54 protein-coding genes (1 of these 54 only partly in view) are annotated in these 54,555 nt (G+C 68.9%); 21 read left to right on the top strand and 33 right to left on the bottom strand.

The genetic code is table 11. The annotated features are described in order from the left end of the window. A protein-coding gene (locus ACIHFB_RS43520) for an MBL fold metallo-hydrolase (RefSeq protein WP_400129757.1) crosses the window boundary here: on the top strand, positions 1-884 show its 3' portion. 64 nt of this gene lie to the left of the window's left edge; 884 of the gene's 948 nt are visible here — the last part of the coding sequence; its start codon lies off the left edge, out of view; the stop codon is at positions 882-884. 68 nt (positions 885-952) lie between these two features. Here ACIHFB_RS43520 and ACIHFB_RS43515 read toward each other — a convergent pair whose 3' ends face one another. From ACIHFB_RS43515 to ACIHFB_RS43505, 3 genes are read right to left on the bottom strand one after another with little or no spacing between them, the layout of a single operon-like run. Beyond that, a complete protein-coding gene (locus ACIHFB_RS43515; protein WP_400129756.1) occupies positions 953-1,831 on the bottom strand; it encodes an NmrA/HSCARG family protein in 879 nt (292 codons plus the stop codon). Positions 1,832-1,857: 26 nt separating this feature from the next. Further along, positions 1,858-2,730, bottom strand: coding sequence for an SDR family oxidoreductase (locus tag ACIHFB_RS43510; RefSeq protein ID WP_400129755.1), 873 nt, complete (start codon positions 2,728-2,730; stop codon positions 1,858-1,860). Further along, a complete protein-coding gene (locus ACIHFB_RS43505; RefSeq protein WP_210589320.1) occupies positions 2,700-3,134 on the bottom strand; it encodes an ester cyclase in 435 nt (144 codons plus the stop codon). The genes ACIHFB_RS43510 and ACIHFB_RS43505 overlap by 31 nt, the downstream gene beginning before the upstream one ends. 145 nt (positions 3,135-3,279) lie before the next feature. On the opposite strand from ACIHFB_RS43505, the gene ACIHFB_RS43500 reads away from it, so the two are divergent. Continuing rightward, positions 3,280-4,161 carry a class I SAM-dependent methyltransferase gene (locus tag ACIHFB_RS43500; protein WP_400129753.1) on the top strand — a complete coding sequence of 294 codons (882 nt, stop codon included), beginning with the start codon at positions 3,280-3,282 and terminating at the stop codon, positions 4,159-4,161. A gap of 103 nt (positions 4,162-4,264) precedes the next feature. Here the strand turns inward: ACIHFB_RS43500 and ACIHFB_RS43495 are convergent, their stop codons facing one another. The 3 genes from ACIHFB_RS43495 to ACIHFB_RS43485 all read right to left on the bottom strand — a co-directional run bounded on the left by ACIHFB_RS43495 (position 4,265) and on the right by ACIHFB_RS43485 (position 6,735). Continuing rightward, on the bottom strand, positions 4,265-5,023 hold the full coding sequence (locus tag ACIHFB_RS43495; RefSeq protein ID WP_400129751.1) for an SDR family NAD(P)-dependent oxidoreductase: 759 nt from the start codon (positions 5,021-5,023) through the stop codon (positions 4,265-4,267). Beyond that, on the bottom strand, positions 5,020-6,096 hold the full coding sequence (locus ACIHFB_RS43490) for a serine hydrolase domain-containing protein (protein ID WP_400129749.1): 1,077 nt from the start codon (positions 6,094-6,096) through the stop codon (positions 5,020-5,022). The genes ACIHFB_RS43495 and ACIHFB_RS43490 overlap by 4 nt, the downstream gene beginning before the upstream one ends. A 189-nt stretch (positions 6,097-6,285) precedes the next feature. Next, positions 6,286-6,735 carry a nuclear transport factor 2 family protein gene (locus tag ACIHFB_RS43485; RefSeq protein ID WP_400129748.1) on the bottom strand — a complete coding sequence of 150 codons (450 nt, stop codon included), beginning with the start codon at positions 6,733-6,735 and terminating at the stop codon, positions 6,286-6,288. A gap of 174 nt (positions 6,736-6,909) precedes the next feature. On the opposite strand from ACIHFB_RS43485, the gene ACIHFB_RS43480 reads away from it, so the two are divergent. Genes ACIHFB_RS43480 through ACIHFB_RS43465 form a run of 4 tightly spaced genes read left to right on the top strand, consistent with a single transcriptional unit; the run spans position 6,910 to position 11,866 of the window. Next, positions 6,910-7,695 (top strand): SDR family NAD(P)-dependent oxidoreductase, encoded by a 786-nt coding sequence (locus ACIHFB_RS43480; protein WP_400129747.1) that lies wholly within the window; start codon positions 6,910-6,912, stop codon positions 7,693-7,695. 50 nt (positions 7,696-7,745) lie between these two features. Beyond that, positions 7,746-8,702, top strand: a complete 957-nt coding sequence (locus tag ACIHFB_RS43475) for an aromatase/cyclase (RefSeq protein ID WP_365287633.1) — start codon at positions 7,746-7,748, stop codon at positions 8,700-8,702. Between the two features lie 57 nt (positions 8,703-8,759). Then, on the top strand, positions 8,760-10,112 hold the full coding sequence (gene ccrA / locus ACIHFB_RS43470; RefSeq protein ID WP_365287635.1) for a crotonyl-CoA carboxylase/reductase: 1,353 nt from the start codon (positions 8,760-8,762) through the stop codon (positions 10,110-10,112). After that, positions 10,109-11,866, top strand: a complete 1,758-nt coding sequence (locus ACIHFB_RS43465) for a 3-hydroxyacyl-CoA dehydrogenase family protein (protein WP_400129746.1) — start codon at positions 10,109-10,111, stop codon at positions 11,864-11,866. Before ccrA ends, ACIHFB_RS43465 begins: the two co-directional genes overlap by 4 nt. A gap of 384 nt (positions 11,867-12,250) precedes the next feature. Here ACIHFB_RS43465 and ACIHFB_RS43460 read toward each other — a convergent pair whose 3' ends face one another. The 8 genes from ACIHFB_RS43460 to ACIHFB_RS43425 all read right to left on the bottom strand — a co-directional run bounded on the left by ACIHFB_RS43460 (position 12,251) and on the right by ACIHFB_RS43425 (position 20,564). Continuing rightward, on the bottom strand, positions 12,251-13,054 hold the full coding sequence (locus ACIHFB_RS43460) for a 4'-phosphopantetheinyl transferase superfamily protein (RefSeq protein ID WP_365287639.1): 804 nt from the start codon (positions 13,052-13,054) through the stop codon (positions 12,251-12,253). After that, positions 13,051-15,246 carry a polyketide synthase gene (locus ACIHFB_RS43455; protein ID WP_400129745.1) on the bottom strand — a complete coding sequence of 732 codons (2,196 nt, stop codon included), beginning with the start codon at positions 15,244-15,246 and terminating at the stop codon, positions 13,051-13,053. The genes ACIHFB_RS43460 and ACIHFB_RS43455 overlap by 4 nt, the downstream gene beginning before the upstream one ends. Positions 15,247-15,261: 15 nt before the next feature. Then, complete coding sequence (locus ACIHFB_RS43450) at positions 15,262-16,077, bottom strand: acyl carrier protein (RefSeq protein ID WP_365287643.1); 816 nt, start codon at positions 16,075-16,077, stop codon at positions 15,262-15,264. Positions 16,078-16,157: 80 nt separating this feature from the next. Then, positions 16,158-16,802 (bottom strand): ScbR family autoregulator-binding transcription factor, encoded by a 645-nt coding sequence (locus tag ACIHFB_RS43445; protein WP_365287645.1) that lies wholly within the window; start codon positions 16,800-16,802, stop codon positions 16,158-16,160. A 50-nt stretch (positions 16,803-16,852) separates the two neighbouring features. Then, entirely contained in the window at positions 16,853-17,683 is an 831-nt protein-coding gene (locus ACIHFB_RS43440) for an AfsR/SARP family transcriptional regulator (RefSeq protein ID WP_365287647.1), read from the bottom strand. Between the two features lie 270 nt (positions 17,684-17,953). Continuing rightward, a complete protein-coding gene (locus tag ACIHFB_RS43435) occupies positions 17,954-18,586 on the bottom strand; it encodes a ScbR family autoregulator-binding transcription factor (protein ID WP_365287649.1) in 633 nt (210 codons plus the stop codon). Positions 18,587-18,661: 75 nt separating this feature from the next. Next, on the bottom strand, positions 18,662-20,254 hold the full coding sequence (locus ACIHFB_RS43430; protein ID WP_400129744.1) for an acyl-CoA carboxylase subunit beta: 1,593 nt from the start codon (positions 20,252-20,254) through the stop codon (positions 18,662-18,664). 121 nt (positions 20,255-20,375) lie between these two features. Then, positions 20,376-20,564 carry an acyl-CoA carboxylase epsilon subunit gene (locus tag ACIHFB_RS43425; RefSeq protein ID WP_365288460.1) on the bottom strand — a complete coding sequence of 63 codons (189 nt, stop codon included), beginning with the start codon at positions 20,562-20,564 and terminating at the stop codon, positions 20,376-20,378. 361 nt (positions 20,565-20,925) lie between these two features. On the opposite strand from ACIHFB_RS43425, the gene ACIHFB_RS43420 reads away from it, so the two are divergent. Continuing rightward, a complete protein-coding gene (locus tag ACIHFB_RS43420; protein WP_365288458.1) occupies positions 20,926-21,915 on the top strand; it encodes a ScbA/BarX family gamma-butyrolactone biosynthesis protein in 990 nt (329 codons plus the stop codon). A 9-nt stretch (positions 21,916-21,924) separates the two neighbouring features. On the opposite strand, the gene ACIHFB_RS43415 is transcribed toward ACIHFB_RS43420, so the two are convergent. Continuing rightward, the gene (locus ACIHFB_RS43415) at positions 21,925-22,818 is read right to left on the bottom strand and encodes an NAD(P)H-binding protein (RefSeq protein ID WP_400129743.1); all 894 of its coding nucleotides are present in this window, start codon (positions 22,816-22,818) and stop codon (positions 21,925-21,927) included. 220 nt (positions 22,819-23,038) lie between these two features. On the opposite strand from ACIHFB_RS43415, the gene ACIHFB_RS43410 reads away from it, so the two are divergent. Continuing rightward, the gene (locus tag ACIHFB_RS43410) at positions 23,039-23,707 is read left to right on the top strand and encodes a ScbR family autoregulator-binding transcription factor (protein WP_365288454.1); all 669 of its coding nucleotides are present in this window, start codon (positions 23,039-23,041) and stop codon (positions 23,705-23,707) included. On the opposite strand, the gene ACIHFB_RS43405 is transcribed toward ACIHFB_RS43410, so the two are convergent. From ACIHFB_RS43405 to ACIHFB_RS43390, 4 genes are all read right to left on the bottom strand, one after another. After that, positions 23,700-25,235: an FAD-dependent monooxygenase gene (locus ACIHFB_RS43405; protein WP_365288452.1), complete on the bottom strand. Its 1,536-nt coding sequence runs from the start codon at positions 25,233-25,235 to the stop codon at positions 23,700-23,702. The two genes, ACIHFB_RS43410 and ACIHFB_RS43405, sit on opposite strands and share 8 nt — an antisense overlap. Positions 25,236-25,351: 116 nt before the next feature. Then, complete coding sequence (locus ACIHFB_RS43400; protein ID WP_365288450.1) at positions 25,352-25,753, bottom strand: DUF6009 family protein; 402 nt, start codon at positions 25,751-25,753, stop codon at positions 25,352-25,354. Next, the gene (locus tag ACIHFB_RS43395) at positions 25,750-27,255 is read right to left on the bottom strand and encodes a phage/plasmid primase, P4 family (protein ID WP_400129742.1); all 1,506 of its coding nucleotides are present in this window, start codon (positions 27,253-27,255) and stop codon (positions 25,750-25,752) included. The genes ACIHFB_RS43400 and ACIHFB_RS43395 overlap by 4 nt, the downstream gene beginning before the upstream one ends. Next, positions 27,242-28,246: a bifunctional DNA primase/polymerase gene (locus tag ACIHFB_RS43390; RefSeq protein WP_400129773.1), complete on the bottom strand. Its 1,005-nt coding sequence runs from the start codon at positions 28,244-28,246 to the stop codon at positions 27,242-27,244. Before ACIHFB_RS43390 ends, ACIHFB_RS43395 begins: the two co-directional genes overlap by 14 nt. Before the next feature lie 795 nt (positions 28,247-29,041). Between ACIHFB_RS43390 and ACIHFB_RS43385 the strand changes: the two genes are divergently transcribed. Beyond that, on the top strand, positions 29,042-29,614 hold the full coding sequence (locus ACIHFB_RS43385) for a transcriptional regulator (protein WP_400129741.1): 573 nt from the start codon (positions 29,042-29,044) through the stop codon (positions 29,612-29,614). A gap of 83 nt (positions 29,615-29,697) precedes the next feature. Here the strand turns inward: ACIHFB_RS43385 and ACIHFB_RS43380 are convergent, their stop codons facing one another. Next, entirely contained in the window at positions 29,698-30,855 is a 1,158-nt protein-coding gene (locus ACIHFB_RS43380; protein WP_365288442.1) for a ParB/RepB/Spo0J family partition protein, read from the bottom strand. Beyond that, positions 30,852-32,087 (bottom strand): ParA family protein, encoded by a 1,236-nt coding sequence (locus ACIHFB_RS43375; RefSeq protein ID WP_365288440.1) that lies wholly within the window; start codon positions 32,085-32,087, stop codon positions 30,852-30,854. The genes ACIHFB_RS43380 and ACIHFB_RS43375 overlap by 4 nt, the downstream gene beginning before the upstream one ends. A gap of 355 nt (positions 32,088-32,442) precedes the next feature. Here ACIHFB_RS43375 and ACIHFB_RS43370 point away from each other — a divergent pair, with 355 nt between their 5' ends. Continuing rightward, the gene (locus ACIHFB_RS43370) at positions 32,443-32,685 is read left to right on the top strand and encodes a hypothetical protein (RefSeq protein WP_365288438.1); all 243 of its coding nucleotides are present in this window, start codon (positions 32,443-32,445) and stop codon (positions 32,683-32,685) included. After that, positions 32,685-33,062, top strand: coding sequence for a fic family toxin-antitoxin system, toxin component (locus tag ACIHFB_RS43365; RefSeq protein WP_365288436.1), 378 nt, complete (start codon positions 32,685-32,687; stop codon positions 33,060-33,062). Before ACIHFB_RS43370 ends, ACIHFB_RS43365 begins: the two co-directional genes overlap by 1 nt. An 81-nt stretch (positions 33,063-33,143) precedes the next feature. Here ACIHFB_RS43365 and ACIHFB_RS43360 read toward each other — a convergent pair whose 3' ends face one another. Continuing rightward, positions 33,144-33,803: a MerR family transcriptional regulator gene (locus ACIHFB_RS43360; protein WP_365288464.1), complete on the bottom strand. Its 660-nt coding sequence runs from the start codon at positions 33,801-33,803 to the stop codon at positions 33,144-33,146. A 110-nt stretch (positions 33,804-33,913) separates the two neighbouring features. On the opposite strand from ACIHFB_RS43360, the gene ACIHFB_RS43355 reads away from it, so the two are divergent. Beyond that, the gene (locus ACIHFB_RS43355) at positions 33,914-34,336 is read left to right on the top strand and encodes a DUF3291 domain-containing protein (protein ID WP_400129740.1); all 423 of its coding nucleotides are present in this window, start codon (positions 33,914-33,916) and stop codon (positions 34,334-34,336) included. 56 nt (positions 34,337-34,392) lie between these two features. Here the strand turns inward: ACIHFB_RS43355 and ACIHFB_RS43350 are convergent, their stop codons facing one another. The 4 genes from ACIHFB_RS43350 to ACIHFB_RS43335 all read right to left on the bottom strand — a co-directional run bounded on the left by ACIHFB_RS43350 (position 34,393) and on the right by ACIHFB_RS43335 (position 37,662). Then, positions 34,393-35,055: a class I SAM-dependent methyltransferase gene (locus tag ACIHFB_RS43350; protein ID WP_365288432.1), complete on the bottom strand. Its 663-nt coding sequence runs from the start codon at positions 35,053-35,055 to the stop codon at positions 34,393-34,395. 158 nt (positions 35,056-35,213) lie between these two features. Then, complete coding sequence (locus ACIHFB_RS43345) at positions 35,214-35,999, bottom strand: ABC transporter permease (protein WP_400129739.1); 786 nt, start codon at positions 35,997-35,999, stop codon at positions 35,214-35,216. Beyond that, positions 35,996-36,958 (bottom strand): ATP-binding cassette domain-containing protein, encoded by a 963-nt coding sequence (locus tag ACIHFB_RS43340; protein ID WP_400129738.1) that lies wholly within the window; start codon positions 36,956-36,958, stop codon positions 35,996-35,998. The genes ACIHFB_RS43345 and ACIHFB_RS43340 overlap by 4 nt, the downstream gene beginning before the upstream one ends. A gap of 11 nt (positions 36,959-36,969) precedes the next feature. Further along, complete coding sequence (locus tag ACIHFB_RS43335) at positions 36,970-37,662, bottom strand: DUF4097 family beta strand repeat-containing protein (protein ID WP_365288426.1); 693 nt, start codon at positions 37,660-37,662, stop codon at positions 36,970-36,972. A 220-nt stretch (positions 37,663-37,882) separates the two neighbouring features. On the opposite strand from ACIHFB_RS43335, the gene ACIHFB_RS43330 reads away from it, so the two are divergent. After that, a complete protein-coding gene (locus ACIHFB_RS43330) occupies positions 37,883-38,617 on the top strand; it encodes a helix-turn-helix domain-containing protein (protein WP_365288424.1) in 735 nt (244 codons plus the stop codon). A 187-nt stretch (positions 38,618-38,804) separates the two neighbouring features. Continuing rightward, positions 38,805-39,608, top strand: coding sequence for a hypothetical protein (locus tag ACIHFB_RS43325; RefSeq protein ID WP_365288422.1), 804 nt, complete (start codon positions 38,805-38,807; stop codon positions 39,606-39,608). 78 nt (positions 39,609-39,686) lie between these two features. Here ACIHFB_RS43325 and ACIHFB_RS43320 read toward each other — a convergent pair whose 3' ends face one another. Then, positions 39,687-40,646 carry a hypothetical protein gene (locus ACIHFB_RS43320; RefSeq protein WP_400129736.1) on the bottom strand — a complete coding sequence of 320 codons (960 nt, stop codon included), beginning with the start codon at positions 40,644-40,646 and terminating at the stop codon, positions 39,687-39,689. Then, a complete protein-coding gene (locus ACIHFB_RS43315) occupies positions 40,643-41,578 on the bottom strand; it encodes an AAA family ATPase (protein WP_365288418.1) in 936 nt (311 codons plus the stop codon). Before ACIHFB_RS43315 ends, ACIHFB_RS43320 begins: the two co-directional genes overlap by 4 nt. Before the next feature lie 775 nt (positions 41,579-42,353). On the opposite strand from ACIHFB_RS43315, the gene ACIHFB_RS43310 reads away from it, so the two are divergent. The 5 genes from ACIHFB_RS43310 (at position 42,354) to ACIHFB_RS43290 (ending at position 46,634) form a co-directional block, all read left to right on the top strand. Next, positions 42,354-43,379, top strand: a complete 1,026-nt coding sequence (locus ACIHFB_RS43310) for a bifunctional DNA primase/polymerase (RefSeq protein WP_365288462.1) — start codon at positions 42,354-42,356, stop codon at positions 43,377-43,379. After that, positions 43,376-44,971 carry a phage/plasmid primase, P4 family gene (locus tag ACIHFB_RS43305; protein ID WP_365288416.1) on the top strand — a complete coding sequence of 532 codons (1,596 nt, stop codon included), beginning with the start codon at positions 43,376-43,378 and terminating at the stop codon, positions 44,969-44,971. The genes ACIHFB_RS43310 and ACIHFB_RS43305 overlap by 4 nt, the downstream gene beginning before the upstream one ends. A 154-nt stretch (positions 44,972-45,125) precedes the next feature. Continuing rightward, on the top strand, positions 45,126-45,509 hold the full coding sequence (locus ACIHFB_RS43300; protein ID WP_365288414.1) for a DUF6009 family protein: 384 nt from the start codon (positions 45,126-45,128) through the stop codon (positions 45,507-45,509). A gap of 412 nt (positions 45,510-45,921) precedes the next feature. Beyond that, positions 45,922-46,413 carry a DUF2975 domain-containing protein gene (locus ACIHFB_RS43295; protein WP_365288412.1) on the top strand — a complete coding sequence of 164 codons (492 nt, stop codon included), beginning with the start codon at positions 45,922-45,924 and terminating at the stop codon, positions 46,411-46,413. Continuing rightward, the gene (locus tag ACIHFB_RS43290; protein WP_400129735.1) at positions 46,413-46,634 is read left to right on the top strand and encodes a helix-turn-helix domain-containing protein; all 222 of its coding nucleotides are present in this window, start codon (positions 46,413-46,415) and stop codon (positions 46,632-46,634) included. Before ACIHFB_RS43295 ends, ACIHFB_RS43290 begins: the two co-directional genes overlap by 1 nt. 87 nt (positions 46,635-46,721) lie before the next feature. On the opposite strand, the gene ACIHFB_RS43285 is transcribed toward ACIHFB_RS43290, so the two are convergent. The 4 genes from ACIHFB_RS43285 to ACIHFB_RS43270 all read right to left on the bottom strand — a co-directional run bounded on the left by ACIHFB_RS43285 (position 46,722) and on the right by ACIHFB_RS43270 (position 50,720). Then, entirely contained in the window at positions 46,722-47,657 is a 936-nt protein-coding gene (locus ACIHFB_RS43285) for a GNAT family N-acetyltransferase (RefSeq protein ID WP_400129734.1), read from the bottom strand. Between the two features lie 114 nt (positions 47,658-47,771). Then, the gene (locus tag ACIHFB_RS43280) at positions 47,772-48,119 is read right to left on the bottom strand and encodes a YciI family protein (protein ID WP_365288406.1); all 348 of its coding nucleotides are present in this window, start codon (positions 48,117-48,119) and stop codon (positions 47,772-47,774) included. Between the two features lie 458 nt (positions 48,120-48,577). After that, entirely contained in the window at positions 48,578-50,053 is a 1,476-nt protein-coding gene (locus ACIHFB_RS43275; RefSeq protein ID WP_365288404.1) for a HAMP domain-containing sensor histidine kinase, read from the bottom strand. Beyond that, on the bottom strand, positions 50,040-50,720 hold the full coding sequence (locus ACIHFB_RS43270) for a response regulator transcription factor (RefSeq protein WP_365288402.1): 681 nt from the start codon (positions 50,718-50,720) through the stop codon (positions 50,040-50,042). The genes ACIHFB_RS43275 and ACIHFB_RS43270 overlap by 14 nt, the downstream gene beginning before the upstream one ends. Positions 50,721-50,847: 127 nt before the next feature. Between ACIHFB_RS43270 and ACIHFB_RS43265 the strand changes: the two genes are divergently transcribed. Then, positions 50,848-52,587 carry a glycosyltransferase family 39 protein gene (locus ACIHFB_RS43265; protein ID WP_400129733.1) on the top strand — a complete coding sequence of 580 codons (1,740 nt, stop codon included), beginning with the start codon at positions 50,848-50,850 and terminating at the stop codon, positions 52,585-52,587. A 94-nt stretch (positions 52,588-52,681) separates the two neighbouring features. Here the strand turns inward: ACIHFB_RS43265 and ACIHFB_RS43260 are convergent, their stop codons facing one another. Beyond that, on the bottom strand, positions 52,682-53,116 hold the full coding sequence (locus tag ACIHFB_RS43260) for an Rrf2 family transcriptional regulator (protein ID WP_365288398.1): 435 nt from the start codon (positions 53,114-53,116) through the stop codon (positions 52,682-52,684). Between the two features lie 127 nt (positions 53,117-53,243). Here ACIHFB_RS43260 and ACIHFB_RS43255 point away from each other — a divergent pair, with 127 nt between their 5' ends. Continuing rightward, positions 53,244-53,993 (top strand): SDR family oxidoreductase, encoded by a 750-nt coding sequence (locus ACIHFB_RS43255; protein WP_365288396.1) that lies wholly within the window; start codon positions 53,244-53,246, stop codon positions 53,991-53,993. Positions 53,994-54,555: the final 562 nt, after the last annotated feature.

Here is a 54,555-nt window from a genome sequence, read left to right as displayed (position 1 = left end):
AGGTCGCCGACGGGGTGTACGCCTTCGTGCAGCCCGACGGCGGCTGGTGTCTGAGCAACGCGGGCCTGGTCGTCGGCGACGGGGGCCGGAGTGTGCTCGTCGACACCGCGGCGACCGAGGCGCGGGCACGCCGGCTGCGCGAGGAGGTGCTGCGGTGTGCGGGCGCACCTCCGCGCACCCTGGTCAACACGCACTTCCACGGCGACCACACCTTCGGCAACCACCTCTTCCCGGAGGCCGCGGTCGTCGCGCACGAGCAGACCCGCTCCGACATGGCGGCGGCGGGCCTGCATCTGACGTCCCTGTGGCCGGACGTGTGCTGGGGCGACATCGAACTCGCGCTGCCCGAGATCACCTACCGCGACGCGCTCACCCTGCACTCGGGCGGGGTGCGGGTGGAGCTGCTGCATCTCGGCCCGGCCTCGCACACCACCAACGACACCGCGGTGTGGCTGCCCGAGCAGCGGGTGCTGTTCACCGGCGACGTGGTGATGTCCGGTGTCACGCCGTTCTGTGTGATGGGCTCGGTCGGCGGTTCGCTGGACGCCCTGGACCGTATGCGCGGCCTGGACCCGCTGGTGGTCGTGCCGGGCCACGGGCCGGTCGGCGGCCCCGAGGTGATCGACGCCAACGAGGCCTACTTCCGCTGGCTGCGGGACCTGGCCCGCGAGGGCGTCGCGGACGGGGCGAGCCCGCTTCAGCTGGCCCGCGCCACCGGCCCCGGCCCCTTCGCGGAACTCCTCGACGCCGAACGGCTGGTGCCGAACCTGCACCGGGCCTACGCGGAGGAGCGCGGAGCCGCACCCGGGGAACGGCTGGACATCCCGGCCCTGTTCCAGGAGATGACGGAATATCACGGCAGGCTGCCGACCTGCCGCGCCTGATCCGCGACGAGTGAGGGGCGCGACCGCTGTGCTGCGGTCGCGCCCCTCACTCGTTCACTCGTCCCGGGTCAGACGTCGATGCCCTTCAGGTACGTCGCGAAGGTGTGCAGCGCCGGGTGCTCGGCACGCAGCGCGGGGATGTCCGCGCGGTACCCGTGCTCCTGGAACCACTCGAACATGAGGGCGATCTCAGGGGCGTTGGGGATGTACGGGTTGGCCGCGACCGCGTCGAGCGGCAGTTCCTCGAAGCGGGCGGGGAGTCCGCTGCGGGCCGTGAACGCCTCGGCGATCTCGGTGGCCGTCAGCTCGTCGCCCGCCAGCTCGACCGCCCGGCCGAGGTACTCCTCCGGGTGGTCGAAGGCCTGCGCGGCGAAGTACCCGATGTCGTCCACGGCGATGAACTGCACCCGCGTGTCCGGCTTCAGCGCCAGCTGCACCACCAGGGTCCCGTCGACGTTCTGCGGGCCGTGCGCGGCGAAGTTGTCCATGAAGAACGACGGACGCAGCACCGTCGCGGGAACACCCAGCTCCTCCAGGTACCGCTCGATGTGCCGCTTGGAGTCGAAGTGCGGGACGCCGCTGTGCCGTTCGGCGCCGCCCACCGAGCTGTACACCACGTGCGCGACACCGGCGGCTTTGGCCGCCCGCGCCACCGCCCTGCCCTGCCGGACCTCGCCGCCCAGGCCCTTCGGCGTCATGAAGGTCTGCACGGAGAACACTCCGTGCACGCCCTCCATGGCCGCACGCAGCGAGGCCTCGTCGTCCAGGTCGCCGGTGACCAGCCGCACGCCGAGCCCGGCGAGCGCGCGGGCCGCGTCGGAGTCCGGGTTGCGCACCAGCGCCGCCGTGTCCCGGCCGCGCCGCACCAGTTCGCGCGCGGTCGCACCGCCCTGGAGGCCGGTGGCCCCGGTCACCAGGATCGTGCCGTTCGCCTCGGTCGTCGTCATGTCGTACGCCTCTCTGAAGCTCTTCGTCAGCCGAACAGCGCGGCGTTGGCCACCGCCCAGGCACGGTAGGGACGGGGGTCGCGGCCGGTCAGGTCCCGCACGGCCGTCGTGGACGTGGCCCACGGGACCTCGGGGCTGTGCAGTGCGGCCACGTTGGTCACCGCCGCCGCCCGGTCACCGGTGATACCCGCGAAGACCTCCACGACCTCCTCCTGGGGGGCGACGGAGAAGCTGAGGTCCCGGCCCAGGACGTCGCCCAGGATGCGGGTCTGCTCCTCGGAGGTGAGGACCTCGCCGCCGGTCAGGACGTAGGCCTTGCCGCGGTGGCCGTCCTGGGTGAGCGCGGCGACGGCGGCGGAGGCGATGTCGTACTCGTCGATCGGCGCACCGGGGTTGTTGCCGATCCAGCAGCGCACCGAGGAGCTCTCGCCGACGGTCCTGGTCCACCACGAGGTGTTGGCGTGGAAGGGGCCGGGGCGCAGGAAGGTGGTGGCGGCGCCGGAAGCGGTGATCTCCTGCTCCGCCGCCCGGTGTTCCTCGGCGATGCCGTGCGGCAGCGGGTGCAGCACGCTCGCCGAGGACAGGAACACGAGGTGCTCGACGTCGGCGGCCCGGGCGGCCTCGGCGATGTTGCGGGCCTCCCCCGCCACATCGCCGGAGAGCACCACCAGCGCCGCGGTGACACCCGTGAACGCGGCGGCCAGGGAGGCGGGGTCGGCGGGGCTGCCGGCCACGACGTCGACGCCCTCGGGCAGTCCGGCCTCCTCGGGCTTGCGGCTGAGCGCCCGCACCTTGCGGCCCAGTGCGGTGAGTTGGCCGACGGCCTCGCGGCCGACCTTGCCCGTCGCTCCGGTGACGAGGATCATCGTCAGGCCCTCCAGCCCTGCGGCTCCGGCCACGGCGAGCCGAGCTGACGGTAGGTGCCCTGGTAGTCCGGCCAGTCCCGGTGGTCACGGATCTTGCCGTCGACGAAGCGGATGAGGTGGATCTGCTCACCGGAGAACCTGCGGCCGGTCGGTGCCATGCCGACGAGGTCCCCGATGTGACGGCCGTACAGGACGAGGTTGGCGCGCACCCAGTCGCCGCGCTCCTCCAGCAGCACCTCCTCCAGGTGCGCCTCCTCGGAGAACGTCATACGCAGCCACTTGACGGCCATCGCGAAGGAATCCGGACCGCGCAGGTCCATGTGTTCCATCGTCGCCGGGTTCAGATAATCCGGGTGAATGTATTCCGCGACGTCCCCGGTATCACCGGTGTTATAGGCCTCGATCATGCGGCGCACCGCGGTTATCTGACTGCTCATCGAATTCCTTCCACGGTCGCCTCCAAGGGCGTCGGCTCCTGGCCGCAATTGTGGGCGGGGCCGTCCGGCGCGGGCAAGGGAAGAATTCCCGACTCCCTTTGTTTTCCAGTCATCCTCCAGTTGCGCACGGGGCCTCAGGCCCAGCATGGGCGACATGGTCACGGACACGGACACGGCAACGTACAAAACGAAAGTCACCGCCGCCTTCAACGGTGCCGCGGCGACCTATGACCGGCTGGGCGTGGAATTCTTCACGCCGATGGGCGCGCGGCTGGTGGACATCGCCGGGCCGCGGCCCGGTCAGCGGCTCCTCGACGTCGGCTGCGGCCTGGGCGCCACCCTGCTGCCGGCGGCGCGGCTGGTGGGGTCCGAGGGCAGCGCGCTCGGCATCGACATCGCCGAGGCCATGATCGAGGAGGCCGGCCGTGAGGCGGCACGGCAGGGCATCGGCAACGTCGACCTTCAGGTGATGGACGGCGAGCACCCGGATCTGCCCGCCCGCTCCTTCGACCTGGTCCTCGGCAGCTACAGCGTGATCTTCCTGCCGGACGCCCGTGCCGCGCTCGCCCGCTATGCGGGACTGCTGCGCGACGGCGGCCGGATCGCCTTCACCAGCCCGGTGTTCACCCGGGACACCTTCCCGTTCCTGCCGCCGCTGTTCACCGACCTGATCCCGATGTCCCTGCTGCGCCACCTGCCGCCGGCCTGGCACCCCGAGCAGCTCCACCGGCAGCTGCACTCCTGGCTGGAGGACCCCGCGGACCTGACGACCGCTCTGCACACGGCCGGCTTCGGCCAGGTGGAGATCACCGACGAGACGGTGGACATGACGGCGCGCTCCGGCGAGGCCTGGGTCGAGTGGTCCCACACCCAGGGCATGCGCCTGTTGTGGCAACACCTCCCCGCCGACGAGGCCGCCACCCTCCGCACCCGCCTCACCACAGCCCTCAACGCCCTGCGCGGCACGGACAACCTGATCCACATCGACGTCCCGGTCCGCTACGTCACGGCCACGGTGTCCCGCTGACCACCCCGCTCATGGGTGAGGCTCCCCGCCTGGCGGGGAGCCTCACCCATGTCACTGGGACTTCACCCATGTCACTGCCGACCAGGACCCATGTCACTGCCGATCACGTCACGGACAGCGCGCCGTCCACCGCCAGGACCGTGCCGTTGGCGTAGGCGGCCTCCGGTCGGGTCAGTTGGACGATCCACCAGGCGATGTCCTCGGGCCGGCCGACGCGGCCCGCCGGGATCCGCTCCGCCATCTGCGCGAGGAACGCCTCGTACGCCTCGGCCGGCATGCCCGCCCGTACCCCGACGCCGGTGTCGACGACGCCGGGCGCGATGCCCACCGAGCGGATGCCGCGCGGCGCGAGCTCCACGGCCCAGGTGCGGGTGAGGAAGTCGAGGGCCACCTTGGCCATGCCGTACACGGAGTTCTCCGGCCAGGCCCGGCGGCCCAGCGAGCCCGCGGAGCTGACGTTCACGACGACGCCCTTGCTCTCCTCGAGGGCGTCCAGTGCGCGCTGGGTCAGGAACACCGGGGCCATCAGGTTCGTGCCCAGCTGGGCCCGTACCGATTCCCTCTCCAGACCGTCCAGGGCGGCGAATCCGGTGACGGCGGCATTGTTCACCAGCACATCGATACGGCCGAATTCCTTCAGCGCGGTCTCGACGACCACGTCCGGCGCATCCGGTTCGTGAATGTCCTTGGAAAGGACGCGAATTCTGTCCTGGTAACCGTCCGCCGTTTCCTTCAGCGTCGATTCACTCCGGCCGACGACGAGAACGTGCGCACCGTCGTCGGCGAATGCACGCGCCGTCGCCGCACCTATTCCCGTACCGCCACCGGTGACGATGACGGCTTTCGACGTCCCGGTGCTCATGAGCACAGCGCGATGTTGACACCGCGGATGACGGCCTGCTCGGCCTCCGGCCCGAAGTCCTTGTCGCCGATCGTGAACGACAGCTGCACGCGCGCGCCGAGATCACGGGTGGTGGCCGCGAAGGTGGCGTAGCCGGGGATGCCGGCGCCGTGGCCCCACAGGTCGAGGTCGTCGTCGTTCTCGAGCTTCATGATGCCGAGGCCGTAGCCGACGCCCATCGGCAGGTTCTCGATCATCTCGGGCGGCAGCGGGGTCGTCATCTCGGTGAACTCCGGCTCCTTCAGGAGCTTTCCGCTGAACAGCGCGGTGAAGAACCGGTCCAGGTCGGCGGTGGTGGAGATGATCTCGCCCGCGCAGCCGGCCTCGGAGGGGTTCATCAGCGTCACGTCGACGGGCTTGCCGCCGATGTCCATGTAGCCGCGGGCGTGCGGCTCGGGGATGTTCGGGTCGTCGCCCGGCAGCACGGTCTCCGTCAGCTGAAGCGGCTCCAGGACCCGCTCGGTGATCTCCTCGCGGTACGAGCGGCCGGTGACCTTGTCGATGAGCAGCCCGATGATGAAGTAGTTCGTGTTGCAGTACGCGAACTTGGTGCCGGGCTCGAACTCCAGCGGCTTGGCGGCCGCGATGGCGATGAGGTCCTGGGGCTCGTAGTGCTTGTAGCGGTCGCGCAGGAAGCGGTCGCCCGGCTTCTGGAACGAGTCCATGTAGTTGTACAGGCCGCTGGTGTGCTGGAGCAGATTACGGATGGCGATCTTCTCGCCGTAGGGCAGCAGGCCCGGGAGGTAGCTCTCGACCGTGCGGTCGAGGTCTATCTTGCCCTCGGCGACCAGCTGGAGCACCACGACGGCCACGAACGGCTTGGTGATGCAGGAGATGCGGAAGCGGCCGTCCGCGGGGACGGGCCGGTCGGTGCCCAGTTCCGCGATGCCGGAGGTCACCACGAAGGTCTCCGCCCCGCGGGCGACCCGGAACTGAACGCCTGCTGCTCCTGCCGCGACGAGCCGGTCAGCGGCGCCCTGGACGGCCTGCTCAAGGGCCGAGGCCTCCGGCCGGGCAATCGTCGTCTGCGTCATGTCGGCAAACCCCCATCGGGTGGTAGTCGGTTGTCAGAGCCTGTGTCTGAACCACGGCCGCGCCCGGCCGGGGTTCAGACACAGGCTCTTCGGCGGTGCGCGGCTCTTGCGGCGGTGACGCACCCGTACGGCTGTGCCGAGGCTGACCCGGCGGGGTGGAGAGGTGGCCGGGTACCGGTGGAGCCCCGCTCAGGCGAGGTCGTCGCGGGTCACCCGGCGGGCGGAGACCCGCAGTCGACCGTTCTCGCGCAGCAGGACGTCCTCGCACACGCACACGCGGTGCACCCGCGACTCGCCGCCGATCTGCGAGGCGTACACGATCGCGTAGGAGCGGACGTCGAGCCCGCCGTCCGGCCGCGGGCGGACGTCGAGCATGCCGAGGAAGTGACGGTGGCGCTGCCCGGCGGCGGCGAGCTCGGCCGCGGACCGGCGGGTGGCCGCGACGAGGCCGGCGTGGCCGCGGACCGGCTCGGGCAGGGTCGGCACGTCGAACGTCGCGTCCTCGGTGAAGGTCTGCGCCCACTGCTCGGCCTCGCCGAGGTCGAGGAGCTGCATCTGGTGGGCGTAGAACTGCTGGGCCTCCGCGTGCAGCGCGGCGGACCAGGCGGGGGTCCCGGCACGCTCGGGTGCGATCGTCATGGCGTCTCCGTTCGGTCGATTCGGCCGCCGGTCAGCCTGCACGCGCCTTCTCGCACCCGGTTGGAAGATCCCTCAAGCCCCGCCCTCACCGGTCCGGTTGAGGGAATTTCCGCCCTACCTCAAGGGGCACGGGACACGGTCGTGAGTCACCACGGCGTTTCTGGAAGGACACCGATGACGACAACGACGAAGCCCTCCGCGCTGATCACGGGCGGGACGAGCGGGATCGGCCTGGCCGCCGCCCGGGAGCTGGGACGCCTCGGCCACCCGGTCTTCGTGTGCGCCAGGGACGGGCAGAAGGTCAAGCAGACGGTCGAGGACCTGCGCGGTGAGGGCCTGACCGTCGACGGCGTCGCGGCCGACGTGCGCTCGCGCGAGTCGGTGACCGCCCTGGTCGCGGCCGCGGTCGAGGCGTTCGGGCCGATCGGCGTGCTGGTCAACAACGCGGGCCGCAGCGGCGGCGGGGTGACCGCCGACATCGCCGACGACCTCTGGTACGACGTCATCGACACCAACCTCAACAGCGTCTTCCTGGTCACCCGCGAGGTCCTCAAGAAGGGCGGCCTGTCCGGCGCGGCGTACGGGCGGATCATCAACATCGCGTCCACCGCCGGCAAGCAGGGTGTCCTGCTGGGCGCCCCCTACAGCGCCTCCAAGCACGGCGTCGTCGGCTTCACCAAGGCGCTGGGCCGTGAACTGGCCCCCAGCGGCGTCACCGTCAACGCCGTCTGCCCCGGCTATGTCGAGACCCCCATGGCCCAGCGTGTGCGCCAGGGCTACGCCGCCGCCTGGGACACCACCGAGGACCAGGTCCAGGAGCAGTTCGAGGCGAAGATCCCCCTCGGCCGCTACTCCACCCCCGAGGAGGTCGCCGCCCTGGTCGGCTACCTGGCCTCCGAACCCGCCGCGTCCATCACCGCCCAGGCGCTCAACGTCTGCGGCGGACTCGGCAACTTCTGACCCCCCACCGGCATCCGCGGACTGAGGCACAGAGAGAAGAGGTAGTGAAGGTGTCGGTTGAACAGGTGCACCGCACCACGCACGACGTGGAGATCGCCGCGCCCGCGACGGTCGTGTACGGGCTGATCTCGGACGCGGTGCGATGGCCGCTGTTCTTCCCGCCGAACGTGCACGTGGAACAGCTGGAGTCCGACGGCACGGACGAGCGGCTGCGGATGTGGGCTACCGCCAACGGCACGGTCAAGTCGTGGACTTCGCACCGCCGGCTGGACTCGGCCGGACGCCGTATCGACTTCCGCCAGGAGGTGCCGGCCGCCCCGCTCACGGGGATGGGCGGCAGCTGGATCGTCGAGGAGCGGGGCGAGGCCGCGTCCCGGCTGGTCCTGCTGCACGACTTCACGGTGGGCGGGGACCGTCCCGAGGACGTCGCGTGGGTCGAGCGGGCCACGGACACCAACAGCCGTGCGGAGCTGGGCCGGGTCAAGGACCTCGCGGAGCGCCGGCCGCGGCTGGACGCCCTGCTGCTCTCCTTCGAGGACAGCGTGCGCGTCGAGGGCCCGGCCGAACCGGTCTACGACTTCCTCTACCGGGTCGGCGACTGGCCCCGGCTGGTCCCGCACGTCGACCGCCTGGACCTGACCGAGGACACCCCCGGAGTGCAGGTCATGGCCATGGACACACGCACCGCCGACGGCTCGGTGCACACCACCGAGTCCATCCGGGTCTGCTTCCCCGACGCCGGCCGCATCGTCTACAAGCAGACGGCCACGCCCGCCCTGATGGACGCCCACACCGGTGCCTGGTCCGTCGTACCGGACGAGACCGGTGTGACCGTCACCTCCCGGCACGACGTGGTCCTGCGCGAGGAGGCCGTCACGCGGGTGCTCGGCGCGGACGCCACCGTCGAGCAGGCCCGCCGCTACGTCCGCGAGGCCCTCGGCCGCAACTCCACCGCCACCCTCAACCTCGCCAAGCAGCACGCGGAATCGGCCCTCGCAACCCGGTGACGGGACACTCCGAGGCTCTTCGCCGTCCTCGTATCTCAAGGGAATCAGGGAACTCACATGGATGAGATCGTCAGCGCTGTTCTCTCCGAGGACGCGTCACCGCAGGACTTCGCGGGACTGCGGCTTCCGGAGTCCTACCTCGGCGCGGTACTGCGCGAGGAGGACGTCTCGATGTTCGAGGGCATGGCCTCGGCGGACAAGGACCCGCGCAAGTCACTGCAGGTGCGGGACGTGCCGGTGCCGCAGCCCGCGGCGGGTGAGGCGCTGGTGGCGGTGCTGGCCTCGTCGGTGAACTACAACACCGTCTGGTCGGCCATCTTCGAACCGCTGCCCACCTTCTCCTTCCTGAAGCGGTACGCCCCGCTGTCACCGGCGTCGGCCCGCCACGACCTGCCGTACCACGTGATCGGCTCCGACCTGGCCGGGGTGGTGCTGCGCACCGGTCCCGGCGTGAACCGGTGGCAGCCCGGCGACCGGGTGGTCGCCCACTGTCTGTCGGTGGAGCTGGAGTCGGCCGACGGACACGGCGACACGATGCTCGACCCGGAGCAGCGGATCTGGGGCTTCGAGACCAACTTCGGCGGACTGGCCCAGCTGGCCCTGGTCAAGGCGAACCAGCTGATGCCGAAGCCGGAGCATCTGACCTGGGAGGAGGCGGCGGCTCCCGGCCTCGTCAACTCCACCGCGTACCGGCAGCTGGTCTCCCGCAACGGCGCCGGGATGAAGCAGGGCGACAACGTCCTGATCTGGGGCGCGAGCGGCGGACTCGGCAGCTACGCCACGCAGTTGGCGCTGGCCGGCGGCGCCAACCCGGTCTGCGTGGTCTCGTCGCCGCAGAAGGCGGAGATCTGCCGGGCGATGGGCGCCGAGGCGATCATCGACCGCACCGCCGAGGACTACAGGTTCTGGAAGGACGAGCACCACCAGGACGCGCGTGAGTGGAAGCGGTTCGGCAAGCGGATCCGTGAACTGACCGGCGGCGAGGACGTCGACATCGTCTTCGAGCACCCGGGCCGCGAGACCTTCGGCGCCTCCGTCTACGTCACCCGCAAGGGCGGCACCATCGTCACCTGCGCCTCCACCTCCGGCTTCAAGCACGAGTACGACAACCGCTACCTGTGGATGTCCCTGAAGCGCATCATCGGCTCCCACTTCGCCAACTACCGCGAGGCCTGGGAGGCCAACCGGCTCATCGCGAAGGGCAGGATCCACCCGACGCTCTCCAAGGTCTACCCCCTTCAGGAGACCGGACAGGCCGCCTACGACGTGCACCGCAACCTCCACCAGGGCAAGGTCGGCGTCCTGTGCCTGGCCCCCGAGGAAGGCCTCGGCGTGCGCAATCACGAGCTGCGCGCCAAGCACATCGACGCCATCAACCGCTTCCGTGAAGGGCAGGCGCACACCTCATGACCGAGCGGCCCCCGCACTCCCCCGCGCCCATCACGGGCATCGTCGGCCTCGGCTCGGTCGGCGAGTCACTGCTGCACCTGCTGCTCGCCGCCGGCCACCGAGTGGTCGCCGTCGACACGGATCTCGACGTCCTCGGCCGAGTGGCCCGGCGGATCAAGGCCGTCCACGGCAACGGTCCCGAGCGGGACGCCGTGACCTTCACCTCCGACCACGCCCTGCTGCGAGACGCGTCCGTGGTCGTCGAGGCCGTACCCGACACCCCCGCCGCCAAGGCCTCCGCCCTGCACGGGATCACCGCCGTCTGCCCGCCCGGCACCACCCTGGTGACCACGACGGCGGCGCTGCCCGTCACCCGGCTGGCGCTGTCCACGGCGCGCCCCGACGACCTGGTCGGACTGCGGTTCTTCACCCCGCCCTCCCCCGGCGGCCCCGTCGAGACGGTGCGCCCGGCCCTCGCCTCCCGCGAGAGCACGGCCGCGCTCGACGCCCTCGTGGCCTCGGCCGGTCTCACGCCGGTCGAGGTCGGCGCCCGGCCGGCCGACGACGCCACCGCTCTCGTCCTGGGCCTGCTGAACCGCTCGGTCTGCCTCCTCGACGAGGGCTACGCCGGCCACCACGACATCGACACCGCGATGCGCCTGGGCTGCGGTCTGCCGGCCGGGCCGTTCCAGACCCTGGACCGCATCGGCCTCGACACGGCCCATGCCGCCCTGATGGGGCTGTGGCTGCGCACCGGCGACAGCGCCTTCGAACCCGCGCCGCTGCTCAGCCGGATGGTCGCGGCGCGGCTCCTGGGCCGCAAGTCCGGCTCCGGTTTCTACGCGTACGACGAGACGGGCGCCCAACTCCCGGCCGACGCCGCCGATGCCTCCGACACGGACGCCGTGAGCGTGCGCCGGGTCGGCGTCCTCGGCTCCGGCGCCATGGCGCGGGGCATCGCCGAGGTCACCGCCGCGGCGGGACACCCTACGGTGCTGGTGGCGCGGAGCGCCGAGAAGGCGGACGCCGCCGTGCACGCCGTAGCGGATTCGCTGACGCGTGCGGTGCGGCGGGGCAGGATCACCCCCGAGGCCAAGTCCGCGGCCCTCGGCCGGCTGGAGGGCGCCGCCGACCTCGCGGCCCTGGCCGACTGCGATCTGGTCGTCGAGGCCGTCGCCGAGGAACTCGACGTCAAGCGCCCGCTGTTCCAGTCCCTGGGCCGGATCTGCGCCCCCGGCGCGGTGCTCGCCACCACCACGTCGAGCCTCTCCGTCACGGCCTGCGCCGAGGCCTCCGGCCGCCCCGCCGACGTCGTCGGCATCCACTTCTTCAACCCGGCGCCGGTGATGCGCCTGGTCGAACTGGTCCGCACGGACACGGCGGCGCCCCGCACCCTCGCCACGGCCCGCGCGTTCTGCCAGGGCCTGGGCAAGACCGTGGTCGGGTGCTCCGACCGCACCGGCTTCATCGTCAACAGCCTGCTGTTCCCCTACCTGGGCGCGGCGCTCGCCCTACTGGACCGCCAGGGCGCGGAGGACACACTCATGGAGCGCACGGACGCGGCCGTCCAACAGGGCTTCGGCTACCCCATGGGTCCCTTCGCCCTCCTGGACACCATCGGCCTGGACGTCTCCCACGCCATCCAGCAACGCCTGCACGCCCACTTCCAAACCCCGGAGTACGAGCCCTCGGCAGCCCTCACGGACCTGATCACGGCAGGCTACTTGGGCCGCAAGAACGGCAAGGGCCTACGAACGGCGACGAGTTCGCGCTGACCGCGGGACACGCACTCGCCCCCGGACCCCACCGGACCGGCCCAGGATCGCACCCGCAACTTCCGGTTCGGGTTTCCGGAGTGCGAGCCCTCGACAGCCCTCAGGAGCCTGATCCCCGCGGGCTACCTGGGCCGCAGAACGACAAGGGGCTACGAAGGAGTGCGGCGGCACCGCCCGTCCCTCCGGCGGACGCCAACAGCTCGTCGAGCAGCGCCGGTTCGCCGCCTCGCCGCCTCGCCGCACCAGCTCCACCAACGTCCCCAAGGGCGTCAGGCCGCGTGCCTCTCTCGTATCTCTCTACGGAGAGTCTCCTCAGGAACATGGAAGGTTCACTGGTCCCGGAGCTGAGCCGCACTGGAGGCAAGGCCGGTCGGCGGGGGCCGGTCAGTGCGGGGCCGACACTCTCGGCGGCTCGGGCAGGGCCAGCAGCCGGGGCGCGGCCCGCCCCCACGGAAAGCCGTGATGCAGTTGCAGCACAGGCGACGCCTGAGGCTCGGCCAGGACGGCCACGGCGGCCAGTACGTCGGGCACCGGCTCCAACTCCACGAAACGCCAACCTCGTTCGTGGTCGTTCTCCGGCGGCCGGAAACCGATCACTCCGCGGTCCTCGGCCAGGGTGAAGGCGAACGAGTCGAAGGGCAGTCCGAGGCCGAGCCCGCGCGCCTTGGAGTACGCCTCCTTCAGCGTCCACAGCCGCAGCACCCGCCGGTCGCGGGGCCGGCCCGGGGCGGCCTGCGCCACCCAGTTCTGCTCCTCCTCGGCGAAGGTCTCCACGATGGTGTCGAAGCCCTGGTCACCGCGGTCGAGCCGCTCCACGTCCACGCCGATCCGCTGCTTGCGCACCACGCCGAGCAGATTGTGACCCTGTGCGTGGGACAGGTTGAAGTCCAACTCCCGCCCGCCGCGCGGCAGTCCCTCGGGCGGCTTCTGGAGGAACGGCCGCCCGCGCGAGGTGCGCCAGATCACCGCCTCGGCCTCCGGCACCCCGCTCTCGAGCGCGAGGACCCGCCGTACGAGCGCATGGGCGACCAGATACTGGCGCCGGTCGCGCTCGAAGAGGAACCTGCCCGCGATCTCCTGCTCGTGCTCGTCCAGCCAGTGGGCGGCCAGGGTGGCGGCGATGCCCGGGGCGAGCTCTTCATTGGGGCAGAACCAGAGTTTCACCGCCACCGAAGCCGCACTGTTCATCCGGCCTGCTCCTCCACGGGATCCAGCCACAACGGCTGCCGCAAGAACACAGAAGGCGGTGGCACGGCCCCCGGTCCTCCCCCGGTGCCCTCCTCCATGGCGGCCCAGTCGACGTCGACCCCGGACAGCCACAGCTGGGTGAGCTGTTCGAGGCGTCCGCCCCGCCAGAGCGCGGCCAGATAGTCCCGGGTCTCCGGAGCCGCGCCCAGCCCCAGCGGATCGACCGCACCGGCACGCAGGTCGGCACAGCGCAGGCCGCCGCCTCCGGCCCGGGTATCGGCGAACCGCCTCAGCTCTGCGACCAGTTGATTCACATCACCGCCCAGATGGGCGATCCGGCACGGCATCGCGGCACGCCCCACCCGCAGCGCCCGCGCCACATCGGCGAGCACGACCCCACCCATGCCCTTCGCAAGCCAGTCGGCCAGCCGGGAGGCAGTGGCGGCGAGATGACCGGGCGTGGGCGCGGACAACACCACCAACTCATCGCCCCCGCCACCCCCACCCTCCGGCGCACCGACCAACCCCACGAACTCCTCAACCACAGCCCGAGCGACAAGCCCCGCCTCCCCGACCACGTCAACAACGGCCCTACGAGGCACCTCCCGCCCTTGCCCATCCCGCGCCCGCCCCCACGGCACAGCCTCGCCCCCACCCACCGCCGGAGCCAGCACCCCCCGCCCCACCTGAAACACAGCCGCCGTAACCCCCACAACCCCACCAACAGCCCCGACATCCCCAACCAACCGCCGGACCCCATCCCGCACACCCACCGGCCCAACGCCGACGACACCCTGCCGCCCGTTCACGTCCCCCAGCCCTACGACCGAGGCGTCCCCACTGGCGCTCGGCCGCGCAGACACGTCCCGCGTGTCCGTCAGCCCGACGACCGAGGCGTCCCGCCGCCCGGACATGCCGCGGGTCTCCGACAGCCCGCCGCGCGCAGCGTCCCCGCCGGCATCCCGCCGCCGGGACACAGCGTGCGTCTCCCCCAGCCCGACGACCGAGGCGTCCCCATCGGCACTCCGCCCCCCGGACACGGCCTGCGTCTCCCCCAGCCCGACGACCGAGGCGTCCCCATCGGCACTCCGCCCCCCGGACACGGCCTGCGTCTCCCCCAGCCCGACGACCGAGGCGTCCCCACCGGCACTCCACCCCCCGGACACGGCCTGCGTCTCCCCCGACTCGACGGCCGAGGCATCCAGGTCAGCACCACGCCCCCCGAACACCTCGCCGGCACGCCCCGCCACAACAGCGACCCCCGTCCCGCCTCGCCGGGCGGCGAGTGATCCCGCGTTCCCCCGCCGGAATCCGCTCGACGTGTCCCGTACGACCGCGTGCACGCGGTCCCCGTCCGCAAGGGCCCGGTCGAGTCGTTTGAGTACCACCGCCCCGACGCCCTCCCCGGCTCCGTCACGGGCGCGGGAGGAGTGCAGCAGCAGTTCGACGCCGCCGGCGACCGCCGCCGCGCACTCACCGCGCCGCAGGGACTCGACGGCGAGGTGGACGGCCGTGAGGGCCGAACACGCGCCGGTGTCGACGATCTGCCCGGGCCCGCTCAGCCCGAGCAGCGCGGCGAGCCGGCCGGGCAGGCTCCCATGGCCGCTGCCGGGCATCTCCCGGGGCCCACGCGAGGCCCACGACTCGGCGGCCAGCAGTGCGTAGTCGTGGGAGCTCACCCCTACGAAGACGCCGACGGCACGCGGTTCACCGTCCGGACCGGTCAAGGCATCCAGCCGGGGTCCGGCGCAGCCCGCGTCCTCCAGCGCCTCCCAGGCGGTCTCGAGAAACAGCCGTTCCTGAGGATCCATCAGGGCACCTTCACGGGCCGTGAGTCCGAAGAACCCGGCGTCGAACTCCTCGATCCCGTCCAGGAAGTGGCCACGTTGTCCCGGTTCGAGCGGGGATCCCCCGGGGCGCCCCACAGGCCCGTCGCCGGACGTGTCCCGACCGTCGCGCAGCAGCTCCCAGAACGTCTCCGGATCAGGCGCCATCGGATAACGCCCGGCAAGACCGACGACGGCGTACCCGTCGAGCGGCGGCACCACGATGTCCGTGAAAGCCGACGGCTCCGGCTCCGCAACCTCCGCGGGCGCCACCGTCTCCCCCACCCCCCGCGACAGCAACCGCGCCGCTTCCTCGCGCCCCAGCGTCCCCGCCTTGAACCGCGTGAGTATCTCGCGTTCGTCCATGGTGTCCCCGCCTGTTCAGGCGCGCGGCGGCAGCAGACCGAGCGCCTCGTCCACCGACATCCGGTCGTCACGCACCGCGTCGAGAAGAGCTTCGATCCCCATCACCGCGCCGGCCGGAGCCCCGCCCGCCCCCGCAGCACGCTCCGCGGGTTGCGGGGCGTCGGCCACCGGCGTCACGGAGACGACGTACTTGGCCATGGCCTCCAGGCTCGGATGGTCGTACAGCGTGACGGCCCGCTCCCGCAGCCCGTAGACCTGGTTGATCGTCGCCACGAACTCCGCCCCCAGGATGGAGTCCACACCCAGCACGTTGAAGGCGGCCGAGGTCTCGATGTCCCACGGATCGCAGCACAGAATCCGGGCAAGCTCCTCACGCAGCACATCCAGCACCGCTTCCCGCGAAGCCCCGAGAAGCCCGGGAGCACTGGGAGCACTGGGAGCCCCAACGGCCCCGGCAGATGCGGAAGCCCCGGAACCCTGCCCCGGCACGGCCCCCGGTTCCCGCTCCGCCCCACGAGAGCCCGCCCGCTCGAACGGCGCCGCCCCCGGCGTCCCCCGCTCCCGAGCCACATGCCGGGCGAACTCCAGCGGCGTGGGATGGTCGAACAACGCATCGGGCTTGACCGCCGTGCCGTAACGGGCGTTGACGGTGGCGACGAACTCGACGGTCAGCAAGGAGTCCAGTCCCAGCGACCGGAACGTCTGCTCCGCATCGATCTTCTCGGCCTTGAGCCGCAGTACGGCGGCGAGCATGCCGACGAGTTCGGTCATGAGGTCGGCGGACGGCACGGCGGACGCCGCGCTCGGAGATGCCTGGCTGTCTTGAGGCATGGCTTGACTCCAAAGATCCGTCCCGGCTGCCCGACGACGGAGGTATCGAAGATGCGTCTGTTCCAGTTGGGTCGGCGCTCTCAGGCCGCGCCGACCAGACCCTCGGTCAGCGCCGAAGCGTGTACGTCGTAACGCCCCGTGTGCTCGGCCGGCACCAGCGCCGGCAGCAGCGAGTCCCACAACGCCCCCACCCTGCGCCGGAGTTCGGGACAGGGCATGCCGGTCCCGGACAGCACCCCGATCCCGCACACCGTCGCGGACAACAGCGTCTCCGGCCCGTCCGCGAAGGTGTGGCCGCGCAGCTCCCCCGCCGTGCGGGCCCGGTCGATGAGCCGCAGTACCTCGGCGATCCACGCCTGGTGGAAGTCGGTGACCGGCGGCTGCCGCCCGGCGCACTCGTTGGTGATCCGGAAGCTGGCCCGGATCACCGGGTCCTCGTGGAGCATCCACGCCAGCCAGTGCGTCATGTCGATCAGCGCCTGCACCGGCGGCACACCCGTGGCCCCCTGGCCGCGCACGAAGTCGCGCAGCACGGTGTGTCCCTGCTCCTGCACCGCGTCGGCCAGTCCGTCCTTGGAGGCGAAGTGGAAGTACAGCGCCCCCTTCGTCATTCCTGCGGCCTCAGCGATCTGCCCCAGCGTCGCGCTCGCATAGCCGTTCCGGTTGAACATCTGCGCGCCTGCCCTGACAAGCCTGCGCCGTGTCCTTTCCGACCTGGCCTGCATCCCGTCTCCTCCTCGCGTACGGAGTGCTCTACTGACGGTCCGACAGCAGCTCAACCGACCCGGCTGAGGCGCTCGTTGCCTCCGGCGCCGGCAACCGACGTCGGCTCGGGCCCGGCCATCAGGATCGACCGCTGCATCCGGCGCAGCCCGGCGGAGGGCTCGAGGCCGAGTTCGCGGACGAGAGCGGTGCGCAGCCGCTGGTACACGTCGAGGGCCTCGCTACGGCGGCCGGAGCGGTGCAGCGCCAGCATGAACTGGCCGTGCAGGTTCTCGTGGGTGCGGTAGCGGCTGACCAGGACGGTGAGCTCGCCCAGCAGTTCACGGTGGCGGCCGAGCCGCAGGTCGGCCTCGATGCGCTGGTCGAGCGCGCACAGCCGGGTCTCCTCCAGCCGCCTGGTCTCCATCTCCAGCTGCACACCGGTCTGTACGTCGGCGAGCGCGGAGCCGGTCCACAGTGCGAGGGCGTCCCGCAGCTGACGGGCCGCGCCCGAGAAGTCGCCGGCGTCCATGGCCCGGTACCCGGTGCCGGCCAGCCGCTCGAACTCGCGGACGTCGCTGGCGCCACCCGAGGTGTTGAGCAGGTAGCCGCCCGGCAGGGTGACGAGCACGTCCTTGGCAGTGCGCGACGGGGCGCCCTCCGGGTCGCGTTCGACGGCCGCCGAGATCAGCTCCCGAAGCTGGAGTACGTATGTCTGGAGCGTGGTGCGCGAGCTGCGCGGCGGGCGCTCGCCCCAGAGTTCCTCGATCAGCGTCGCGACCGGCACCACCTGATCGGCGTGCAGGGCCAGCAGCGCCAGGACCTGGCGCGGTTTCGGTGCCGTCGGGGTCACCGAGATCCCGTTCTCCCTGACGTCCAATGCGCCCAGTACTGCGATGTCCATGCCGTTTCCCCTAATCCGTGCATGAGATGAGTCGTGAGTCGCCTGGCGTCGGCCTTTACGGAGCCGCTCCCGGATGCTCTCAGTAGAAAACAGGACGGACGGTTTGTCAATATCAAACCGTCCGCGCTGTTTTTTATTCTACCCAAGCCGCTCGAGGGACGCTCGATGTCCGCTTTAGCGGGATCCTCACCTCGCCCTGGAGCCTCAGGAGCCCCGGACGCCGTCCTGGCGACACGGAACACCGAGGGAAAAGGAAACTCCTTGGTCTGTTTACGGAGCCTCCGGGGCCGTCGCACTCTCCTCTGTGCTCGCACACACCGGAGCGTGCCGCTCGGTCAGCCGGGGCAGCAGCAGATCCCAGAACCCCGTGACCTTCTCTTCGGACAGCCATGCCTTGTCCTCGCCGCTGAGCACCTCGAACCCGACCGTGGCGGCCACGACGGCGGTCGCGGCGTCGTCCGCCGACACCCCCTCGGCGAGCCAGCCGTCCTGGTCGGCGCGCAGCAGCACCTCCTCGACCCAGCTCTGCCATTCCCGCCGTATCGACGGCCCCTCGTCCCGGCCGGGGTCGTCGGACAGCTCGAACCCCGCCCGGACGACGACATCGTCGGAGATCTTGCTCATCAGGCGGTACGTCGCGCTCACGAGCGCCTGAAGGGGACCGCCGCCGGGCGTCGAAGCGTCCTGCACGATCTGCCGTACGGTCTCCAGCGCCTCCGCCTCGATGGCCTGGACCAGCGCCTTCTTGTTCTCGAAGTGAAAGTGCAGCGCACCGTTGCTGACCCCGGCCCGTCTACTGATCGTCGTGAGCGAAGTGCTGGCGAGGCCGTCCTCCGCGAACACTTCGGCCCCGGCACGGATCAACGCCATGCGAGTCCGGGCCGCACGCTCCTGTTTGACCATCAGTCGTCTCCTGGCCGGGGCCCCGGTCGCAGTCCCCCGTGCGGAGGTCTCTGCCGTGTCCCGTCGTTCGTCGGTTCATTGCGGCGGGTTGCCGTGTTTGCGGGAGGGCAGATCGGCGTGTTTGGAGCGCAGCATCGCCAACGAGTGGATCAGCACCTCGCGGGTCTCGGCGGGGTCGATCACGTCGTCGACCAGACCGCGCTCGGCCGCGTAATACGGGTGCATGAGCTCGGACTTGTACTCCTTCACCATCCGCGCCCGCATGGCCTCGGGGTCCTCGGCCTCCGCGATCTGGCGGCGGAAGATGACGTTGGCCGCGCCTTCCGCGCCCATCACGGCGATCTCGTTGGTGGGCCAGGCGTACGTCAGGTCCGCGCCGATGGACTGCGAGTCCATGACGATGTAGGCACCGCCGTATGCCTTGCGCAGGATCAGCGAGATCCGCGGCACCGTCGCGTTGCAGTAGGCGTAGAGGAGCTTGGCCCCGTGGCGGATGATCCCGCCGTGCTCCTGGTCCACCCCCGGCAGGAACCCGGGAACGTCCAGCAGCGTCACGATCGGGATGTTGAAGGCATCACACATCTGCACAAAACGTGCGGCCTTTTCCGACGCCTCGATGTCCAGCACACCCGCCAGGTTCAGCGGCTGGTTGGCGACGATCCCGACCACCTGGCCGTCGAGCCGGGCCAGCGCACACAGGACGTTGCGGGCCCACCGCTCGTGGACTTCCAGGTACTCGCCGTCGTCGACCAGTTCCTCGATCACCTTGGCCATGTCGTACGGCTGGTTGCCCTCCGCGGGGACGAGGTCCAGCAGGACCTCCCCCCGGCGCCCGACCGGGTCGGCACACGCCACCCGCGGTGAGTTCTCGCGGTTGTTCTGCGGGAGCATGGAGAGCAGGTAGCGGACTTCGGAGAGGCAGGTCTCCTCGTCGTCGTAGGCGAAGTGGCAGACGCCGGAGGTCTCGGCGTGGACGTCGGCGCCGCCGAGGCCGTTCTGGGTGATCTCCTCGCCGGTGACGGCCTTGACGACGTCCGGGCCGGTGATGAACATCTGCGAGGTCTCGCGGACCATGAACACGAAGTCCGTCAACGCCGGTGAGTAGGCCGCGCCGCCCGCGCACGGGCCGAGCATCACGGAGATCTGCGGGATGACGCCGGAGGCCTTGGTGTTGCGCTGGAAGATGCCGCCGTAGCCGGCGAGGGCGCTCACGCCCTCCTGGATACGGGCGCCGGCGCCGTCGTTGAGGGAGACCAGCGGCGCTCCGGCAGCGATGGCCATGTCCATGATCTTGTGGATCTTCGTGGCGTGGGCCTCGCCCAGCGCCCCGCCGAAGATCCGGAAGTCATGGGCGTAGACGAAGACGGTACGGCCCTCGACCGTGCCCCAGCCGGTGATCACACCGTCCGTGTACGGCTTCTTGGTCTCCAGACCGAACCCGGACGCCCGGTGCCGGCGCAACTGCTCGACCTCACGGAAGGACTCCGGGTCCAGCAGCAGCTCGATCCGCTCACGCGCGGTCAGCTTGCCCTTGGCATGCTGCGCCGTCGTCGCCTTCTCACTCGGCCCGGCCACCGCCTGCGCACGGATCTCCAGCAGCTCGGCCACTCGCCCGCGGACACCTGTCGGCCCTGGCTCGACCCGAGGGAGGTCAGTCGTCGTAGCCATGTCAGATCCCCTTCTGAGGCAGCGCCAAGAGGCTCGGCCCCGCGTCCAGGCGAAACATCTTAACAAACCGCTTACGCGGTTTAAAGTTGATGATCGAACCGTCTCAAAGGGCTGGAATCCGTCATCGCCAACTGCCGGGTGCCCTGTAGACCGTCGGCCGCGTCTCCCACCGGGGGGCGACCTCCGGCAGCTGCTCAGCCCCCTCCTGAGCGCGCCCTCGCACCAGGAGCAACGCCGCCGTGAGAGCGACCAGTTCATCCTCACAGACCAGGCCACGTTCCACCCGGAGCACGGTCTCGACCCTCTTCATCCGGCCAGCCCCCCTTCTCTCGACTCAGGGACACGGTCGGCCAGACCGCTCGATCACGGCTTTGGCATCACTCGAGAACCGGCTGGGCCGGTAGCCCGTACACCGGCATCAGGCCCACCCGACACACGCCGACGGGAGCGCAACCAAAGCGGCGCTCGACCCGTCATCCAGAAGAACGTGCAGTTCAGATAGATGCCCGGAGAGGAAAGGTCGCCGGGGGCAACGTGCGGACGAGACCGTTCCATATCTCGTACGACCGGAGCCCTTCCTACCGGTAGAAATTAAACCGGATGGTATGTATCTTCTCAGGCCTGGAAGGAAAACAAGCACTTCACGCCAACGCGGCTCAGGGGGATCAGATATGTCTGCGAGCACGTTCCGTGTCGAACGCGCCATACCAAGCGCACGTCTCACCGTGGATTCCGCGGCGCCCACAGGCACCAGCGTTTTCCACTACCCGTCTCTCACCACCACCGTTCCCAAGGAGTTCGTCCACCGCGCAAGCGTGGCCGAGGTCATGCTCACCGACTGGGACCGAATCGACGAGGACCGCTTCACCGTGTCCGCCCAGTGGCCGCGCGGGCACAGCTTCTTCGCCATGGAAGACCGCTACAACCCGCTCATCGCCGCTGAAACGATCCGTCAGGTCGGCGCGCTCCTGGCGCACGCGGAGTTCGGCGTCCCGCTCGGCCACCAGTTCCTGATGTGGGATCTCGAGTTCAACGTCCACCCCGAGCAGTTGATCGTCGGCAGTGCGCCCGCCTCGCTCGACCTCGACATCGCCTGCACCGAGATCAACCGGCGCGGCGGCGGCCTGACCGGGCTGCGCTACAAGGCTGTGGTCCGTCGCGACGACCGACCCGTGGCGACCGGCAGCGCCGCCTATACCTGCATCTCACCGGTGGTCTACCGGCGCCTCCGCGGCCGGCACACGCTCGAGAGCGGCTGTCCTCAGCTCCCTCTCACGGCCCCGCTGGCCCCTCAGACCGTGGGACGACTGTCACCCATGGACGTCGTACTCTCCCCCGTCGGCGAGCAGAACGTCTGGCATCTGAGGGTGGACACACGTCACCCCGTGCTCTTCGACCACCCGGTCGACCACGTGCCGGGCATGATGCTGCTCGAGGCCGCCCGCCAGGCCACGGCCGCGACTCTGGGGCGTTCCTGCATGCCGCTGGACATCACGGGCGAGTTCAAGCGCTACACCGAACTCGACAGTCCCTGTGTGATCGAGACGTGCCGTATCCCCGGTACCGGCATGGACCCCGTGGAGTCCGTGCTCGTGACCGGTCACCAGAACGACCGGCTCACGTTCCGCTCCACCGTGACCGTCGCCTCTCCCGCTGAGTGAACGGCAAGGCTACTGCCCGGGTCCGCTCGGCGCGGCGGCCGCATCCCGCCGCCCGTGACGGTCCACGAAGGCCGTGAGATGGTCCTCGGCCCACGCACGGAAGTTTCCGGAGGGTCGGCCCGTCACAGCCTGTACCGTGTCCTCCACCTCCGCCTTGGCCCCCGCACGCTGGCGTTCTGCACTCTCCAGCAGCGCCTCGACGATCGGTGCCGGATACCGTCTGTCCAGGACGAGGCGCGCCTCGTCCTGACTCAGTTCCTCGAATCGCAGCGACATTCCCAGCAAACGGCCGAGCCGTTCAGTCTGTTCGACCGCGGTGATCGCCTCCGGCCCGGTCAGAGTGTAGGCCTTTCCCGCGTGCCCGTCCTCGGTCAGGACGCGCACGGCTACGTCCGCGATGTCCCGGGGATCCACGCAGGCGTTGGCCGACGTCCCGTGGAGCCCTCGGACGACGTGTTCGGAGCGGATGGACTCGGCCCAGGACAGGGTGTTGGACATGAAGGCACGCGGACGCAACAGGGTCCACTCCAGACCCGAGTTGCACAGCAGCTCCTCGTTGCCGCGCTGCCACCGGGTGATGAGGTCCTCGGCCTGCCGGTCGAGGACGGCGGCCGCGGAGAGCTTCACCAACCGCTGCACTCCGGCCGAATTCGCGGCGCGGACGAACCGGGCATCGTCACCGGCGCCGACGCTGCTGGTGACGAGCAGCGCCGTCGTGACCCCGTCCAGCGCCCGGTCCAGCGACTCCCTATCGCCGAGATCCCCGACGACCGTCTGTGCCGACGGGGCCGCGCCCGCGACCCTCTCGGGATCCCTGGCCATGATGCGAATGTGCAGGTCGGCCGGGAGGCGCCGGACCACTTCCCGCCCCACCGTCCCGGTGGCCCCGGTCACCAGGATCATGTGCGTTCCTCCGTCAGCCCACCGCCGGTGCCACCGCCGGCGCCACCGGCTCCCCACAGGGCTCCACTCATCCCTCTCCCCCTTCTCGTTGCGATCACTTTGCGCAATTCCTTGAATCTGGTACGGCCTGGGGTACTGCGCAGCCTCACATCTTCTATAAGATACAAACTGGACGGTTTCTTATAGGGGTCTCTGGGCTCATCGATTGGAGGAGACCGAAATGGTGAAGCAGGACCGTGCGATCCGCACACGGCAGACGATCTTGACAGCGGCTGCCAAGGTCTTCGAGGAGCGTGGCTACCAAGCCTCGACGATCAGCGAGATCCTCAACACAGCCGGTGTGACCAAGGGAGCCCTGTACTTCCACTTCCCCTCGAAGGAGCACCTGGCACAAGGGGTGCTCGCCGGGCAGGACCAGCAGGCCCCCATTCCCGACCGCGCCTGCAAGGTCCAGCAGATCGTGGACACGGTAGTCCTGCATGCCTACCGTCTGCAGAGCGACGCAATGGTCAGGGCAGGTGTCAGGCTGTCCCTCGACCAGCTGGCCCAGGGACTCGACCGCAGCGGCCCCTTCTCCCGCTGGACCGAGGTGATCGTGGAACTGCTGGAGAAGGCGCAGGCCCAGGGCGAGTTGCTCCCGCACGTCGTACCGGCCGAGACCGCCGAAGTCTTGGTGGGCACCTTCGCAGGCGTCCAGTCCATGTCCGAAGCCGTGTCCGGCTATCAGGACCTGCCTCAGAGGGTCAGTGCCTTGCTGAGGCACGTGCTGCCGAGTGTGGTCATGTCCTCAGTACTCGCTGCGGTGGACATCACCGAGGGCAGGGGCGCGGCGGTCTATGCCGAGTTGCAGAGCCTGGCGCCCGCTCCTGCGCCGAGGGCTGTCAGCTGACGGACTCGGTAAGGCGGCCCTCTGCGTCCGCGGGCACGGTCGCCGTGCTCCTGGACTCGCCGAAGTACGCAGCGAGCGCCGCGTCCAGCCCGTCACCGTCCGGCCCCCAGGCGACATAGCCGTCGGGCCGGACGAGCAGCGCCTCGCAGGGCAGTTCGGGCGTCGGCGCGGCATGCACCGTACGCAGCAGTCCGGCCCAGCCCTTGGCCTGCTCCTGATAGTCGCTGCCCCGCTCCCCGAAGAGCAGCAACAGCGGCCTGCCCTCTCGCAGCAACCCGATGACTTCGGCGGGCCCGTCGGGGGTGTTCAGGCCGACGTTGTGCAAAAACCTTCCTTCCCAGGGGGAGGACTGCGCGGTGAGCGGCGCGAGCATCGTGTCCTGCGCGCTGACCATGGCTCCGAGGGCGCTGGCCTCCCCTCCGGTGGCCAGCAGCTGGGTGAACAGTGCACGCAGCGGCTCGAGTTCGGGACCGGGTCGCATCAGGGCGAGCTGGGCACGCGTGTTGTCGACCACCCGTTGCGCGGCGGGCCGGCGCTCCTGGTCGTAGCTGTCGAGCAGCCGCTTGCCCGCGCCGCCGCGCACCGTGAGCGCAAGCTTCCAGCCGAGGTTGACGGCGTCCAGCAGTCCGGTGCTCAGCCCCTGGCCGCCGATCGGGAAGTGAACGTGGGCCGCGTCTCCCGCCAGGAAGATCCGTCCGGCCCGGAAGGACCGGGCGACCCGTGAGAAGTCGCTGAACCGGCTCAGCCACCGGGGCCGTTCCATCGCGATGTCCCGTCCGGCGATCCAGGAGACCTCACCGCGCAGTTCTTCCAGGGTCGGCGGCACTCGGCGTCGGTCCGGCGCGGCGGTGCAGTTGAGGGTCCGCAGGCGGACCCCGCCGTCCGGGATGTCCTTGGCGACGAGCCAGCCGCGCGCGGTGCGGTGCCAGCCGGGCCCCAGGGAGGACGACTCGACGAGCCGGACGTCGCCCGCCATCGCGGACACGGTGGCCGAGTAGGTCCGGGAGGCGAAGCCCGTCTGCTCACGCACGGTGCTGCGGGCACCGTCCGCCCCCACCAAGTACTGGGAGACACAGTCGACCGGGCCGTGCTGCCCCTGCGCCGTGACCCTGACCCCGTCGGGACCCTGCCTCACCATGGTCACCCGGTGTCCGCGCAGGATTCGCGCGCCCGCCGCCCGGGCCCGCTTCTCGAAGTGGTGCTGAAGCTCCTCCTGCGGGCACTTCAGTACCGGCTCCGGCTCGGCGGCGGGCGCCGAGATGTCAAGCCCGGGCAGCCCCGCGAAGTGAAAGGCCCGTGTGAAGGCCGCCGGATCCACGGCGGCCTCCAGCCCGTCGAGATGCCCGCGCCGGACCAGGCACTGCACCGTCCGGGCATGCAGTGTGGTCGCCTTGGGACACTTGGACACCTCGGTCTCCGACTCCAGGACCAGGGTGCGCACCCCGTATCCCGCCAACTCCGCGGCGAGAAGCATGCCGACCGGTCCCCCGCCGACGATCATCACCTGCGTCTTCGTACGACTCGCCATCCGAGCCTCCCCGTTACCCAGTCGCACCCGGGCTCGTCGCTCAGGCGTGCGACATGGCTCAAAATATACCGGTCACGCGGTTCTTTGCAACGCCTTCACGGTCCCGCCGTACGCGCTCACAACGGCAACGTGATCCCCAGCTCCCGCATCGCCGTCGACGGCGGACCGCCCTCGGACCGCTCGGTCTTGCGCCCCTTGCTGCCCGGCGCCAGCGTCCGCGGATCCACCGCCTCGGCCGGCGCACCGGTGGCATACAGCCCGTCGGGGTCGGTGTCACGGTCGTGCGGCAGCAGCCAGAAGACCCGGCGGCGGAACGTGCCGGACGAACGGGACGGCTTGGCCTGCGGCCCGAGCAGCGCGTATCCGACCATGCGCCCGTCGCGGTGGTAGGCGGGCCTGCCGCGGCGCGTGGGCAGCCGGTCCAGGCTCTGGCGCACATAGTCGAGCCGGTCGAGGTCCTCCAGCCAGACGAACGCGACCTCGTGGATGATCTCGTCTTCTGCGATGAGGGCGCTCATGCTGTCTCCTCGTCGGCGAGCAGTCCGATACCCGGGTAGTACTTCCGCTGGTTGGACAGGATCATCTCCTTGGGCGACGCCAGTCCCAACGCTTCACGAACCCGGGCCGCAAAGGCACGGGACGAGACGGCCGGGGCCCCCTCATTTTGACACCACGTCTTGTAGGCCGCGTAGAGCTGTGTCTGTTCCGCCCGGCGGTCGGGGTCGATCCGACAGGACTCGTTCAGGAACCGCCCGGTGTGGTCCTCCGTGTCGGCGTACGCGGTCGTGGCGATCCGGACCCGCTCCGGGCCGGTCAGGTCCTTCTCGCCCGCCAGATAGCGACGGGCGCCCTCGATCAGCCAGTTGAGGATGCCCGGTCCCTCCTCGGTGACCAGGATGTCCGCCAGGTTGTCGATCTTCCGGTCGTCGGGCACGACCCGCTCGAACGGAATCAGCCGCATCCGCCGCCAGAACGCGAAGCCGCCGGTGCCCACTTCGGGCCGGTGGTTGCCCAACAGCCAAAGCTTGTGGGTGGGTTGGAAACTGAAGAAGTCCTGACGCATCCGGCGCGCCTTGATCCGGTCGCCGCCCGTCAGCAGTTTCACCCGGGCCTCGTCGAACCGGTCGCCCGGCTTGACCTCGCTGCACACGATGACCCTGCGCCCGTGCAGCTCCGCCAGATCGGTGGGATGCCCCTCGTAGGGCCGGGCCATGAGGAACCCGGGCGGCGCGGCATCCGCGTAGTCGCCGACCAGCTTCATCAGGACGTCCAGCAGCACCGACTTGCCGTTCTTGCCGGAGCCGAACAGGAACGGCATGACCTGTGCGCCGACGTCCCCGGTGATGGAGTAGCCGAGCAGCAGATGCAGGAAGTCGATCATCTCCGCGCCCTCGGGCCCGCCGCCGAACGTGTCGGTGAGGAACCGGTCCCAGCGGGGCGTGGCCATCCGCTCCGGGGCCGCGGTGGTGGAACGGGAGTGGAAGTCCTTGTTGGGGTCGGGCGTACGGATCAGACCGGTGCGCAGGTCCACGATCCCGGCCGGCGTGCACAGCGCGTACGGGTCGGCGTCCAGCAGAGCCGCGTTCAGGACCATGCCCGGCGCGGACTTGGCCTGGGTGAGCATCGCGTTCATCCCGCTGGTGCTCAGCGCACGCCGGCGATGCTGCTGAAGCGCGACCGTGCTGTGCACTCCGCGTGGATCGTTGCTCGCGATGGACTCCGCCAGGTCTCCGGCGGCCCACAGCACGGTGTCGTCCTCGTCGACCTGCCAACGGGTGCTGTCCCAGCGGAACCAGCCGAGGCCGGGCACATGCCGGTAGTCGTTGGCGTAGAGCTTGACGAACAGTTTGGCGTTGCCGCGGTCGGTGAGCGTGTCGGGCAGCAGCCCGTCGGCGGTCGCCTCCCCGCCCGGCTCGGCGGCCTGTCCGGTCCCCTGTCTGGACTGAGGCACGGGCAGGGCGAGGATCTGCGCTGCGACCGCCCCGGCGTCGAAGAGGGTGTTCTCGTCACCGGAGGTCATTTGCGCCTCCCAGGGCCAGCGGACGTGTCCGGCCGGCACTCAGACCGCCGCGGATGACAGCGCCGTAGCGCCGCTCCTGCCCGGGCCTGGCATGCGCGGCCGCCTCCGCCAGAGCGCGCTCGGCGTCCTCGTCGGCCAACTGTCCGGCGGCGACGAGTCCTCCGGCGGTGTACGCGGCCCGATTGAGCTTCTCGGTGAACCCCGCTCCCTCCGGTACGGCGGCGCAGGCGGCCACCTCCGCGAGCAGCGCGGCCAGTGCCCGGCCCGCGGCGGATCGCCCGCCACCGGCGGCCAGGACCGCCTGCCGGGCCCGCGGCGGTACCGGCCGGGGCGCGGGCACATGCGCGGGCGGCAGATGCCCGGTGCGCTCCAGCTCCCGCGCCAGCCAGTCCGGCAGCGGCGCGGGCTCCCGCACCCTGCCCAGCGGCTCGTACGCCCCCGCCTCGGTCACCGTGCCGGGGGCGACGATGTAACCGCCGTGCGCCCGTACGTCGACCTGCCACGCCAGCGCACGCCCACCGGCGGAACCGACGGAGCTCTGCCAGCGGTGCCCCCGTGTCCGGTACCACACGTGCAGACCGCCCGAGGGGGTCCGCACCCGCAGCGTCGACGCATCGTCAGCGGGGTTGGTGGCGCCGCGCAGGGCGGCCAGCACACCGAGGGTGTGGAAGCCGTTGGCGAGCCCGGTCAGATCGATCGTCTCGGCGATCCGGATGCCGGGCAGCAGACGATCCCGGTCGGGCAGCGAGCGTGCATGGGCATCGACGTCGACGACCACCAGGCCCGCGGGCCCACAGGCGATCCCCACGCCGAAGCCGGGGTTGGCGCCCCACCACTGCCCGATCCGGGCGAAGTCCAGCGTGGCGGCCCGGAATCCGTGGCACCACCGTCCATCAGTCACACAGCGACATCCCCGGTACGTGTGCCCGGGCTCCCGGCAGTCCGTGCAGTTCCCCGCCGGCGTCTTGCGTCCTGGCGCCAGCGGATGCACCGGCCAGCCCCGTCCGGCACACCACCGGGCCGCGGCCAGCGAACGCCCGACGCCCGGTCGGGCAGGGACGGACTGCGGTGAGTCGCTGCGTGAAACCCGCAGTTCATCGGTCATGTAACTCCCCCGTCAGCGACCGAAGCGACTCAACAACAGGCACAGACTAGCGAAGCAGACGTGAAGAAGGAGACCTCTGTGCGAAGAAACGGTTCCGTTCGCTCGATCCCCCCAGCGACCGAACGTCCGAGACCCAAGCGACCGAGCGAAGTTGAGTAGCTGCCTCAGTCGCTGAGAAAAAGCGCTGGTCACAGCGCTGGAGAAACCTCAACAGCGACTGAAGCGACTGAAGCCCTCTATATATGACGCACACAGGCATACGCACGCGCACATGCGCACACATGCGAATGCCGTCATATACCCGGGGCTTGAGTCGCTTCAGTCGCTGCCTTCCCCCGAACCACCCACGTGACCTGCTGCTTTGCACAGGAAGCGCACAGCGACGCACACAACTCCCGGTCGCTTCTCTTCAGTCGCTACAGCCACCAGGCCCCCGCCCCGCCCCTCGGGCCCACTCCAGAGCACACTTGCCCCAGCGACGGAAGCGACTCAAGCGACTCTGCACCGGCTTTGTAGTCGAGGAACCGCCCCTCAACTGCCCACCGTTGTCGCTCTCCGGCCCGCGCGCTGGACCATACTGATCCCAGCAGGTGACGGACATCCCAGCAGACCGCGCAGGAAACACGACCGTACGCCTCCCGGGAGCGACCGGGAAGCCCGCGAACCGGGAAGGAGACCCCGTTGTCCGAGCGCAACCGCGAGTTCGGCATCTTCGGCGCCCGCGGCATCAAGGGCCATGAGGCCGTTGCCCGCCAACTGGACGCCCTCGCGGGCTTCATCGCCACACCGGTCACCACACGCCGAGGCCTGCTGGCCCGACTGCACTACCTGACCCGCACCCCGCACGCCCGGGAGGCCGCGCGTGCAGCGGGCCTCACCGTCACGGACCGCACGCTCCGGGCTTGGCTGGACGGCAGACGGGCTCCCTCGAAGCGGAACCTGGAGCGCGTCGAGACCTCCTACCGCACGGTCCGCCGCCAGAACGTGGCCCGCTATCTACTGGGCCGACTGAACCGCGAGGGCCGCGGCACCCGCGTCGAGATCCACCCGCTCAACCAGTCCCAGGTCCCCCGCCCCCGCCAACGAGTCGTTGAGTTCCGCACTCTCAACGTCCGCCAGTGGGACGCCATCATCACCGCCTGGTCCACCGCGGACGACCGGGCCCTGGACAACGCCTGGGTCGACCAGATCGTCGACCTGGGCTCTCAGTGGGGCCAGTACGAGTACGTCACCAACATCGGCTTCGCGGCCTGACCCCTCGACGACTCCCCCGGGCTATTACGACGTAATAGCCCCTCCCGGAAGCATCAGCCGTCGAAGTATCAGTCGCCGAAGCATCAGCCGTCCCCCTTAACCCCGCTCTCACTCCCGCTGCCGACCCCAGCCCGCTGCTCCTGATGCTCACTCAGAATCCGCAGCATCTTGTCGAACTCGATGTCGCTCATCTTCCGGATGAGGTGCATGGCGAGGAACGCCCCATCGTCATACGGCAACTTCGGCGGCACCCGAGAATCAACGACCTCGGCATCGACCTGTCCCCCGGCCTCATCGGCACGAGGCTCGGGCACGGTCTCTCTGCGCCGCCGCGGTGTCTCTTCCCCCACAGGAACCGTGTCGCCCGCGTCGGGAGAAGCCGCATCCTCTATTACGTCGTAATAGTCGGCGGACCCGGAATCGTCCCGCTTCTCCTTCTGAGCGTCAGACTCACCCTTGGGCTGTTGCTTCACCTCCTGCGTCGCCTCTTCCTTCGGCTCCTCCTTCTGAGCCTTCCGCTCCTGCCGCTCGACCTCCTTCCGCGCTCGCTCGGTCTTGAGCTCTTCCAACACGTCCTGTTGCTGCTCGGCCGGCTTGTTGCCCACAGCCCGCAGCAGGTCGATCGGCTCCTCCCCGATACGTGCCTGAAGCTCAGGGGTCAGATTCAGCAGAGCCAGCCGCTGGGACACCCATCCCTGCGACCGGTGCAACCGCTTCGCCAGCGCCGTCTGACTGCCATGAATCACCAACAGCCGATTCAGCGCACGCGCCTCATCGAGCTCATCGAGATCCTGCCGATGAATGTTGGCGACGAGCGCCGACTCCAGCAGTTCCTCGGAGTTGGCCCCGAGGTCGTCGCTGACCATCACCTTGATGTTGGAGAGCCCGGCCTCACGAGCAGCCGCGAGCCGGCTGCTGCCATCGATGACGACATACGTCGTATCCGCCTCGAGGCCTTCCTCGTGTGCCGGGTTGGCCTTGACGTAGGCGTCCCGGTTCATCACCGTGATCGCCTGCTTCTGCCCGTGCGTCTTCAGACTCCCAGCGAGGTCGGTCAGGTCTCCGAGGCTGGAGCGCGGGTTGTCGGGGTTGAGACTGACGCGATGCGGAGGAAGTTCGGTGGGCGGAGCGACTCCATCGGTCGGTACCCCGGTGGCCGCGGCCACCGCTGCCCGCCGTGCACTGATCGGACGTGCGGACCCGCCGAAGCGTCCGGCGCCCAGCTGATCGGCCTTGCTCATGAGATCTCCCGGGCCAGTGCACGCATCCCGATCGACTGCTGCGACTTGGGCGCGTAGGACAGCAGTGGCTGCTTCACACGGACGGCTTCCTTCTGCTCCTTGAGGTCCCCGATCAATCCGACGACCTTGGGATCCTTTATGTCGACCCACCCCTGAAGCGAGGAGGTGGCGATGTACCCACGGCGCGAGTCATACAGATTGACCACGATCCCGAGGTAGTCGATGTCGATCTGAAGGTCGCTGCGCAGATCCTCGATCTGCGTGGTGAGCAGTTCATACGCATCGGCAGAACTGTCCTCGGCCTGCACCACGACAAGCGTCCCCGACTGCCCGGGCTTCTCCCCCTCCCGCCGACGCCCGTAATACGCGGCGGCGTCCATGCTGAGCCCCAGGCTCGGCGGGCAGTCGACCATTATTACGTCGTAATAGCCCTCGAGCGGAGCGAGCGCCCGCTCCAGCGCAGCTTCCCGAGCGCGCACTGCCGACAGTCGTACGTCGAGCAGGAACGCGTCGTTGCATGCGGGCAGCAGATGCAGCCGACCGCCGAAGTTCTCCTCGTCGACGGAGACGATGAGGTCCCGCAGATCGCCCTTGGGGTCACCGGCCATGTGGTTGGTGAGGCTGTCGCCGTTCATCGGCAGGGGAGTTGCCCCCAGCTGGTTGGTGAGGTGGCACTGGGGATCGAAGTCGACGAGCAGCACCCGCAGTCCCGGACCCGGGAGGTCCTCGGTGTCGAGCGGACTGTCGGTGGCGTCGCTCGCGGCAGCGAGCTGCTTGGCGATACGGACGGGGTAGAGCCGGCTGGGGTCCTCGGCGAGAGCCTCACCGGTACCGGCGGTGATGGCGGTCTTGCCGACACCACCCTTCTGGTTGCACACGACGATCCGCCGGGTGATGGTCGGCCGCTCGACTTCCGGCGCCGGATGGGTGTCCAGCCACAACTGCACGGACTGGGCCAGCCCCTGAATGAGCGACACCTTCCGGTCATTGGCGATCCGCTTGAACTCGTCCCACTGTCCCTCCGGCAGGAAGGTTGCGAACGAGTCGGCACCGGCGGTGTCCACGGTGTCGGTCGCCGAGGCCAGATTGCACCAGTCCTGGATGCCTTGTTCGACGGCAGCCTGGATCTCGACGCCCTTCTGGGCAGCTCTGATTTTGAGGTCTTGCCGGAGCCACCCCGGCAGCTTGGAGACGACCTTCTCGCGGTCGCCAGGAGAAGCAGGAGAAGTCATGGGGTCACCTTACTAACGCACTCCCCCGAAAACACGAACGACACGTTAGCTAGACCAAGTTCATGCAACTGACCTGGATGGAATGTCCCCAACCACTGCCATTTGCCCACCTTTTGTCCTCGGCGGCGCCCTGGCAACCTCGACGCTCGAGCTATTACGTCGTAATAGCTCGAGCGGCTGACGCAAGTGGGTGGCCTCCAGCCCCAACCCTCAGGTCGCCTGCCCCAGACCTATTACGACGTAATAGCTGGAGCACGAACAAGGGGCGGCCTCCCCCCACCGAGCCGTCGGCACATCGATTCCCACCCTCGATCGAGTACTCCCACTCCGCGGTAACAGCTGTTACCATCCTCGTATGGCAAAGACACAACTCGGTGCGAGGGTCGACGACGAGGTCGCGGAGCTCGCCCGCGCGCGTGCCAAGGATCGCGGCCTGAGCGTCGGCGACTACCTCGCCCAGCTCGTCCGGGAGGACGCCGACGGTCTGCGTACCCGAGCCCTGGACGCAGCCCGCCGCTTCCTCGACGAACACCAGTCGGTCTTCGATGACGCGGAGGCCGGCACGAAGCGCCCGAACGAGGAGCAGCACGCCGCGTAATGGATCTGCACATCGACGTCCCCTGGATCCTCCAGGTAACCGAGATCGCCGGCGCCCACGACCCGGCCCCCGACGACTACGGCGTTCCGGTGGCCGCCGTCGCCTGCCACAAGGCGGAGCTCCTCGACCAACCGATCTACGACGGGCCGTACGCCCGCGCCGCCGCCCTGGTCCATGTCCTCGGCCGCTGCCGCTGGCTGGAACGCTCCAATATGGCTGTTGCGGCAGCAACCGGTGTCATGTACCTGGAAGCCTCCGGCTATCCGGTAAAGCCCACGCGGGAGGATGCAACAGCCCTCCGCGACCTGTTGCTGGATCCCACCTGCACGGCAGCAAAGCTTGCGGCCCTGTTCCGCACCTGGCCCGTGGTCAGCTGAGCGGACGCGGGCGAGATCCCGGCCGGGGGAGTGGAACAGGCCGGTGGAGGGAGCCGGACTCCCTGCTCTACGAATCGCCTGTCAGCCGTCGCCGCCGTACCGTCGCCCCGAGTGGTGCTCCTGCGCGAGCCGTCTGAGGGCCAGCAGCGCGGGCTCCAGCAGGACGGTCAGCAGGACAGCCCGCTCGGCCTGCTGCATCGGGCCGCCCGCGTCCTGGAGCTGATCGAGGTCCAGTGCGGCCGTACGGTCGGCGAGTTCGGCGTACGGCAGCAGGGAGCGCCAGTCGAAATCCAAACCGAGCGCGCGCAGCGTCTCCAGTGTCTCGGCGACGACCAGGGCCGCGGGTGGGTGCGGGGACGTCTGCCAGCCCATCTCCCCGACCAGCGCCGCGACTTCGGACAACCCGGCCGAATCGGCGTCGGATGAGTCACCCGAAGCCCCCGGCTCGTCCGGCGTGCCGCCCCGCCCGGCGGGCACGACACCCAGCACGAGCCCGAGCAACAGATGCACGTCCCCCAAGTGCTCGTCCACGGCGGCCAGTACGTCCTTGGTGGCGCTGACCGACAGACCGCGCACCGCGATCAGCGAGCGGATCAGACGCAGCCGGCGCAGATGACTCTCGTCGTAGTCGGCCTGGTTGGCGGCCGTGGCCCGGCCAGGGGGCAGCAGCCCGTCCCGTAGGTAGTACTTGATCGTGGGGATGGAGACACCGCTGCGGCGGCTCAGCTCGGAGATGCGCATCCGGACCCGCTCCCTCCCTTTCTCGCTCACGATTTCACTGGATAGTGGATAGTCTCGCTGTCTACTATGGATAGTGTCACTCGCCAATCCTGAGACGAGGCCCGGCCACCATGCCCACACTGCCCTGGACCATCCCGAATCCGCCCCCTGCGCATGGCACGGCGTACGTCATGGCATCCCGCTTCGAAGTGCGGTCGGCCAAGGACGTCCCCCGCTTCTTCCTGCGCTCCCTGTCCGCCTGGCGTCAGGTGCGCACCGCCCCCGGCGCATACGGCGCCTCACTCGTCGCCCAGCCCCTCAAACGCGTCTTCTACACCCTGTCGGCCTGGGAGGACCGCGACGCCCTGTACGCGTACGCCAGAACCGAACCGCACCGCGGCATCATGACGTCCCTGCGCCCGACGATGAGCGCCTCCACCTTCACCTTCTGGCAAGCAGACACCGAACACCTCCCCATCACCTGGCACGACGCCAAACAACGCCTGACCGACCAGACCCGCAACGACACAGCGGACGGCACTGCCACCTCGTAGTCAGTCCCAGGTCCCGTCCGCTCCGGGGTGCCCCACCCAGGGACACTCTTACGGCATCAGCCTTCACCACCCGTTTTACGGGCCAGGAAACTGGCGACCGTCCTCTTCGCCCCTTGACCGGGCGCCTGCACCAGCCGCGCCGTGACGACGAGCCCGGCCTGCTCCAGCATCTCGGCGAGCCGGTCCGCCGGCTCAAGATAGGACTCGTAGGACACGGGATGTCCGCCGTAGGCGCGCCCCGGCCGCACCCGCTCACCGTCACCCACATATCCGGCCGTCATCAGATGCCCACCGGGCGCCAGGGTGCGAGAGAACTCGCCGAACACCACCGGCAGCACTTCCGGCGGAGTGTGATGGGTGGAGTAGTACGCCAGGATCCCCCCGAGCCCGCCGTCCTGGACCTCCAGTGCGGTCATCGACCCCACATCGAACCGCATCCCCGGATAGGCCTCACGGGCCAGTTCGACCATCCTCGGCGACAGATCGACACCGAACACCGGCACGCCCAGCCCGGCCAGATACGCAGTCACCTTCCCGGGCCCGCACCCCACATCAGCCACAGGCCCCCGCCCGCCATCCCGCACGAGCTCGGCGAACACGCCCAGCATCGCCCGCGACAACACATCCAACTCGCCGGGATCCTTGACCAGTTCGGCGTAGTCGGTGGCCACGGTGTCGTACGACTCCCGGACGGCAGCAAGATAAGGCAGCTCGATCACACCGCGAATCTAGACGGGCCCACTGACAGCCGGACAAGGCCATGCCGACGTCTCCGCGGCCGCAGTCCGCGTTCAGGACGAGTGAAAGGCCCGTCGCAGCCACCGGAGGGGTGGTGGCTGCGACGGGCCTTCGGGGGTGGCCCGCGTTGGCATGGCGGCTATTTCGGGTCGCGGTTGAACTGTGCCTGTGACCAGCGGTACCCGAGTGTGGCGAGGGCGAGGCACCAGACGATGGTGATCCAGCCGTTGTGGCCGATCTCGGTGCCGAGGAGGAGTCCGCGCAGGGTCTCGATGGCCGGGGTGAAGGGCTGGTACTCGGCGATGGGCTGGAACCAGCCGGGCATCGCGTCGATGGGGACGAAGGCGCTGGAGATGAGGGGCAGGAGGATCAGCGGCATGGCGTTGTTGCTGGCGGCCTCGGCGTTGGGGCTGCCCATGCCCATCCCGACGGCGATCCAGGTGAACGCCAGGGCGACGAGTGCGAGCAGCCCGAGTGCCGCGATCCATTCCAGGACGGTGGCATCCGTGGAGCGGAAGCCCATGGCTGCGGCGACGGCACCGACGAGGACGACGCTGATGATCGCCTGAAGCACGCTGCCGACAACATGTCCGAAGAGTACTGATCCGCGGTGGATCGCCATGGTGCGGAAGCGGGCGATGATGCCCTCGGTCATGTCGCTGGAGACCGACACGGCGGTGCCGACGACCGTGGAGCCGATGGTCATGAGCAGGATGCCGGGAACGATGTAGGCGATGTACGCGGAGCGGTCCCCGCCGCCGATGCCTGCGCTCATGGTGTCGCCGAAGATGTAGACGAAGAGCAGCAACAGCATGATCGGCGTGAGCAGCAGGTTCAGGGTGAGGGAGGGGTAGCGGCGCGCGTGCAGGAGGTTGCGCCGCAGCATCGTGGTCGAGTCGCGTACCGCGAGTGAGAGCGAGCTCATCGGGCGTCCTCCTTGAGCTGGGTGGGCACGGTGGTGCTGCTGGTCAGGGCGAAGAAGACGTCGTCGAGGTCCGGGGTGTGGACGGTGAGTTCGTCGGCTTCGATGTCGGCTGCGTCCAGCCGGTCGAGGATGGAGCGCAGTTCGCGCTGGCTGCCATCGCTGGGCAGTTGCAGTGTCAGTGCCTCGTCGTCCCGGGCCGCGTCGTGCAGCGCGAGGGCGGCACTCTGGTGGGCGGCCGGGTCGGTGAAGCGGAGGCGGACGTGTCCGCCGGGGATGAGTCGCTTGAGCTCGTCGGCGCTTCCTTCGGCGGCGATCTTGCCGTCGTTGAGGACGGCGATGCGGTCGGCGAGTTCGTCGGCCTCCTCCAGGTACTGGGTGGTGAGGAAGACCGTGACACCACCGGTGACGAGTTCTCGGATGATCTGCCACATGTTGTGGCGCGAGCGCGGGTCGAGACCGGTGGTGGGCTCGTCCAGGAAGATGATCCGGGGACTGCCGACCAGCGTCATGGCGATGTCCAGACGCCGCTTCATACCACCCGAGTAGCTCTGAGCCGGCTTCTTCGCCGCCTCGACGAGGTCGAACCGCTCCAGCAGTTCGGCGGTGACCCGCCGGCCCTCGGACTTGGACAGATGGTGCAGGTCGGCCATGAGGAGCATGTTCTCCTCGCCGGTGATCAGACCGTCCACGGCGGAGAACTGCCCGGTCACGCCGATCGCGGCACGCACGGCCTGCGGGGCGGTGGCGAGGTTGTGGCCGGCGACGTGGATGGTGCCGGAGGCGGGACCGGGGGAGATGAGGCTGGAGAGGATCTTGACGGCGGTTGTCTTGCCGGCGCCGTTCGGCCCGAGCAGCGCGAACACCGAGCCGGCCGGGACGGTCAGGTCGATGCCGTCGAGGACGGTCTTGTCGCCGTAGGACTTGTGCAGCCCGATCGCCACGATGGCCGGGTTCGTCATGAGGGGCTCCTTCAGAGGCTGCGGGCGGTGATGTCGCCGTAGGAGGTGGTCGCGTGGATGTTCAGCCCGGCGGCGGCGCCGTCGCTGTTCGTGAGCGTGTTGTGGATCCGGCCGTAGGTGGTGCCGGCGTCCAGGGAGGCCGAGACTCCGCGGGCGGCGCCGACCAGGATGTCGCCCTGCTCGGTGCGCAGCGTGACCGTGCCGCGCAGGGCCTCGGCGATGTGGATGCCGCCCCTTTGGGTGCTGATCTCCGCGGGGCCACCCAGACGGCCCACGGAGACGTCGCCGTCGAGGACGGTGAGGCGGGTGCTCGCGGTCTCGTCGAGCTTGACCGTGCCCAGCGCGCCCTTGATGTCGACGTCGCCGAGCCGTCCGACACCCCGGAACTCGGCGCCGGCCGCCTTCGCCTCGACGCGGGAACCGGCAGGCAGTTGGACCGTCACCTCGAGGGACCCGGAGGCGCCGAGGATGCGGTTCTTCGACGCTGAGGTCTCGATCCGCAGGACCCCGTCACCGTAGGCGGCCGTGGTCTGCTCCGCCGCCTGCACGTCACGGCTCTTGGAGGCGTCCGCGGGCAGGATCTCGACCGTGGTGTCGGCCCGGTCGGCGGCGATGAACTGGATGCGTCCCGCAGGGATGTCCAGGACGACCGAGACCGGGGCGGGGGTGTCGAACTTCTGAAGTGCGCTCTGCTTCTCATGCATCGTGTGCTCCTGACTCGTTGTTTCCGATGATGGAAAAGCTACGTTGCGTTCATGGATTTGGCAACAGCTTCGTTGCACACAAACAACAAACATGCAGCTCAAAGCCAAGAAATCGTTGCAATGGCTTTGAATCTAATGCAACAACCCTCGTCTTGATCGTTGCAATGGATTGAGAGTGAACGCTATACTCGGGACACCACGGACCACGAAGGAGACCGCGATGCCGGGAGGCAGACTCACTCAGCCCGAACGCCAGCAGATCGCGCTGGGACTGGCCGACGGCCTCGCCTACGCCGAGATCGCCCGAAGCCTCGACCGCCCCACCTCGACCATCACCCGCGAGGTCATGCGCAACGGCGGCCCCACCGCCTACCGCGCGGACCTCGCCCACCGCGCCACCGAACACCGCACCCACCGCCGCAAGCAGGCCGCGCCCAGGGACCCGAACACACCCCCGCAGCCCCACGGACGCGACGCCGAAGCCGTGCGTGAGTACGAGGAGATGCTCACCACCGTCTTCATGCAGTCGGGCCTGCCCAAAATGACGGCCCGCGTACTGGTCTGCCTCTACACCACCGACGCGGGCAGCCTCACCGCATCCGAACTCGTCCAGCGGCTCCAGGTCAGCCCGGCGACCGTCTCCAAGGCGATTGCGTTCCTGGAGAGCCAGGGCCTGGTCCGCCGGGAACGCGACGAACGCCGCCGCGAGCGCTACGTCGTCGACGACGACGTCATGTACCAATCGACGATGGCCAGCGCCCGCGCCACCGCCCACCTGGGCGAGACCGCACGGCAAGGCGTCGGCATCCTCGGCCCCGGCACCCCGGCCGCCGCCCGCCTCGAAAACATCGCCCGCTTCGTCGACTTCGTCTCCGAGAGCATCGCCCGCGCCGCGGACCAAGCCCGCGAAGTCCTCCACACGAAACCCGAGCCCACCTCGGACGACACCACCTAAAGGGGTCTCTGCGGGCCCGGCACTTTCTTCCGCGGGCGTCATCCCCCTCCGCGGGCGCCACCTCCCACAACCCCCTCACCATGACCGGTGGGTGGCTCGCCTCCCCAATTGGGGAGGCCCCCACCTCCCCCTCCGGGTTGTTCGATTCACAGAATGTGAATCGTCTCCGTCAGGCACACTCGTTGTCATGGCTCGCCCCGCCCGCAAGGCGCCTCCTCCCACGAAGCCGCTCATCAAGCCGCCCGTCCGGATCGGCAACCTCGACACCGCGGCTGTCATAGGTGAGTTGCGCCAGTTGCACGAAGACGCCGAGGACAAGGACGTCGGCCGGATGGCCGCGGACGAGGAGTTGTTCCGTGCCTTGCTGTACCTCGAAAGCAACGCGGGCGCGCTGAAGAGCGAGAAGGCCCAACGCACGGCCGCGATAGCGCGGGTGAGGTTGTGGGAGTACCTCCGCGAGCAGGCCGACCTCCACCAGGCGAAGGCGATCGAGCACGCCCGGGCAGCGGGCGCCGAATGGACCGACCTGGTGCCTGCGCTCGCCGTGAACACCCCAAGTGCGGCCTACAACAAGGCGAAACGCATGCAGGCTGCCGTCCTCACCGAGGCCTCCCGCGGTGACCGGCCTGTACGCCGCACACCCGAAGCCGTCCGCGAGGCCGAGCGCCTGGCGGCTGCCCGGGCCGCCGCCGAGCGCCGCGCGGAAGCAGAAGCGGCACGCCGTCACGCCCTACTGGCCCCGGTCGCACAGCGTATGATCGACCACCGCTCCGGCTTGGACGACGACGGCGAAGTCACCTTCTGGCTGGACCAGATCGCAGCGGTCCTTCCCAACTGCCGGACCCCCACGCAGCTGGTCAGCCTCCAGACCTACATGGAAGCCACAGTCCGCGAACTACGAAAGACGGAACGCACCGGCGCGCGGCCGACCGCTACCACCGACGGCGCCCGGGGGGCCTTCGCAGCCGCGGCTGAGCTGATCCTTGACTGAGCCCAGCACTGCGATCTCCAGGCCGGGGCAGCCCGAGCACGAACTCAGTCGACGCTCAGTCAGCACGCCGCCGTACCGCTAGTCGGCACGCCGTACCGCAGCAGCCCTGCCGATCTTGTTGATGCTGTTGTCGATCTCGGCCAGCAGAGCTGCGGTCTCGCCCGGAGCGTCCTCCAACGCCCGCCGGACAACAGGCTTGCCGAGCCGGCGTGACGCCTCTCGCAGCAGAGCCACCGTCTCCCGCAGCCGCTCCACATCGGCCGAAGCGACTTCGAACCCCGAGGGGTCGGCGTCCTGCCCAAGCGACGTGATCGTGTGTACGTCCTTCGTGTGTACGTTCGCGCCGCCCATCGAGGGCAACCCCGACTGCTCTGCGCCGTCCGTTCCCGCACTCGCCCCGCCCTCGGGCGCCGGCGGGGGAGTGAGCACATCGCGCACCATCGTCCCGATCTGCGAGGGACTCAACTCCTCGGTCAGCGGAGGAAGCCGACGCACGACCTGTTCCAGCAGCTTCGCGGTCACACGCTTGCCGGTCCGTGCCACAGCGTCGTAGACCGCCACCGCGGCTCGGTCACCGGCCGCCCGCCTGACGTCGCCCAGTTCCCGCACCTGGGACTCGCGCGGCCGGTGACCGAGCTGGTTCAGTGCCTCGCCGATTCGCCACTCGTCCATCAGCCGGTACACCTGGGACTCCGAGATCTCCCAGTTGGTCCACACGAACTCGGCGAAGTTGGTGCAGCCCTCATTCCGGTGCAGGTCGCCGGTCGCCATTGTCTCCAGGCTCTTGCCGGCCACCCAGAAGGCGTTGTGCAGGTTGTTCATGCCTGCCTTGCACGCCTCGAACGCCTCTTTCTCCTCCGTGCTGAGGTCGCCCTCGCCCGCCGGTGGCCGGGGAGCGGGGATCGACTCGAGGGTGGTGCCGACGGGCGCCTTGACGACAACCGTGGCTTCCTGGAACACCGCGGGCGCACCGCCGCCCAGCAGACCTTTCCCGGGCCGTACGGGCTCGGCCGGGTCGTCGTCGAACACGCCGGTCATGTGGCGGGGGCCTTCCTGCAGAGAGCGTCGATTTCCGTGTTGAGCAGGTCCATCTCCAGTGCCAGCGGCCTGATGGAGTCCGGGACCACATCAGCGCGGGTCGCCCGACCCGCTGCGACGTCATAGCTCTTCGCGCTGGTGGGCAGCAGATCCGCGTACTCGCCGAAGGTCAGCCCCTTTCTACGGGCATTGACGGCCGGCATCTCGCGATACCCGACGACCCGGGTCGCCATCGGCGTGCTCGCTCCGAGCTCCCTGAGGACCTCCTGACGGACCTCCTCGTGCAGCTGCGTGGCGCTCGGATTCGAGCCGTACAGGCAGGCGCCTGCGACCTGGAGGTACGGGTTCAACTGCCGTCGTACGAGCTTGTAGTTGCGGGCTATGCGCCGCATGCCGCGGATCGAGGTGTCATCCGAACGTGTCGGCACAAAGAGCCTGCGAGCGGCGGCCAACGCCAGTTGCTCCAGGCTGTCCTGCTCCGGGGCACTGTCGAAGACGACCTGGTCGTACCAGGGAGCGAGGGGTGCGAGTGCCCGTGCCAGAGAGGACACCACATGGACGCCTTCCACCGTCATCCGCGCCGTCAGGAGGGTCAGCAGTTCACCGACAGCCTCGCCTCCGGGGACGACATCGAGGTTGGGGCGCACCTCTTTGACGGGCACGAGAGGGGTGCGGTCGTAGATCGACCGGTACAGGCCCTGTCCGTTCAACACCGACGGGCCCTCGGGGCGGATACCGCGGTTGAACCGTTCGATACCCAGATCGTCGTCGTCCTGGCTGGTGACACAGATGAGCAAGGTCCGTTCCCCGCGGGCCGCGTGCCAGGCGGCCTTGTGAGCGGCGAGGGTGCTTTTGCCGACTCCGCCCTTGCCCGTGCCGATCATGACGGCGTTCGCGGGCGGTTCGATGATGTCCACCGCATCAGTCAGCACCGGAAGCGCCCTCCTCGTCCGTGCCTACCGCACCCGGTCGAGGGGCAGCACTCGGCATCCTGGCACACGGGCTCCCGTGGAACTCCTGTGCGATGGAGGGGCAGACCAGCACTCTCGGTCCCGTCAGTCCCGTAGCCGGCCGCCCAGGGGGAGCTCGCCGTTCCGACGGGACTCGGGGTTCAGTCCCTCTTCGGTCCCGTTTCAGTCCCGCTTCAGTCCCGTACCCAAAAGCCCAGGTCAGAGACGTGCACGAGACAAATCCTCAAGGATCACGGGACTGACGGGACTCAAAGTGCTAGTTATCCCCATCAGGCGCGTGTGTATGCGCGCGCACGACACTATGACCATGGTCTATTGCTACGCAGCTCATAACTGACACTCTGAGTCCCGTCAGTCCCGTGCCCGCCGCAGTGAACGCCCTGACCTGCGCTTTCTCTCCGGGACTGAGAACGGGACCGAAACCCGGCCCAGTCCCGGCCCCCTTTTAGTCCCGCGGACATCCCCCGGTGGCGGGACTGACGGGACTGAACTTCCGACACGCCCGACTGGCGCACCGCCCCCGCGCGGGCGGTGCGCTAATCTCTGTGCCGCATGTGAAATCCTCAGTCCCGTCAGTCCCGTCAGAGACGACCGAACGTCACTGACCAGGCAGCAGGCGCCCCCGCGGCTACGCGGACTGACGGACGAAAGGCTGACGAACCGACAAGGACGCCCAGTGTCACGCCAGGTTGCGACCCACTCCACGGCCCCGTCGGGGTCCGTGGACGCTCTCGCTCTGGCCCGCTGGTGTGCCCGCGCAGGGTGGCCCGTACATCCCTTGGCGCCCGGCAGGAAGACCCCCGCGGCCAACTGCGAGACGTGCAGGCAGGACCGGCACGCCCCAACTGCCTGTCCCTGCATCCCGGCCGGACGGTGGTGTCACGGGTTCCACGCCGCGACCACGTCGGCCGAACGCATCGACGCATGGTGGACGGCGCAGCCCCGCTGCGGCGTCGGGGTCTCCTGCGGCCCGGCGGACCTGGTCGTCGTCGACGTGGACGCGCACGCTGCTCAGGTCCCCGACCGCTCCCGCCTGCTGCCGGGCATCCCGATCGGCCCACAGGTCAACCTCACCGGCCTCGCCACCGGTTTCGACACCCTGGCCCTTCTCGCAGCCCTGCGACGGCAACCGAGTCCGGCTGACGACGACCGGACACTGCGGGTACGCACCCCGTCCGGGGGCCTGCACGTCTGGTACCGCAATCCGCACCCCGAGATCCGCTACCGCTCCTCCACCGGGTCCAGCCCGAAGACCGCGCTGGCCTGGCAGGTCGACGTACGGTCCGACAACGGCTACATCATCGCGCCGACCACGCGCACAACAGCCGGTGCCTACACGCCCGTAGGCCCAACCCGGCACCCCGCGCCCCTCCCGCAGTGGCTGGCCGCCGAACTCGCCCGTACCGGCCACAACCCGGCCCCGGAGACACCGGCCGCTGCCACCCCCGTCCCCACCCCCCGTCGGGCCCATCGGCGCGCCCCCGCAGCCGCGCACCGCATCCTGGAGCCCCTGCTCGCAGAGGTCGCCGCCTGCGCGGCGGTCCCGCAGGGAGCGGGCTTCACCGAGAAACTGAACCGAGCCGCCTTCACCGCAGGGGGACTCACCTCGGGCGGCCACCTCGCCGAGAGCGACGCACGGGCCCTGCTGCTGGACGCAGCCCACCACGCACGCCCGCACCAGCAGCGGCGCAACGTCACGATCATTGAATCCGCTCTGTCCGCCGGCGCCCAGCGCCCGTTCCATCCCCAAGGACGCGCATGAGCAGCGCCGAGCCCGCCCGCTTCGACGCCGTGGCCGCCGCCGAGCAGATCCACCAGCAGCAGAGCCTCGACCTCCAACTCCCCACCGCCCAGCCGACCCTGCCCGCACAGCAGACCGAAGCACCCCGCCACGTGACCGGCCTCGACTCGGGACTCCTGCCGGAAGAGCTGACGGACCGCGCCAACGCCAAGCTGTTCGCGAGGCTGTTCACCGACCGGTTCCGGCACGTGGAAGGCCTGGGCTGGTACTCCTGGGACCAGTACCGGTGGCGGCGCACCGGCGGCGAGAAAGCGGCCATGTGGGCGGCCGGCGACATGGCCGAGCAGATGCCGCGGACCGATCCGAGAGGACTCTTCAGCGACCGCGAACTGGGCGCCCACCGCAGGCGCACCCAGTCCACCGCGGGCATGAAGGCGCTCCTCCAGCAGGCTCAGGCCGCTCCCGGCCTGAGCCTGGACCCGGACGTGCTGGACGGCGACATCTACGCCCTGTGCACCCCCGGCGGCGTCGTGGACCTGCGGACCGGGGAGCTGCGCAAGCCAGACCCGCTCTCCGACATGCACGCCCGCGCCACCACGGTGGCCCCGCAAAAGATGCCGATCCCGCGATGGCAGAGCTTCCTGCGCGACACGTTCGGCGACGACGACAAGGGCCGCGAAACCATTCGGTTCCTCCACCTGCTGCTCGGCTACTCCGTCACCGGCGACGTCGGCGCCCAGGTCCTGCCCTTCCTCTACGGATCAGGCGCCAACGGAAAGTCCGTACTGCTGGACGTGATGCTTCAGATCCTCGGCGAGTACGCCAACGCCGCCCCGCCCGGCTTCCTGATGGAGAAGGGCAAGTTCACCGAACACTCCACCGAGCTCACCGAACTGCACGGCCGGCGCATCGTCGTATGCAGCGAACTCAAGCCGAACGACACCTTCAACGAAGCCCGGGTCAAGCTCCTCACCGGCGGCGACAAGATCACCGCCCGGCGGATGCGGCAGGACTTCTTCAGCTTCCACCCCACACACAAACTCTGGCTCCTGGGCAACCACAAGCCCGAAGTCGGCACCGGCGGCTACGCGTTCTGGCGCCGTATGCGGCTCATCCCCTTCGAACGCAAAGTCCCGAACGAGCGCAAAATCGACAACCTGGCGGCCGAGCTGGTCCGCGACGAAGGCCCGGGAATCCTGCACTGGCTCCTCGAAGGCGCCCAGCGCTACCTCGCCACGCGCGACCCCCTGCACGGCCCCGCGGCCGTCCGCCTGGCCACCGAGGCCTACGAGAAGACCGAGGACCACATCGGCCGTTTCATCAGCGAACGCTGCACCCGGGGCAGCGACGGGCACCCCAACCCCGACCTGCGGGTCGAGCAGAAGCTCCTGTACGAGACATACGGCCGCTGGTGCACAGAGGAGGGCATTCGCCCGGCCACCAGCCGCGCCTTCGCCAGCCGCATCAGGACGGAACTCGGACTTGCCTCCCCGGCTGAAATGATCAAGAACAACGACAGGAAGCTCTACCCCGGACTCGCGCTGCTCCCCGCCCATGGAGACAGTGAAAACGGGCCCGAAATGGGCCGGGTGTACGAACGAGGACCGGTATGACGACTGCGAACGCCCTGGGTCCGTCAGGTGACGGGCCGTACGATGAAAGACGCGACCTCGCACAGCGCCACACCAGGCACCAGAGGACGAGCAGTGTGAACGCCACACACGATGGCCGGAGGCCGGCCGGAGATGACCAGGAGGGTCCGCGGCCATGAGCTCGATGCTGCAGGACAGCCAGCTCACCGGAGAAGCCGAAGTGGTCTGGCTGGAGAGCCCGGAGAACTTCGACTACGTCCGCCAGGCCCTGGACAAGGTCAACACACGCCGCGGCAAGCCACGCTTCGACCGCGACGGCCGCATCGTCGGCTACACCAACCTCGCCGCAGGCACGGAAGCCGACCCCGACAGCGGCCTCTTCGCGCGCCGGACGTTCTTCCTCCTGCCGCACGACCGCCCGAACGACCCGACCGGCCCGTACGAGGTGGGGGCACCCGGGGAAGCCGTCGACCCCAGCACCATCCAACCCGGCAGGGTCGGCGCCAAGACCGAGCGCTCGCAGGGCCGCGCAGCGGAGATAACGCCCGCCGGCCGATGAGATCGGCGCCGCTGCCCGGTCGTACCGACGACGACCCCGGCGCGAAAGGCACGGACCATGAAGCTGACGACCGTCACAAACGTCTCCCTCGACGGAGTGACGCAGGGACACCGACGGATCGATGCAGGGGCCCGGCGCGCCGGACGAGGACGGCAGCGGTACGAGACGACGTGAACTCGCTGCATCCTGCCCCGACGGCACGAAGAATGGCGACATGAACCATCGTCATGGATTCGGAGGCGCCCAATATGTCGCCGCGCGACCAGCCGCCGACGATTGGGACAACCAGGCACAGCAGTGGCAGCGGCGGACGGACATCTAGCCGCCTCCCCTGACACGCCATGCCTCCCCCCTTTGCCTCATCTATCGAATTTCGATAGATTTACATCGCGATTCGATGGAAGGGTGAGGCGTGGGAAAGCTGACCGTGCGTGCGCTGCGCGCCGTGCTCGTGATGGTGCTCACCGGCACCGTGTTCTTGCAGACATTGATGCTGTGGACATTGATCAGTGGGAACGACCCGGAGGACGGTTCGCTCCCACTGACCGCACTGCGCGTCACCACGATCCTGGGCATGGTGTCGGTCCAGGTCGCCCTGGTCTGCGTATGGCGGCTGGTGACGATGGTGCGACGCGGAACCGTGTTCTCCCACGCCGCCTTCCGGTACGTGGACGGCGTCATCGGCGCGATCGTGGCGGCCGCCCTCGTGTGGTTCGCGGTCACGATCATCAACGCGCCGGGCCAACGGGACGACCCGGGCGTCAGCGTCATCATGGGCGGGATCGGCGTGGCCATCCTGGGGGTCGCGCTCATCGTGCTCGTACTGCGGATGCTGCTCGCCCAGGCCGTCACACGCGACGTCGAAGCGGCGCAGCTGCAGGCCGAGTTGGACGAGGTGATCTGATGCCGATCGCCGTCGACATCGACGTGATGCTGGCCAAACGGAAGATGTCCGTGGGCGAGCTCGCGGACCGCGTGGGGATCACCCCCGCCAACCTGGCAGTACTCAAGAACGGCCGCGCCAAAGCGGTCCGCTTCGCGACGCTCGCCGCACTCTGCGAGGTGCTCAGCTGCCAGCCGGGCGACCTGCTGCGCTGGGAGACCGAGGACGCCACGGGCGAATGACGCGCCCTTCCAAGATCACGGCCTGCTTTCACGGCGCGACGGTGTGCCGACGCGTTGAGGGTGAGATCAGGAACGCAGCAGATGGGGTCAGTCCCAGACCAGGTTGAGGGAGCGTTCGAAGTTGATGTATCCGGCGCGGGCGAAGGCTTTCGCCATGGGGACGTTGCCGAGATCCGTCGACGCCCTGATCCGGTCGACGCCCTCCGCGGCCAGGATGCGGGTGCCCTCGGCGAGGATCTCGTCGATGTGGCCGTTGCCGCGGTGTGCGGGCAGGACGCCGATGTACGCGATGATCGGGTGGTAGTTGTTGCGGGCCGGGACGACGAAGCCCACCGGCCCGCCGCCGTCGGCCAGTTCGGCGATACGCCACCACTCGTGCGGGCTCTTGAAGTTGGCGAACTCGCCGTCGTAGTGGCGTTCGGCCGCCTCGCGCGGGCTCAGCCCGGATGCCAGGTCCGCCTGGCCGTGGGCGTCGAGTGTGCCCTCCATGACCGGGGTCATCAGGGTGAGGAGGTCCTCGCGGTCGGCCACCGGGCGGAAGACGAGACGCCCCTTGGGTTCCGCAACCAGGGACGAGGGGGTCCACTGCAGCCGCAGCCGCTCGACCAGGAGCCGTGCGCCCGTGCTCTCCAGCACGCGGGTGCGGGACTCGACCACTTCGCGGGCTGCGGCGTCCTCATGCCAGTCGGGCGGGACGAAGCGGCCGTACTCCGGTAGCTTCGCGCCCGCCGGGAAGACGGTCGCTGTCGCCGTCTTGAACAGCCGCAGGCCGATCTCGTAGCGGTCCGCCCTGGGCAGCGTGTCGTCGATGTCGAAGAAGTCGAACTGCAACGGCATGTCACCGCCCGGAGTAGTCCACCAGGCGAGCCGGGCGAGGAGACGGTCGCCGTCGAGGGCCACCCAGGCCCACTCGGGACGGCGGCATCCACCCGCGAAGTCGTCGGTCAGTTCGTGGTCGAGGACATAGGAGAGCCGGCAGAAGAGATCGATCTCCTCGGGGCCGGTCAGAGGTCGGTAGCTCACCGATGGCGGTATCAAGTCAACTCCTGTGAAGCGGTACAGCGCTTGGGACCCGGCAGATCGTGCCGGTCAGACACGCGGGTGCCCGGGCAGCAGGTGGCGAGGGACACCGGCTGCTCAGGCCGATTCGAGGATCGGGCGGATCTCGAGCGCCTCCGGGGTGGGGAAGCCGCGGGCCAGCTCGATGGCCTCGGCATGGTCGGCCACCTCCAGCACGAACCAGCCACCGAGGGTCTCCTCGCCGCTGTGCACGGGCCCCTCGGTCACCGCCACGGACCCGTCCGCCGTCTTGCGCACGGTGACAGGGCCCTGGTGCTCGGTGTCGAGGGCGTCGCCGCCCGCCAGCTTGCCCGCTGCCGCGAGCTCGCCGATCCACGTCTCGTACGCCTTACGGTAGGCGCCGCGGTCAGCCTGGATCTGGGCGCGCGACGCGTCCGTCTCGAAGATCACGAGGGCGTATTTCATTGACGTTCCCCTGTTCGGTGTTTCCAGGTGCTGGTGCTGGTGCTGGTTCTGGTGGCGGTCGGTTCGATGCCACAGTGATCCCGTGCGGTCCATGTCATACGGGCCGCCGGCTGAATTGAGCGGGCCGATCCTGCTGATTCGTACGGTTCATGTCGCCACCTGCGGGAGGTGGCTCCCGGCTCGGTACTCAGCATGCGCACCGATCGGCCCGGGAACAACGGCCGATCTTATTATGATCGTTAACCCAGAGGTGGGAGCTCCACTTCGGCCGCTGCGCCGAACGCCTGCATGTCTCCCCAGCGCGTGTCAGCCAGGCGATCAAGAAGCAGGAAGCCATCGCCGAGGTGACCACCTGGCTGCCGGTCAACCGAGACAGGCAAGGCCCTCGAAAACGGCGCCGAACACGTGCTGTCCGCCGACGTACCCAGTCGTGCCAGCGTCTCACGTGGAGAGGTGCGTCATTTCTCGGCTGGGGCGGGGGCTCGGGGCAGGCGTAGCTGGAAGCACGCTCCGAGGGTCCGGGGGGTGAGGGTGAGGGTGCCCTGGTGGCGGTGGGCCAGGTCGCGGGCGATGGCGAGGCCCAGGCCGGTGCCGCCGTGGTCGCGGGAGCGGGCGTCGTCGAGCCGGACGAAGCGTTCGAAGATGCGCTCGGCGTCCTCGGTGGGCACGCCCGGTCCGTCGTCGTGCACCGTGAGGACGACCCAGGCGTCCTGGTTTCGGACGGTGATCTGGATGCGGTGCGCGGCGTGGCGGGCGGCGTTGTCGATGAGGTTGCGCAGCAGCCGTTCGTATTCGCCGGGGTTTCCCTGGGCGTGTGCGGGGGCGGCGCTGTCGCAGGTGAGGGTCAACGGGCGTTCGGTGAGGGGATATTGCTCGGTCAGCCGAGAGGCGAGGGCTGTCAGGTCGACGGTTTCGGCGTCGGCTGTGGGGGTGCGGGTGTCGAGGCGGGCGAGGAGCAGCAGGTCTTCGGCGAGGGCCTGGAGGCGGCGGGTCTGCCGTGCGGCGGTGGTGGCCGCGGCGGGCCAGTCGGTGCGTTCCGGGTAGGCGAGCGCGATTTCCAGGCTGGCCAGCAGTGTGGTGAGGGGACTGCGCAGTTCGTGGGCGGCGTCCGCGACGAAGCGGCGTTGCTGGGCGGCGGCGTTGTCGAGGCGCTGGAGGGTGGTGTTGATGGTGGTGGCCAGGGCGGTGATCTCATGTCCCGCGGCGGGGACGGTGACACGTTCTCGAGGGTCGCTCGCGGTGACCGAGGCGGTGAGGACACGGATGGCTTCGACCGGCCGCAGCGCGATGCGGACGGCGAAGTAGACGGCGGCGGCGATCAGTACGAGGCCGACGAGCCCGGCCCGCAGCAGCAGGAGGTCGGTGGTCTCGGTGATTGCCTCGGCTGTGTGCGGGAGCACCACCACATAGACCCGCAGGTTGGCGTCGGCGGCGACGCCCAGAGCGGCGGCCTTGTCGCTGCTCAGTTCATCGGCGCTGATATCGGCGGACATGACCATGTAGGTCCCGCCGGCCATGTCGAGTCTGTCCCTGGGGTAGTCGCGGCGCACCGGTATACGGATCGGGCGGATCGTATAGCCCTCGGACCCCTTGAACTCCGATGGAGCCGGCAGCACATGGCGGGTGCCGGGTTCGAAGTCGTCCATGCCTCCGCCGTAGGCGACAGCGCTACGTCGGCCGGTCGCGACGACCTCGTACGGCAGCACAGCGCCTCTGCGAGGGGGAACCACACCCTCGTTCAACTGATCGACGAGAGCCCAGAGCTGTTGCTCGGCTTGCCCTTCGGTGATCTGCGCGCCCTGGCGGTAGACGTCGCGATGTACCCACCAGCCGATGCCGACCAGGATGACGGCAGCGGTCGCTGCGGCGACCAGGGCCGCGCGGGCTCGTACCGAACGCGGCCACCAGCGGCGTCGCGGCTCAGTCACGTTCACGGTCGTCCACCAAGCGATAGCCGGTACCCCGTACGGTCTGCAGGGACCGTCGGCCGAACGCGGAGTCCACCTTCTTGCGCAGTGCGCTGACCCGCGCCTCCACCAGGTTGGGATCCTGGGCTTCGTCGGGCCACGCGTGATAGAGCAGATCCGTTTTGGAGACCGCCTGGCCCGCCCGGCGAGCCAGCAGCTCCAGCACGGCGAACTCCCTGGGCGTGAGTTCCACCCGGGCCCCGGCCCGGCGGCAGACCCGGCCGGCGACATCCAACGAGAGGTCGCCCACGGCAAGGACCGGCGGCGCAACCGTGGCCGCCCGTCTGACCAGAGCCCTCAGCCGTGCGACGAGCACCACGTAGGAGAAAGGTTTGGCCAGGTAGTCATCGGCCCCCGTGTCCAGGGCCTCTGCCTGATCCCACTCTCCGTCCTTGGCGGTGAGGACCAGGATGGGGGTCGCGTTGCCCTCCCGGCGCAACTGGGCGCAGACCTTGTAGCCGTTGAGCCCGGGCAGCATCAAGTCCAGTACGACAAGGGCGTATTCGCCGGTCCGGGCCATCCACAATCCCTGCCGGCCGTCATGGGCGAGGTCGACGCTGTAGCCCTCAGCGGTCAGACCGGTGTGCAGGGTGTGGGCAAGGTCCACCTCGTCTTCGACCACCAGGATGCGCATGCGGTGAGCCTTGCACAGCGCCCGCCCGCCTTCCTGATCGGCCGGTCAGGTTGGGTCAGCATCCCGTCAACGAGGTCCGGGCACGCTGGCGGAACGTCTTCGCCAATGCTGAAAGGCCCTGCCGCCGATGGCCATTGATGAGTTCGAAATTGTCAATGATACGGAAAATACCCCTCAGGGACACTCTCCGAGAGTCTCCCTGCTCTCACGCCGAGGATTCCTCACTCCCTTGCTTTTGCCAGTTTCACTGTCCACCCTTCTCGGTATATGGAGAATCCGCAGAGACGGAACCTTGTGGCATGACGAGGCTGTGACTCTCGAATTGGCTTCCCGTAGCCTTCCGGACCTGTGGCAGACGCTGGGCAACATAGACGCCGTACATGGAGCATATTACTTTCTCATGCACGTGCTGTTTGGCCTGTTCGGAACCGACCTCCTGGCGCTGCGGCTTCCCTCTGTTCTCGCCGGAGCTCTGGCAGCGGCGGGAGTCACAGCGCTCGGGATCCGATTGGCAGGGACACGCGCCGGAATACTGGCAGGCCTTTCCTTCGCCGTACTCCCAGATGTTCAAAAATACTCACAGGAAGGGCGCTCATACTCAATTGTCTGCGCACTTGTGGTCTGGGCCACATATTTTCTTGTGAGTGCGGCAATTAGCCGCCGAGCCCCAGAAATTATTAGGCGCAGAAGGTCGATGGTGCCATGGATCGCATATGGCACTCTCATGCTGGCAGCGTGCATTCTGCACCAGTTCGCCGCCCTTGCCCTGGTAGTGCATGCCTTCGTCGTGCCGGATTATGCGCGGCGCCCTTGGGCGTACACCGCACTTTTGGTTGCGGTAGGAGTCGCACCCCTTGCGGCCCTGGGAACGGCGCAATCTGGGCAAGTCGCATGGATCGACGGCGTCACCGGTAGCGAATACCAACGCTTCGCGATACTGGCTTCTTTCGCGATTGTGCTGTCCTACTTCGCTTCGTCAGGCAACGCCGGCAAAGTTTCTCCTGAAGCGCCATTCAGTCTACGGGCGATCGCCCTGCCTCTGTTCGTATTGCCCACTGCACTTCTCATGCTAATTTCCCTTTACAAGCCTTTCTATGTAGAGAGGTACGTGCTCTACGGTCTCGTCGGCCTGGCGCTCCTTCTGGGGGCTGTGCTTGATCGCATGCTTCGACTAGGGCGCACCCTACGAGTAACTGCAGTGATTGCTATTGCGTTGGCAATCACACTGCTCATACCCGAATCCCTCAAGCTGCGGACACCGGAAAGCCGATCGGACAATGTCACCGCTCTGGCAATAATCCTGTCCAGGGAATACGCTCCTGGCGACGGAATCCTCTACTTGTCCGTGAAGAGGCGCGCATGGTCGCTGGCCTACCCTTCGGTAAACAGAGGGATGTTCGACCTTGCCCAGGCGCTCACTCCGGCAGCCTCGCACGACCTTTACGGCACCGAATTGCCTTCCCCTCAGATTCGCGCGCGCATGCGCAGCAGCGCACGAATTCTGGTAGTAACGGAACCCGAAGGAACTCATGGCGAAAGTAGCGCGACAGAGCAAATAAAGGAGAGGGTTCTGGCAGAATATTTCACCAAGGACCGCACCATACGAATTGACGGGGCACAAGTCATTATTTACGAGCAGCGTACAACGGCTACTGAGCTCCGGGGCGGGCCCGCATGCCGTCGTCCTGCCTGTTCGGCGGCCAGCCATCGCCATGCTGTCCGTTCGAACGCCTCAACGCCTATGCCATCAGCCGAATATGAGCAAGCGCCAGCTCACTGCGAGCTTCCAGTCCGGACAAGTATTGAGAATCACAACGACCTGTCTCCCAAGAACACGGTCTATCGGTTGATCAGTGGCGAGGTCTGATACTGCAACCGTCTTTGGCGTGACTGGTTGCCAGGCTGTTCGCCGACCTGGGCATGGATGGGGATCTTGGTGATGTCAGGGCGTATCGGGGAGGCTAGCGAGGTGCCGCGAGTACGTCCCGGAGTACGTTCTCGAGCGTGACGCGGGCCAGCTCGTGTCTCAGGGTCCCCTCGATGCCCTCGTAGATGCCCTGCATTGCCGGCTGGATGCCGTAACCCACCACGCATCCCTGGTCCGGGGTGGTGCGGTGCATCGCGAACAGCGGGCCGGGTTCCACTGCCTCGTACACGTCGAGCAGGGTCATCGATCCCAGCTCGCGCGCCAGCGACCAGCCCGCGCCCACACCCCGCCGGGACTCCACGAGCCCGGCCCTGCGCAGCTCGCCGAGCAGCCGTCTGATCACCACGGGGTTGGTGTTCGCGCTGGTCGCGATCTGCTCGGAGGTGGCGACCTCATGGCCCTGGCGCTGGTAGAGACCGATCCAGGCCAGCGCGTGGGCGGCAATGGTCAGCCTGCTGTTGGCACTCATGAACCCCTCCTCGCGGCCGCAACGCTTTATGTTACGACAACGCAGTCGTAACAGAGAAGGTTGCAACAGGCTGTCGTAACAATTAGTGTTGCGACAGCCGGGAAGGTCAATCAACGAGGTGAGAAGAATGAGCAAGCCACTCACGGGCAAGGTCGCCCTGGTCACCGGGGGGTCGCGCGGACTGGGAGCCGCGACCGTACGACTGCTGGCCGAGCAGGGCGCCGACGTCGCCTTCACCTATGTCAGCTCCGAGAAACAGGCGCAGGCCGTCGTCGACGACGTGCGCCTCAAGGGAGCGAAGGCCATCGCCTTCAAGTCCGACCAAGCGGACATGAGTCAGGCGCCGGCGCTGATCGACGACGTGGTCGCGCACTTCGGCGGCCTGGACATCCTCGTCAACAACGCGGCGATCTCCGCGGCTGGCACGGTGGACGACCCGGACGCCGACACCGCCGCACTGGACAGGATGCACGCCACCAACTACCTCGGCGTGATCGCCGTCATCCGGGCCGCCTCCCGAGTGCTGCGCGCGGGCGGCCGCATCATCACGGTGAGTTCCGGAGTGGGCTCCCGGGTCGGCATCCCGGGAGCTGCCGACTACTCGGCGACCAAGTCAGGTATCGAGAGGTACACCATGGGGGCCGCACGGGACCTCGGACCCCGGGACATCACGGCCAACGTCGTGGAAGCCGGAATCATGGCCGACGGTATGAAAGCGCCGGACCCCGAGACCCTCAAGGCCCTGGTCAGCTCGCTGTCCCTGCAACGCATGGGTCACCCCGAAGAAATCGCCGCGGCGATCGCCTTTCTGGCGAGCCCCGCCGCGTCGTACGTCACGGGCGCGGTGCTGGATGCCCACGGTGGCTACAACGCCTGAACCGGAACCCCTGCCGCGTGCCCCGAAGGAAATCCCGTCTTCGGGGCGCGCACCGCCAACGACCCGCGCGTGCGTGGACACGCCTCAAGAAGCCCGGATCGTGATCGTGTTACGAGCTCGTAGTTGATGGTCTGTGTTGTTTTGCAGTGGATTCTTGTCGTTGTTCTGTGAGTGATTGGGGTTGGTGTTTTCGCGGGTGGGTCTGGGGTTGGTGACTGGTATCGGGTGTGGTGTGGCCAGGGATGGCGCGGGCTTCTGGGACGGGTGCAGCCGGTACGTTCGAGGAGTTTGGTGTGTACCCGTGAGGCGTTGCCACCTCACAATGCCGGTAGTTGCCGGAGCTGCGCTGTCACCGTGATCCGGCTACCCGGTACATGCTTGAGATGCCTCGCCCGGCCGCCGGCCAGCCAACGCCACACCGTCCGCTCCGAACGTCCCAACGCCTGTGCCACCAGCCGGACATGAGTAGACGTCAGCTCACCACGGGCCTCCAGCCCCAACAGACGCTCCACTGCGGCCGCCCGCTGTGCACCAGCCGGATCGTTCGACACTCCTTCGTCTT

It is taken from the genome of Streptomyces sp. NPDC051963 (assembly GCF_044593495.1).
Lineage (GTDB): Bacteria > Actinomycetota > Actinomycetes > Streptomycetales > Streptomycetaceae > Streptomyces.
This window is presented reverse-complemented; position numbering and strand designations above follow the sequence as displayed.

Bases quoted from the DNA above. Each gene is read 5' to 3' on its own strand.
- ACIHFB_RS43515 (WP_400129756.1), bottom strand. From the start codon at position 1,831: ATGACGACGACCGAGGCGAACGGCACGATCCTGGTGACCGGGGCCACC.
- ACIHFB_RS43505 (WP_210589320.1), bottom strand. From the start codon at position 3,134: ATGAGCAGTCAGATAACCGCGGTGCGCCGCATGATCGAGGCCTATAAC.
- ACIHFB_RS43500 (WP_400129753.1), top strand. From the start codon at position 3,280: ATGGGCGACATGGTCACGGACACGGACACGGCAACGTACAAAACGAAA.
- ACIHFB_RS43495 (WP_400129751.1), bottom strand. From the start codon at position 5,023: ATGAGCACCGGGACGTCGAAAGCCGTCATCGTCACCGGTGGCGGTACG.
- ACIHFB_RS43490 (WP_400129749.1), bottom strand. From the start codon at position 6,096: ATGACGCAGACGACGATTGCCCGGCCGGAGGCCTCGGCCCTTGAGCAG.
- ACIHFB_RS43485 (WP_400129748.1), bottom strand. From the start codon at position 6,735: ATGACGATCGCACCCGAGCGTGCCGGGACCCCCGCCTGGTCCGCCGCG.
- ACIHFB_RS43480 (WP_400129747.1), top strand. From the start codon at position 6,910: ATGACGACAACGACGAAGCCCTCCGCGCTGATCACGGGCGGGACGAGC.
- ccrA (WP_365287635.1), top strand. From the start codon at position 8,760: ATGGATGAGATCGTCAGCGCTGTTCTCTCCGAGGACGCGTCACCGCAG.
- ACIHFB_RS43465 (WP_400129746.1), top strand. From the start codon at position 10,109: ATGACCGAGCGGCCCCCGCACTCCCCCGCGCCCATCACGGGCATCGTC.
- ACIHFB_RS43460 (WP_365287639.1), bottom strand. From the start codon at position 13,054: ATGAACAGTGCGGCTTCGGTGGCGGTGAAACTCTGGTTCTGCCCCAAT.
- ACIHFB_RS43455 (WP_400129745.1), bottom strand. From the start codon at position 15,246: ATGGACGAACGCGAGATACTCACGCGGTTCAAGGCGGGGACGCTGGGG.
- ACIHFB_RS43450 (WP_365287643.1), bottom strand. From the start codon at position 16,077: ATGCCTCAAGACAGCCAGGCATCTCCGAGCGCGGCGTCCGCCGTGCCG.
- ACIHFB_RS43445 (WP_365287645.1), bottom strand. From the start codon at position 16,802: ATGCAGGCCAGGTCGGAAAGGACACGGCGCAGGCTTGTCAGGGCAGGC.
- ACIHFB_RS43440 (WP_365287647.1), bottom strand. From the start codon at position 17,683: ATGGACATCGCAGTACTGGGCGCATTGGACGTCAGGGAGAACGGGATC.
- ACIHFB_RS43435 (WP_365287649.1), bottom strand. From the start codon at position 18,586: ATGGTCAAACAGGAGCGTGCGGCCCGGACTCGCATGGCGTTGATCCGT.
- ACIHFB_RS43430 (WP_400129744.1), bottom strand. From the start codon at position 20,254: ATGGCTACGACGACTGACCTCCCTCGGGTCGAGCCAGGGCCGACAGGT.
- ACIHFB_RS43425 (WP_365288460.1), bottom strand. From the start codon at position 20,564: ATGAAGAGGGTCGAGACCGTGCTCCGGGTGGAACGTGGCCTGGTCTGT.
- ACIHFB_RS43420 (WP_365288458.1), top strand. From the start codon at position 20,926: ATGTCTGCGAGCACGTTCCGTGTCGAACGCGCCATACCAAGCGCACGT.
- ACIHFB_RS43415 (WP_400129743.1), bottom strand. From the start codon at position 22,818: ATGATCCTGGTGACCGGGGCCACCGGGACGGTGGGGCGGGAAGTGGTC.
- ACIHFB_RS43410 (WP_365288454.1), top strand. From the start codon at position 23,039: ATGGTGAAGCAGGACCGTGCGATCCGCACACGGCAGACGATCTTGACA.
- ACIHFB_RS43405 (WP_365288452.1), bottom strand. From the start codon at position 25,235: ATGGCGAGTCGTACGAAGACGCAGGTGATGATCGTCGGCGGGGGACCG.
- ACIHFB_RS43400 (WP_365288450.1), bottom strand. From the start codon at position 25,753: ATGAGCGCCCTCATCGCAGAAGACGAGATCATCCACGAGGTCGCGTTC.
- ACIHFB_RS43395 (WP_400129742.1), bottom strand. From the start codon at position 27,255: ATGACCTCCGGTGACGAGAACACCCTCTTCGACGCCGGGGCGGTCGCA.
- ACIHFB_RS43380 (WP_365288442.1), bottom strand. From the start codon at position 30,855: ATGAGCAAGGCCGATCAGCTGGGCGCCGGACGCTTCGGCGGGTCCGCA.
- ACIHFB_RS43375 (WP_365288440.1), bottom strand. From the start codon at position 32,087: ATGACTTCTCCTGCTTCTCCTGGCGACCGCGAGAAGGTCGTCTCCAAG.
- ACIHFB_RS43370 (WP_365288438.1), top strand. From the start codon at position 32,443: ATGGCAAAGACACAACTCGGTGCGAGGGTCGACGACGAGGTCGCGGAG.
- ACIHFB_RS43365 (WP_365288436.1), top strand. From the start codon at position 32,685: ATGGATCTGCACATCGACGTCCCCTGGATCCTCCAGGTAACCGAGATC.
- ACIHFB_RS43360 (WP_365288464.1), bottom strand. From the start codon at position 33,803: ATGCGCATCTCCGAGCTGAGCCGCCGCAGCGGTGTCTCCATCCCCACG.
- ACIHFB_RS43355 (WP_400129740.1), top strand. From the start codon at position 33,914: ATGCCCACACTGCCCTGGACCATCCCGAATCCGCCCCCTGCGCATGGC.
- ACIHFB_RS43345 (WP_400129739.1), bottom strand. From the start codon at position 35,999: ATGAGCTCGCTCTCACTCGCGGTACGCGACTCGACCACGATGCTGCGG.
- ACIHFB_RS43340 (WP_400129738.1), bottom strand. From the start codon at position 36,958: ATGACGAACCCGGCCATCGTGGCGATCGGGCTGCACAAGTCCTACGGC.
- ACIHFB_RS43335 (WP_365288426.1), bottom strand. From the start codon at position 37,662: ATGCATGAGAAGCAGAGCGCACTTCAGAAGTTCGACACCCCCGCCCCG.
- ACIHFB_RS43330 (WP_365288424.1), top strand. From the start codon at position 37,883: ATGCCGGGAGGCAGACTCACTCAGCCCGAACGCCAGCAGATCGCGCTG.
- ACIHFB_RS43325 (WP_365288422.1), top strand. From the start codon at position 38,805: ATGGCTCGCCCCGCCCGCAAGGCGCCTCCTCCCACGAAGCCGCTCATC.
- ACIHFB_RS43320 (WP_400129736.1), bottom strand. From the start codon at position 40,646: ATGACCGGCGTGTTCGACGACGACCCGGCCGAGCCCGTACGGCCCGGG.
- ACIHFB_RS43305 (WP_365288416.1), top strand. From the start codon at position 43,376: ATGAGCAGCGCCGAGCCCGCCCGCTTCGACGCCGTGGCCGCCGCCGAG.
- ACIHFB_RS43300 (WP_365288414.1), top strand. From the start codon at position 45,126: ATGAGCTCGATGCTGCAGGACAGCCAGCTCACCGGAGAAGCCGAAGTG.
- ACIHFB_RS43290 (WP_400129735.1), top strand. From the start codon at position 46,413: ATGCCGATCGCCGTCGACATCGACGTGATGCTGGCCAAACGGAAGATG.
- ACIHFB_RS43280 (WP_365288406.1), bottom strand. From the start codon at position 48,119: ATGAAATACGCCCTCGTGATCTTCGAGACGGACGCGTCGCGCGCCCAG.
- ACIHFB_RS43270 (WP_365288402.1), bottom strand. From the start codon at position 50,720: ATGCGCATCCTGGTGGTCGAAGACGAGGTGGACCTTGCCCACACCCTG.
- ACIHFB_RS43265 (WP_400129733.1), top strand. From the start codon at position 50,848: ATGGCCATTGATGAGTTCGAAATTGTCAATGATACGGAAAATACCCCT.
- ACIHFB_RS43260 (WP_365288398.1), bottom strand. From the start codon at position 53,116: ATGAGTGCCAACAGCAGGCTGACCATTGCCGCCCACGCGCTGGCCTGG.
- ACIHFB_RS43255 (WP_365288396.1), top strand. From the start codon at position 53,244: ATGAGCAAGCCACTCACGGGCAAGGTCGCCCTGGTCACCGGGGGGTCG.